The 43647-nt window shown below is 47.2% G+C and carries 35 protein-coding genes and 1 riboswitch (1 of these 36 cut by a window edge); of the genes, 10 read left to right on the top strand and 25 right to left on the bottom strand.

Annotation, left to right across the window (positions count from 1 at the left end):
* Positions 1–622 precede the first annotated feature (622 nt).
* Complete coding sequence (locus BM607_RS15530) at positions 623–2077, top strand: diguanylate cyclase (RefSeq protein ID WP_170927470.1); 1455 nt, start codon at positions 623–625, stop codon at positions 2075–2077.
* Positions 2078–2517: 440 nt separating this feature from the next.
* Positions 2518–4611, top strand: coding sequence for an elongation factor G (gene fusA / locus BM607_RS15525; protein WP_071940057.1), 2094 nt, complete (start codon positions 2518–2520; stop codon positions 4609–4611).
* 197 nt (positions 4612–4808) lie between these two features.
* On the opposite strand, the gene BM607_RS15520 is transcribed toward fusA, so the two are convergent.
* Positions 4809–5696, bottom strand: a complete 888-nt coding sequence (locus tag BM607_RS15520) for a LysR family transcriptional regulator (protein WP_006086011.1) — start codon at positions 5694–5696, stop codon at positions 4809–4811.
* A gap of 93 nt (positions 5697–5789) precedes the next feature.
* On the opposite strand from BM607_RS15520, the gene BM607_RS15515 reads away from it, so the two are divergent.
* Positions 5790–5942: a hypothetical protein gene (locus BM607_RS15515; RefSeq protein WP_006086010.1), complete on the top strand. Its 153-nt coding sequence runs from the start codon at positions 5790–5792 to the stop codon at positions 5940–5942.
* A 266-nt stretch (positions 5943–6208) separates the two neighbouring features.
* On the opposite strand, the gene napB is transcribed toward BM607_RS15515, so the two are convergent.
* The 11 genes from napB to BM607_RS15460 all read right to left on the bottom strand — a co-directional run bounded on the left by napB (position 6209) and on the right by BM607_RS15460 (position 17966).
* The gene (gene napB / locus BM607_RS15510) at positions 6209–6640 is read right to left on the bottom strand and encodes a nitrate reductase cytochrome c-type subunit NapB (protein WP_071940058.1); all 432 of its coding nucleotides are present in this window, start codon (positions 6638–6640) and stop codon (positions 6209–6211) included.
* Positions 6637–9132, bottom strand: a complete 2496-nt coding sequence (gene napA / locus BM607_RS15505; RefSeq protein WP_071940059.1) for a nitrate reductase catalytic subunit NapA — start codon at positions 9130–9132, stop codon at positions 6637–6639. The genes napB and napA overlap by 4 nt, the downstream gene beginning before the upstream one ends.
* The gene (locus BM607_RS15500; protein WP_071940060.1) at positions 9129–9398 is read right to left on the bottom strand and encodes a chaperone NapD; all 270 of its coding nucleotides are present in this window, start codon (positions 9396–9398) and stop codon (positions 9129–9131) included. The genes napA and BM607_RS15500 overlap by 4 nt, the downstream gene beginning before the upstream one ends.
* Before the next feature lie 252 nt (positions 9399–9650).
* The gene (locus BM607_RS15495) at positions 9651–11294 is read right to left on the bottom strand and encodes a polymer-forming cytoskeletal protein (RefSeq protein WP_071940061.1); all 1644 of its coding nucleotides are present in this window, start codon (positions 11292–11294) and stop codon (positions 9651–9653) included.
* A gap of 33 nt (positions 11295–11327) precedes the next feature.
* Complete coding sequence (locus BM607_RS15490; protein WP_071940062.1) at positions 11328–11882, bottom strand: prepilin-type N-terminal cleavage/methylation domain-containing protein; 555 nt, start codon at positions 11880–11882, stop codon at positions 11328–11330.
* Between the two features lie 2 nt (positions 11883–11884).
* Entirely contained in the window at positions 11885–12295 is a 411-nt protein-coding gene (locus BM607_RS15485; protein ID WP_006086004.1) for a hypothetical protein, read from the bottom strand.
* A complete protein-coding gene (locus BM607_RS15480) occupies positions 12292–12729 on the bottom strand; it encodes a GspH/FimT family pseudopilin (RefSeq protein WP_071940063.1) in 438 nt (145 codons plus the stop codon). The genes BM607_RS15485 and BM607_RS15480 overlap by 4 nt, the downstream gene beginning before the upstream one ends.
* Complete coding sequence (locus BM607_RS15475) at positions 12730–13110, bottom strand: type IV pilin protein (RefSeq protein WP_006086002.1); 381 nt, start codon at positions 13108–13110, stop codon at positions 12730–12732.
* 317 nt (positions 13111–13427) lie between these two features.
* Positions 13428–14600: a lipocalin-like domain-containing protein gene (locus BM607_RS15470; protein ID WP_071940064.1), complete on the bottom strand. Its 1173-nt coding sequence runs from the start codon at positions 14598–14600 to the stop codon at positions 13428–13430.
* Positions 14597–17266 carry an ABC transporter permease gene (locus BM607_RS15465; RefSeq protein WP_071940065.1) on the bottom strand — a complete coding sequence of 890 codons (2670 nt, stop codon included), beginning with the start codon at positions 17264–17266 and terminating at the stop codon, positions 14597–14599. Before BM607_RS15465 ends, BM607_RS15470 begins: the two co-directional genes overlap by 4 nt.
* Complete coding sequence (locus tag BM607_RS15460) at positions 17256–17966, bottom strand: ABC transporter ATP-binding protein (protein WP_011847709.1); 711 nt, start codon at positions 17964–17966, stop codon at positions 17256–17258. The genes BM607_RS15465 and BM607_RS15460 overlap by 11 nt, the downstream gene beginning before the upstream one ends.
* A gap of 463 nt (positions 17967–18429) precedes the next feature.
* Positions 18430–18580: riboswitch (glycine riboswitch) on the top strand.
* Positions 18581–18830: 250 nt separating this feature from the next.
* Between BM607_RS15460 and BM607_RS15455 the strand changes: the two genes are divergently transcribed.
* The 3 genes from BM607_RS15455 to BM607_RS15445 all read left to right on the top strand — a co-directional run bounded on the left by BM607_RS15455 (position 18831) and on the right by BM607_RS15445 (position 26739).
* Positions 18831–20189: a sodium:alanine symporter family protein gene (locus BM607_RS15455; RefSeq protein ID WP_071940066.1), complete on the top strand. Its 1359-nt coding sequence runs from the start codon at positions 18831–18833 to the stop codon at positions 20187–20189.
* Between the two features lie 129 nt (positions 20190–20318).
* The gene (locus BM607_RS15450) at positions 20319–25673 is read left to right on the top strand and encodes a PAS domain S-box protein (RefSeq protein ID WP_071940067.1); all 5355 of its coding nucleotides are present in this window, start codon (positions 20319–20321) and stop codon (positions 25671–25673) included.
* A 49-nt stretch (positions 25674–25722) separates the two neighbouring features.
* A complete protein-coding gene (locus tag BM607_RS15445; protein WP_006082980.1) occupies positions 25723–26739 on the top strand; it encodes a two-component system response regulator in 1017 nt (338 codons plus the stop codon).
* A gap of 107 nt (positions 26740–26846) precedes the next feature.
* Here BM607_RS15445 and ygfZ read toward each other — a convergent pair whose 3' ends face one another.
* Complete coding sequence (gene ygfZ / locus BM607_RS15440; protein ID WP_071940068.1) at positions 26847–27809, bottom strand: tRNA-modifying protein YgfZ; 963 nt, start codon at positions 27807–27809, stop codon at positions 26847–26849.
* A 153-nt stretch (positions 27810–27962) separates the two neighbouring features.
* A complete protein-coding gene (gene serA / locus BM607_RS15435; RefSeq protein ID WP_006082978.1) occupies positions 27963–29192 on the bottom strand; it encodes a phosphoglycerate dehydrogenase in 1230 nt (409 codons plus the stop codon).
* Between the two features lie 154 nt (positions 29193–29346).
* Between serA and BM607_RS15430 the strand changes: the two genes are divergently transcribed.
* Together BM607_RS15430 and BM607_RS15425 are read left to right on the top strand one after the other, a co-directional pair.
* Positions 29347–29955, top strand: coding sequence for a DUF2238 domain-containing protein (locus BM607_RS15430; RefSeq protein WP_071940069.1), 609 nt, complete (start codon positions 29347–29349; stop codon positions 29953–29955).
* Between the two features lie 385 nt (positions 29956–30340).
* Positions 30341–31006, top strand: coding sequence for a LuxR C-terminal-related transcriptional regulator (locus tag BM607_RS15425; protein ID WP_006082976.1), 666 nt, complete (start codon positions 30341–30343; stop codon positions 31004–31006).
* Between the two features lie 173 nt (positions 31007–31179).
* Here the strand turns inward: BM607_RS15425 and BM607_RS15420 are convergent, their stop codons facing one another.
* The 10 genes from BM607_RS15420 to sfsA all read right to left on the bottom strand — a co-directional run bounded on the left by BM607_RS15420 (position 31180) and on the right by sfsA (position 40768).
* Entirely contained in the window at positions 31180–32670 is a 1491-nt protein-coding gene (locus tag BM607_RS15420) for a curlin (protein WP_071940070.1), read from the bottom strand.
* 14 nt (positions 32671–32684) lie between these two features.
* Positions 32685–33104 (bottom strand): curlin, encoded by a 420-nt coding sequence (locus BM607_RS15415; protein WP_071940071.1) that lies wholly within the window; start codon positions 33102–33104, stop codon positions 32685–32687.
* A 561-nt stretch (positions 33105–33665) separates the two neighbouring features.
* On the bottom strand, positions 33666–34193 hold the full coding sequence (locus BM607_RS15410) for a hypothetical protein (RefSeq protein WP_071940072.1): 528 nt from the start codon (positions 34191–34193) through the stop codon (positions 33666–33668).
* A gap of 412 nt (positions 34194–34605) precedes the next feature.
* Entirely contained in the window at positions 34606–35451 is an 846-nt protein-coding gene (gene panC / locus BM607_RS15405) for a pantoate--beta-alanine ligase (RefSeq protein ID WP_071940073.1), read from the bottom strand.
* Between the two features lie 27 nt (positions 35452–35478).
* On the bottom strand, positions 35479–36273 hold the full coding sequence (panB, locus tag BM607_RS15400) for a 3-methyl-2-oxobutanoate hydroxymethyltransferase (protein WP_006082971.1): 795 nt from the start codon (positions 36271–36273) through the stop codon (positions 35479–35481).
* Between the two features lie 56 nt (positions 36274–36329).
* Positions 36330–36818 carry a 2-amino-4-hydroxy-6-hydroxymethyldihydropteridine diphosphokinase gene (folK, locus tag BM607_RS15395; RefSeq protein ID WP_071940074.1) on the bottom strand — a complete coding sequence of 163 codons (489 nt, stop codon included), beginning with the start codon at positions 36816–36818 and terminating at the stop codon, positions 36330–36332.
* Positions 36818–38359, bottom strand: coding sequence for a polynucleotide adenylyltransferase PcnB (locus BM607_RS15390; RefSeq protein ID WP_012586871.1), 1542 nt, complete (start codon positions 38357–38359; stop codon positions 36818–36820). The genes folK and BM607_RS15390 overlap by 1 nt, the downstream gene beginning before the upstream one ends.
* 19 nt (positions 38360–38378) lie before the next feature.
* Positions 38379–39293, bottom strand: a complete 915-nt coding sequence (gluQRS, locus tag BM607_RS15385; RefSeq protein ID WP_071940075.1) for a tRNA glutamyl-Q(34) synthetase GluQRS — start codon at positions 39291–39293, stop codon at positions 38379–38381.
* Between the two features lie 163 nt (positions 39294–39456).
* Positions 39457–39900: an RNA polymerase-binding protein DksA gene (gene dksA, locus BM607_RS15380; protein ID WP_006082967.1), complete on the bottom strand. Its 444-nt coding sequence runs from the start codon at positions 39898–39900 to the stop codon at positions 39457–39459.
* Between the two features lie 163 nt (positions 39901–40063).
* Positions 40064–40768 carry a DNA/RNA nuclease SfsA gene (gene sfsA, locus BM607_RS15375; RefSeq protein ID WP_071940076.1) on the bottom strand — a complete coding sequence of 235 codons (705 nt, stop codon included), beginning with the start codon at positions 40766–40768 and terminating at the stop codon, positions 40064–40066.
* A gap of 177 nt (positions 40769–40945) precedes the next feature.
* Here sfsA and pepB point away from each other — a divergent pair, with 177 nt between their 5' ends.
* Positions 40946–42238, top strand: a complete 1293-nt coding sequence (gene pepB / locus BM607_RS15370) for an aminopeptidase PepB (RefSeq protein WP_071940077.1) — start codon at positions 40946–40948, stop codon at positions 42236–42238.
* Positions 42239–42428: 190 nt separating this feature from the next.
* Entirely contained in the window at positions 42429–42938 is a 510-nt protein-coding gene (locus BM607_RS15365; protein WP_071940078.1) for a GNAT family N-acetyltransferase, read from the top strand.
* A 260-nt stretch (positions 42939–43198) separates the two neighbouring features.
* Here the strand turns inward: BM607_RS15365 and BM607_RS15360 are convergent, their stop codons facing one another.
* Positions 43199–43647: the 3' portion of a phosphoribulokinase gene (locus BM607_RS15360; RefSeq protein WP_006082963.1), read on the bottom strand. Its footprint extends 439 nt past the window's final position; 449 of the gene's 888 nt are visible here — the last part of the coding sequence; the start codon falls outside the window, past its right edge; its stop codon occupies positions 43199–43201.

Below are 43647 nucleotides of genomic sequence, written 5' to 3'. Positions count from 1 at the left end.
GTCGCGGGTTCGAGTCCCGTCCGCTCCGCCAACATTTCGATAAGCCCTAACAGCAATGTTAGGGCTTTTTCGTATCTGAAATTTATCTATTTTAATCGTCGCGGAACAGCATCCCTGCTTAACAGCCTAGCTCGACATCCATACCTCTCGTTCATGAGCTCATCGCTGCGTGATATTTCACCCGCCAGCATAAAGATGAAAGCCTCTACAGCAATGTAGAGGCTTTTTTCGTTTCGGCATTTTAGAAAATATCACTTTTGCCAAACCGATTGCGGGTTTGCTTTATCTTTATAGACAGGTACATCCTCGATATCACTATCAATTTATTGCGTCCTGTTAGGCTCATTAAAGCTGAAAGCCCAAATCTGAAATCTGAAAAAAAGTGATACGTTGCCTCAATTGTCACTTGCAGCGACGTTAACCTTCCTCACTCAAGAGGTTTTCTTTGCAGTCTATACACCCCTTATTGCGTTGCGCAGACACATATTTCAGCGTTTTGAACCGACTATTGATAAATAACCGCTACACACTCGTAATGATGGGAATTGGTATTATGCGGTTTTCACGTATACACTTTTTTTACATTCCCCATCGAGCGTCTGCTTTTAGGTTGAAACTATCAATGGAATTGCGTGGCTTATTGAGGTTATTGCCGCTATTGATGTGTATGCCATTTCTGGCTCATGCCGACAGTTTAGCGATGGCGAATGCCAAGCTTGCTAGCCAAGACGCTAGCGTTAGCATGACTCAGACAGTCCGTTATTGCGTTGATCCTGACTGGTTACCCTATGAAGGAATCCGAGAGGGTAAACATCTGGGTATTTCATCAGATTATATTGATTATATCGAATCGCATTCCTCCCTTAAGTTTCAGCTGGTGCCGACTTCCTCTTGGACCGAGACCTTATCTTTTTTGCAAAGCGGGCAGTGTAATTTAACCCCTATGCTGAATAAAACCCTGATACGAGAGACTTATCTGCACTTCAGTGATGTCTATTTCCGCTCGCCTAATGTATTGGTGTCACTTAAAGATCAGCCTTTCTTGCAAGGATTTGAGAATATTGGGGCGCGTACTTTAGCCGTGCCTAAAGGTTATCGTTTAGCCGAATATATTCAGCATTATTATCCTCAAATTGAGACGCTTACTGTGGCCAGTGAGCCAGCAGGATTGCAGTCGGTGCTGGATAAACGTGCCGATCTGTTTGTGGGATCGATGTTTTCGGTTAACTCCTACATTCAACAGACGGGATTTAATCATTTGAAAATAGCCGGTTGGGGCGGACCAGAAGATGAGTTGCGGATGGGGGTTGCCTATGGTCAAGAGTCCTTGTTACCTGTGATAAATAAGGCCTTAAATGCTGTGAGTGAGCAGGAGCGGATCTTGATTTATCAGAAGTGGAATAATGTGACTGTCATAGATGAGACTAACTATTCACTTGTTTATCAAGTTATCTGCGCGACGTGTTTGTTATTGCTAATGTTGGGGGCAAGAACTTACTTTATCAGCCAGTATAACCGTAGACTCACCGATAAGAATCAGCAGCTCGAAACCTTACGACAGCAGCTCGAGGCTTCAAATGCCGAACTCGAGTTTTTATCTACCCATGATCCCCTGACCAAGTTGTATAACCGACATTACTTTAATCGCCTTTTTATTAATAATGAGCAGCATGATCAATCTGCTAAAGCAGGCATGTGCTTGGTGATGATTGATATCGATTACTTTAAAGAGATTAATGACACGCTAGGGCATAACGTCGGGGATCGGATCCTTGAGCAAGTGTCGCAGGTGCTACAGCACTGTGTGCGTGAATCTGATGTGGTTGCCCGTTGGGGCGGCGAAGAGTTTGTGATCCTCTGCCAGCAGTCATCCTTACCCTTAGTTGAAAGCTTGTGTGTGCGGATAGCAGAGAGGATCAAACATTATCAATTTACTGACAATGTGCAGTTAACTTGCAGTTTTGGCGTCGCTAAGCTTGCCGATAACGAACCTATGATGTTGTGCTTTGAACGTGCTGATCGCGCGCTTTATCGCGCTAAAGCGCAAGGGCGTAATCAAATGTGCACCGACAAGTAAGTATTTACACAAGCGTGATTTGCCGTTATCTGAGCAAATGGCTTCCACTCAGTTGAATCAATGATGTCATCTTTATTTTAAAGAAAGGATTAACATTATTGCGCCAGCAGCAATGCATATCGGTTAATGTTCGATGTTTGTACTGACGATATGATAGAAATCCCTTGAAAATCGCCTTATCCCATTAGAATGCGGTTTATTTAACGATTTTTATCAATTGGGTGAAAAATAAGCTAAAGTGTTTTACTCATTTGTTTTAGTTCGTGTTTATGACCATTTTCTTAAATTATTACGCGACTTTATCGTGAAAAAGTAGTCTAGCCATTTGCGCCGAGAAGGGTTCCAATTTACAATATGCGCCTAAAATAATCTGATGTGCGGTGTGTCGGTGTTTGTCGCATACTCCGTCTACTTCTTAAACTACTCATTAAAGTTGAATCATGACCGAATTATCCAAATACAGAAACATTGGTATCTTCGCTCACGTTGACGCGGGTAAAACCACGACCACCGAGCGTATCCTTAAGCTAACCGGTAAAATCCATAAAATCGGTGAAGTTCACGATGGTGAATCTACCACTGACTTCATGGTACAGGAAGCTGAGCGCGGTATTACTATTCAGTCTGCTGCTGTAAGTTGCTTCTGGAAAGATCACCGTTTCAACGTTATCGACACCCCTGGACACGTTGACTTCACAGTTGAAGTTTATCGTTCTCTGAAAGTGCTTGATGGCGGTATCGGTGTATTCTGTGGTTCAGGCGGTGTTGAGCCTCAATCAGAAACTAACTGGCGCTATGCGAACGAATCTGAAGTTGCTCGTATCATCTTCGTAAACAAGTTAGACCGTATGGGTGCTGACTTCTTACGTGTTGTTAAGCAAACTAAAGACGTATTAGCTGCAACTCCACTGGTTATGGTTTTACCAATCGGTGTTGAAGACGAATTCACTGGTGTTGTTGACCTGTTAACTCGTAAAGCATACGTGTGGGATGATTCAGGTATTCCTGAAAACTTCGAAGTGTTAGACGTGCCTGCTGACATGGTTGACATGGTTGAAGAATACCGTGAAATGCTGATCGAAACTGCGGTTGAGCAAGACGATGCAGTGATGGAAGCGTACATGGAAGGCGAAGAGCCATCTATGGAAGACATCAAGCGTTGTATTCGTATTGGTACTCGTAAACTTGCATTCTTCCCAACATACTGTGGTTCTGCGTTCAAGAACAAAGGTATGCAACTGGTTCTTGATGCTGTTGTTGATTATTTACCAGCACCAGACGAAGTTGATCCACAACCACTGACTGACGAAGAAGGCAACGAAACTGGCGAATTCGCTATCGTTTCTGCTGATGAGCCATTGAAAGCGTTAGCGTTCAAAATCATGGATGACCGTTTCGGCGCCCTGACTTTCGTACGTATCTACTCTGGCCGTCTGAAGAAGGGTGATACCATCCTGAACAGCGCGACTGGCAAAACTGAACGTATCGGCCGTATGTGCGAAATGTACGCTGACGACCGTATCGAAATTGAATCAGCTCAAGCTGGCGACATTATCGCTATCGTGGGTATGAAGAACGTTCAAACTGGTCACACTCTGTGTGATGTTAAACACCCAGTTACCTTAGAAGCTATGGTGTTCCCAGAGCCAGTTATCTCTATCGCAGTAGCGCCAAAAGATAAAGGCGGTTCTGAGAAAATGGGTATCGCTATCGGTAAGATGATCGCTGAAGATCCATCATTCCGCGTAGAAACTGACGAAGATTCAGGTGAAACCATCCTTAAAGGTATGGGCGAACTTCACTTAGATATCAAAGTAGACATTCTGAAGCGTACTTATGGCGTTGAATTGATCGTAGGTGAGCCACAAGTTGCTTACCGTGAAACCATTACTCAAATGGTTGAAGATCAATACACTCACAAGAAACAATCTGGTGGTTCTGGTCAATTCGGTAAGATCGAATATATCATCCGCCCAGGTGAGCCAAACACTGGTTTCGTGTTCAAATCTTCAGTAGTTGGTGGTAGTGTTCCGAAGGAATTCTGGCCAGCAGTTGAGAAAGGTTTCGCGAGCATGATGAACACAGGTACTATCGCTGGCTTCCCAGTGTTAGACGTTGAGTTCGAATTAACTGACGGTGCATTCCACGCAGTTGACTCATCAGCAATCGCGTTCGAAATCGCTGCTAAAGGCGCTTTCCGTCAGTCTATCGCTAAAGCTAAACCACAACTTCTTGAGCCAATCATGAAAGTTGACGTGTTCAGCCCAGATGACAACGTGGGTGACGTGATCGGTGACTTAAACCGTCGTCGTGGCATGATCAAAGACCAAGTTGCTGGTGTAACAGGTGTTCGCGTTAAAGCTGACGTACCGTTATCAGAAATGTTTGGTTATATCGGTACTTTACGTACAATGACTTCTGGTCGTGGTCAGTTCTCTATGGAGTTCTCACACTACAGCCAATGTCCAGCTAGCGTAGCTGAGAAAGTTGTTGCTCAAGTTAAAGAACGTAAAGCTGCTGAAGCTAAGAAGTAATTCTTAACTTAACTAAGCTAATATTTTATTAGCTTAGTTAGCTAATAAAAACCGCTGTCGGCCTCTAGGCTAGCAGCGGTTTTTTTATGGGTGAGATCCAACGGTCATCATTAGTTACGGCTGACGAAGCTCCGGATCTCTTTGTTTAAAGTCCGTACCCCTTTGTTTAATAAAATGTCAGTTCTCGCTTTATCTTCTCAGCGTTCAGTCTTTTGTTTACTCAATTCGAGCAAGGCTTTGGCCGCGGGCGTTAAAGGTAAACTTTGTCGCCAAATGAGCGCCAGATCCCATGTCATTGCGGGTTGCATAGGTTTAAAGACTAGTTTGCTGGTGCTTAATCTATTGCAAATCGGCTCAGGTAAAATGGCGACGCCCATATCGGCTTCGACCATGGCGGCGAGGAAATCCCACTGACCGCTGCGAAAGGCAATATTGAGCTGAACACCTGCTTTGCGGCTGAGCCGATTGATCAACTTGGCGAGGGAGAAGTCTTCGTTATAGAGGATAAAAGGATAGGGTTGGAAGTCCTGCCAGTTCAAGTGGTCTTTTTCGGCTAAGGGATGCCCCTCAGGCAGGCATGCGAGTAAAGGGTACTTAGTTAGGGGTTGGTTGACGAGTTCAGTCTCATGGGTTGTGGGTAGCGCGGTAAAGGCAATATCGAGACTGTTATTGAGCAGGGCTTGCTCGCAGCCGAATCCGCCGTATTCATACATGTGTAGTTCAACCCCTGGATAACGTTTACGGTAGCTAGTGAGCAAGCCTATGATAAGGCTGCTCATCATAGGACATACACCCAGTCGTAACCGCCCCGATTTGAGACCGCTGAGGTTACTCATGTCCTCCTGCAATCTATGCCATTGGCCGAGGATTTCCCGTGCACTGTGCTCAAATAGTTGCCCCGCCTGAGTGAGCTCAACCTTTTGGTTATTTCGGATCAGCAGGGTTTCCCCTAGGCTCTCCTCGAGTCTTTGGATGATTTTGCTCAGTGTCGGCTGAGTGATAAAACATTTCTGCGCGGCGCGGGTAAAGTTTTCGGTTTCCACTAGGGTCAGAAAACACTGTAAGGTCTTGATTGGGATGTTCATGCTCAAATGGAATCCATATTATGGAATTTATTCATTTTACTAATGATGGCCTAAGTATTACTTTGACCTTGTTAACAAAACAGGGGAATACCGATGAAATCAAGTTCAAGTCTGTGGGTAGGTGCTTTGTGGCAGGCGGCTATGCCTGTGGCAAAAGATGTGCAAAAAGCAAAAGCGGCGCAAGTAACTAAAACGGCTCCAGCGGGTGATTTGCATAAAGCAAAACAACAAGTAAACCCAGCCTAGGCTGGGTTTTTCTTTTCTGCGTTTTAGATTCTGCTCTTATCTTCATGTCCCTCGATTCTCATACTGCCTTTCTAAATTTTCCTCAATCTCTCCCTTAGTGAAAGTACTGTTCAGCAACGGGCTCTTAACTCGCGATAGACGTTTAGTCTTATATTTACTTGAATGCTCATTACTGACTCTAAGGCTACTCATTAGGATAGGACGTTTAAATAGCAAAAAAGCCACCCTCATAAATTCGGGTGGCTTTTCTGTATGGGGATAGTGATTTACTTGTCGGAGAACTGATTCTCTACGAGTGGTTGTTTGTTTTCGGCTTGAGCGACGTGGCATTGAGTACAGAAATAGTTATGCCCGTTAACTGTGCCTTTATCGTCAATCACATGGGACTTAGCAACAGGCGTGGCTTTCATGCGTTTTGCCTTGTCCCAACTATGGCAGCTTAGACAGCCATTTTTATCTAAGGTGATCTTGTAATCGTCCTTATGTGGGATGAGCGGTGGTTGCTCGCTAAAGCTGCGCTCAATGGCGGTGCCGCGACTGGGATAAATCGCCATGGCATCGGCTGGGCGAATGTCGGTGATCGCCATGTTTCCTGCGAGGGATTGAATATTAACTGGCACTGCATTGATGTCGGCAGGCTGACCGGAACAGCCCGCTATGCCGATAAGTAACGCAGTTAAGGTGAGTATTTTTATCATTGGTTATTCTCCGCCTTGAAGACCTTCACTGGGCATTTTTTAAAGTCAGTTTCTTTTGACAGGGGATCGGTTGCATCCAATATCAGTTTGTTGACTAACTGGCGTGCATCGAAGAAAGGCATAAATACCACGCCGCGTGGCGGTTTGTTACGGCCTTTGGTCTCGACACGGGTTTTTACTTCACCCCGTGGTGATGCCACTATGACTTCATCACCGCGTTGTACACCGCGGGCTTTGGCATCTTCTGGGTGCATAAAAATCTGTGCGTCGGGAAAAGCGCGGTAAAGCTCGGGTACGCGCGCTGTCATCGAGCCTGTGTGCCAGTGCTCTAACACGCGGCCGGTCGACATCCACAAATCGTACTCTTCATTCGGCTCTTCGGCGGCGGGTTCGTAGGGCAGGGCGAAGATCACCGCTTTACCATCGGGTTTGCCATAGAATTTAAAGCCTTCACCGGCTTTGACATAAGGGTCGCTACCTTCAACGAAACGGCGCAGGGTTTCTTTGCCATCAACGACTGGCCAGCGCAGGCCACGGGTTTCGTGGTAACGGTCAAAGTCGGCTAGATCATGGCCGTGGCCACGACCGAATGTGGCATATTCTTCAAAAATGCCTTTTTGTAAATAGAAACCAAAGTGTTCGCTCTCATCGTTGAGCTCTGCTTTGCAATCCGATGTGGGGAACTTGTCGATCACGCCGTTGGCGAATAGCACTTCATATAAGGTTTTATCCGCATATTCTGGTTGCTTAGCTATCAACTCAGCTGGCCAGACCTCAGACACTTTAAAGCGTTTCGAAAACTCGACTAATTGCCACAGATCTGAGGTCGCGCCTTCGGGGGCTTTTACTTGCTGATGCCACATGTGGGTGCGGCGTTCAGCGTTGCCGTAGGCCCCTTCTTTCTCAACCCACATTGCCGTTGGCAAAATCAAATCCGCCGCCATGGCTGTGATGGTTGGATAGGGATCTGAAACCACGATAAAGTTTTCTGGATTACGGAAACCCGGATAGATTTCATCGTTGATGTTGGGGCCCGCCTGCATATTATTGGTACACATGGTCCAGTAGCAGTTGAGCTTGCCATCTTTGAGCATACGGCTCTGGAGTACGGCATGGTAGCCAGGTTTTGCGGGAATCGTCCCTTCAGGTACTTGCCACAGTTTTTCGGTAATGGCGCGGTGCTTGTCGTTGGTCACTTCCATATCGGCGGGTAAACGGTGGGCGAAAGTCCCCACTTCACGGGCAGTCCCGCAAGCCGAAGGTTGACCTGTTAACGAGAATGGACTGTTACCCGGAGTGGCAATTTTGCCCGTGAGTAAGTGGATGTTGTAAAGCATGTTGTTGGCCCACACGCCGCGAACGTGTTGGTTAATGCCCATGGTCCACAGACTCATCACTTTAACCTTAGGATCGGCATAGGCCTTGGCTAGTGTTTCTAATTTCTCGGGCTCCACACCACTCATCTTAGTTGCGTATTCCAGCGTATAAGTGCTGACAAACTTGGCGTACTCATCAAAGCTAATCGGTGTCGATTTACCATTGCCTGGATTTTTAGCTTTTTTCTCTAATGGATGATCTGGGCGCAGGCCATAGCCGATATCGTCAACGCCTAAGGCAAACTTAGTGTGTTTGCTAACAAAGTCAGTATTAACGGCTTTATTTTCAATAATGTAATTGGCAATAAAGTTGAGGATCACTAAGTCCGATTGTGGGCGGAACACCATAGGATTATCGGCTAAATCGAAGCTGCGATTTTCAAAGGTCGACAGCACATGCACGCGACAAGTTGGACTGCTTAAACGTCTATCGGATAAACGTGCCCATAGAATTGGGTGCATCTCCGCCATGTTCGCGCCCCAAAGCACAAACTGATCGGCGGCTTCTAAATCGTCATAACAACCCATGGGCTCATCAATACCGAAGGTGCGCATAAAGCCGCCCACGGCAGAGGCCATGCAGTGGCGTGCGTTAGGATCTATATTGTTGGTAAGGAAGCCTGCTTTATGAAGTTTAGAGGCGGCATAACCTTCCCAAATAGTCCATTGACCAGAGCCAAACATACCTACCGACGTTGGGCCTTTGGTGGCGAGACTGTGTTTCCATTTCGCGGCCATAGTATCGAAGGCCACATCCCAGCTGACTGGGGTGAACTCACCTTCTTTATGGTATTTGCCGTCTTTCATCCGCAGCAATGGCGTGGTTAATCTGTCCTTGCCGTACATGATTTTTGATAGGAAATAACCTTTAATACAGTTAAGGCCACGGTTGACTGGACTTTCAGGATCGCCCTTAGTGGCGACCACTTTGCCCGCTTGGGTGCCCACTAATACGCTACACCCCACACCGCAAAAGCGGCAAGGGGCTTTATCCCACTTGATACTGTCAGCTTGTTCGGCGGCTTCGACCATCTTAATGGGAAGTGTGACGCCAACGGCCGTCGCAGCGGCAACCGCTGCGTTGGCCTTGAGAAACTCGCGGCGGCTTATGCTCATAATATTTCCTCACTCTCTTGTACTAAGGGTTCTACTTGGTGGTAAATCAAGCTGGCAGATAACACGCCGGACAGGGCATTGATGGCTTCAATATTGTCAAGAATCGCCCTTTGGCTACTCCCTTCTAGGGTAACGACCAATTTTCCTTCGGGTGTAATTGCATGAATATCAGTACCCACTAATGCGCGGATATTGGCTTCAACCTGCTGTAAGGTTTTAGGCGTGGCATGCACCACAAGGCTGGTGACGTGGTATTCCTGACTCATAAGGGCTGACCTGTAGTGGCGTTAACTCGGTTGCTTAATATTAAAAAGGAAAGCAACCGAGTACTGATACTGGTGAGTCTAGACCTGATGAAAAATGTGGGTATACCTCACAAGAGGTATTGAAAGCGATAGTCGATCCGGATCAAAGTTTTGCGAGTGATCTAACTCCCAGTTTGAAATTTAAGCGGTGAGTTTATTGCTGATGAGGTTGTCGTACTTGGCCGTATATGGGATACGGCCAATAATTCAAGATTATAAATATTGCCAACCTTTAAGCACTATCGCGGGTGGAATGGCATTGTCACTGCCCAAATCGGCTTCGCCTAAGGCATTGTCATAATGGATCTTGCCATTGCCCGTGGCGGTAATGGATTTTCCTCTTACTGAACCGAAGATTTCGGGACCTCCGGGCAGATTGACTTTGGATTTAGGCGCATAAAGCGCGGCGTAAATCGGCACGCTTCCACTGACAGTCACATCTTTATTTGAACCAGAGTAAATCGCTAACGGCGGTTTATTGCTGCTGGTTAGGGTTTGGCTTTTAATGTTATTACCGCTGTTAGTACCCGCCGTAAAGGAAATCTCACCATTCACAAATAGCGTTAGGCTTGAGCCTGGGGCGATATTGAGTTGGTTTGCGCCACTCATTTTAAAGTCACCATTGATGATCAGTGTGACATCCCCACCGCTGATGTTTAATACACCATCGCTACTCATGACTAAACTGTCGAGATTAAATACTGGGGTTTCAGAACCGAAGATGTTCTCTGAACTTGAGGACAGGGCAGGAAACGCATTACTGTTACCTGAACTCGCAGTCGAGCCCGTTGGGGAAATGGTAACATTCTGAGTCGATGCAATTGTTCTCGCGCCATTGTTGGGCATTTTAAACCCTCCCATTACGGCACCAATATCTAATGGATCACAGGACTTAGTGGGAACGGGAGGGACATTAGGCGCTTGTTTCACTGCTTGGCCAATGCTGCTATTTTGATGAAAGGTACCATCGCCGCCATATTGAAGCGTCCCATTCACTTTGGCACCGGGAGCCGTTGATGCGTTGTTATTGGCTTGCACTGAGCCTTCAACTGTCCCACTGTACTTTAGCTCGAAATTCTGACCCGCAGCGATATTCCCCCCGACAGTACCTGTGCCTAAGATGACATCTTTATTGCTCTGAATATTGCCCATTAATGAAGATGAGCCTGTCAATGTAACATTTCCCGTTGCACTGACATCGCCGTAAATCGGCGAATTGCCCGACAAGGTTACATCGGCATTCGGTTCAACCGTCGTCACATTGCCTTTGCCATGCTTATTGAGTTGGCTGTTACCTTGAGCATTGTTGAAGCTATCGCCGTAGGCGCCTTTACGTGAGTCGTAACCATCGATTGTGCTACTGCCGGTGAGATTGAGGCTCTCGCATGAAACGATGGCATCGTCAAAAATGTTATTACCCTTTGCGCCTTTTAGGGCGAAGAGTGCATTGAGTTTGGCCTGACCTTCTAAGTGTTGCCCTGTGCTGTTGACGCTGAGTTCGGCGCTCGGGGTCACGGTTTTTGTCAACGTATAGGCGCTGCTGTCGATACTGCCTGAGGCACTTTTTGGCAGGCTGTCATTTAAGGAGGTCGTAGTGCTTTGGGGTACTTTAATTAAAGTCGCTTTGAGGGTGTTATAGCTTTCATACATGCCTTGTTCGGCGGTGAGTTGCGCATTGACTTGCTTCTGGAAATTCCCGCTCAGTCGCTCTTGTACTAAGTTATCTCGCAATGATGTCACGACTAATAAACTGGCTAATAGGCTGAAGACTAAGACGATAAGTAATACTGCACCCTTTTGCTTATTGATACTGCCGCGAGGTGGCGAAGCGTGAGCAAATGAACGTCCCGTGTGCATGTCTGTGCTTCCTTGTGCCTATGGCACTTGTTGTTAATTAATGGCTTGTTGCCAAAGGGGTTTACGCAGTGCGACCTGCAAGCTAATACCCTGACCATATTGCGTCGGCAAAGCTAAGGGCTTCAGATTGATACTGACGAGTTCACCAGCTTGCGAGAAGTGAGCCGCTTCTAGCCCGGTGAGGAGTGTTTGCGCGCCATCACCATCGTTGCAGGATAAGTTAGGTGCCATAAAGCTAAATGTTTCAATGTAATCAGCGGTTTTACTTTGGCCTAAACAGCTAATACTCGGTTGGCTTGCAGAGGCGCGCGTGCTTAAGACGAGTTCGTTAGCCGATACATTTGCGACGTCATCAGCCTGTTTGATGCTTTTACTGAGCGTTAGCGTGGCGTATCTTAAGGCGTCAGCGGCATTTTCTAGACGTTTACTTTCCTCAACGGTGGCCTTAAGTGGCGCAAAGAAATTGATCACAGCGATCATGATGATCAGCCCTAATACCATGGCAATCATCAGTTCGGATAAGCTAAACCCCGTTTGTCTTAAGGCGGGTTTAATGTGTCTCCATTGAGTGTGATGAGCTGAAATCACAGTTAGGCCTTACACAGATGGGGGAAACTGGCGTTAAGACTGACGCTATTATCGGTATCGACTCGACCATCTTGCCAAGTCACAGTAATTGCCATGTTGTCTTGATAAGTGGCGGGTAACACTAAGTCAAAGCCTACGGGGAAATCTTGGCTTAAACTGGCTCTAAAATTGATATCTTCGAAGCGGGCGGGTTGCTTTTGCACTTCGCATAACCTTGGCCAAATCTGTTCAATGACATTTTGCGCTTGCACTGTGGCAACTGTGTATTGAAAGCTATTGGTGGCATGTTGTAGCGATGATAGCTGCGCTTTTGCCAGTGCAAGCAATGAAGTGACTGATACCACGAGTGAGACTAAAACTTCTGTCATGGTAAAGCCAAGGTGTTTTTTACCTATGTGATTAAAGGCTTTCATGCACAATCCCCGCTCTGAAGCTGACTTTGGCCGCTCGGTAAAATGCATAAATTCATGTTTTCACCTTGACTGTTCGCCAATGAAATACTGGTTTTGGCTGTATTGCCCGTGGCACTGATGCTGATACTAACCAGTCCTGTTACAGTAACCCCACGTGTCGGGGGCGTAAAAACCTTCAATTCGTTATCGTCGCTATCTTTAATGACCCAAAGTCCCGCTTCTGTTGTCGTGAGGGTAATTGAAGTGCTGCGTTTTATCGCTTCGCTGCGGGCAAATTTATAGCTAGAGACCAATTCATTCGCGGCTGCGGTTAGCTGTTCACGTGCCATAACATCGCGGTACGAAGGGAGTGCTAAGCTGCCTAAAATACCGATAATCGCGACGGTAACCATAAGCTCAACTAAGGTAAATCCTTGACCCCACGTGTTCGACATTTAATTCGTCCAACAATTGGCAGCAGGAGTTCGCACGCCTTTCTGATTAATGCTTAAGGTACCACAGCTATCCGATTGGCGGCTGGTTGGGACTGCCGAGAGGGAGAAACTTAACTTGTCGTCCGCCGGTGTGTAGCTAAAAGTGTAGTAAGGACTGTTGGTTAAGGTTTGCGCAGCAGGATACTTACCTTGACGGGAATAATTGCGTTCTAATGCTTGCACGCTCGTCATCAAATATTGCTGGGCATCGAAACGACGACCTTGCTTTAGGTATTCGGAAAAAGAAGGGATAGCGATAGCGGCGAGAATGCCGATGATGGCTACGACGATCATGAGTTCAATTAAGGTAAAACCTTTCTCTATGCGGATGATAGAACTCATTCACAACTCCATTTGTGCTGGTTGATGCGTATTGCAGTTACTCATTAACGTGAGAGTTAAACTGTTATCTGTACGCTATGACAACGTTGTCATTTCAATTTATGATAATGTATTTGGGTTGACATTAAAATGCAACAATTGGTTGATTATTAGTCTTAAACTCGATCGCAAATAGGGTGTTATTGTGGGCTTGGTCACGTATTGCGTGTTGCGATGTCTTTATACAACAGCAGCTTAAGATCATTCTCTGAATAACTATCTTGTTATGTTACTTCGCGCTGACTTAGCATTTCTGGTTATAAGAACTATGTTTGGGCTCAATAGCCCGTCAGTTCCATATAACCTGTACCAGTATTGCTGCCAGAGAGTTGCACTGGGCCTTCCCAGTAGGGCGTCGATAATGGCATGGCGCTATTAGGATTGAGCGGGGTGATAGTGAGATCGATATTCTCGCTGGGGATTTTAACTTGCCAGCTGACGGGGTAGTCGCCATTGACTGTGTGTTGCCATTTAAGAGGCGTCATCTTAATGTCATTGGGATTGTCAGTGGAATTGATGTTGCGCCCAGTGCCATCGGCAAACATTCTTCTGGCGCTATAAAATGCCGAGATAGGGGTATTCTTTGCGGACTCTGCTGGAGACTGATCCCGTAGCTGAAACAACATCAGCGTCGAGCCATCGTTTAATCTGAGCGCGAACCAATCCCAGCCCTGTTGCGTTTTAGTGAGAAATTGCGAGCTCCATTCCCTGTCGAGCCAGCCTTGGCCTGTGACTTGCTCCACTTTGCCATTGCGGTTTATTTCACCTGAGATCTCAATAAAAGGTTGGCTGTAATAGTAGGAGGCCACTTGGCCATCGCGACTTTTAAGGCTATAACCGTTCGCGCCTTGGTATTGCAGTGGCGCTTGGCTGTTAAGCTTAAGTTGGTAACTAAAATCAGGATTCTCCACCGTTAAGGTGGCGGGAAAGAGTGCATTGGTTTGGCTCTGCCAATGCCAGTTGTCGAGGCGGATTTGATAGGGATCTAATTTTACTTCGGCAAACTCGCTATGACGGCGTGACCACTTTTCGTGGGCGAGGTGAGCATTACTCGAGGTTAATGCGCTATGGGCTAAATAAAGCTGCTGAGTCGCCCAAGTGGATTCACTTTTAGGAACCACATCTGTTGCTTGCAGATCTGTGGGTTTTAGGGCGACTCTAAACTGCGTCCACTGGGCACCGAGTTGCTCACCTGTTTCTGTAGTTAAATTGGCTGTCAGATACCACCATTCCTGGCGAAAGTTATTGTGCGCCAAGTGATCTCGCGGAAATTCAAATCTATAGCCGGGAACGACAGGGATAAAGGCCAAATCATATTGATTAGTCGAGGTTTTTCCTACCACATTGGCCATCGATTTTGACTGAGTATTTTGGGGAGATGGCGTTTTATCGCAGCCGCCGATCAGCATTAACCCAACCACTGCCCATACAATACTGAGTGTTTTCATCATAGGGTCTCCTGCTGCAGACTGGCGACCAGTGGTTTGCGAGTTTGCCAATACAGCGGCAAGAGCACGGCTAAGGTGCAGGTGGTTAAGGCAATCAATATTGCTTTGCCATAGGCTTGCCAATCCCAAATCATTTTTATCGTCCAGCCAAAGGCTTGCAAGGTGATCTTGTTGATAAGCAGGTAACCTAGCAGCGCACCTGTTGGCATAGCGAGCAGGCAAGTGATCAGCACTACAATCAGCATTTGCATAAACACCATACCGCGCAGCGCATTACGACTCACGCCTAAGGAATACAGTCGTGCCAGTGGCGCTTGCCGTGCCTGAGTTAACATTAAACAGGCACTAAAGAGGCCAATCGCGGCGACAATCAGCGTCAAACTATTCAGCACTAAGGTAATCGAAAAAGTCCGCTTAAACATGGCGATAGCTTGGGTTTTAATCTTAGTTTGACTGTAGATTTGCGCTTGCGATAAGCCTAACTCGGCAGCCAGTTGGATTTGCAGTTCATCGAGATCCGTTTCACTGATCTTGCGGCCTTGCTCTTTACCGTAAAAATTCGCCGCCAAGCTGATCGGCAGCACAGGTAATTGTGCCTTTTGCCATAATGCCTGGCTGATAATTACCTCGTTTCGGGTATTGCCGTGGTCATAATAAATGCCGCCGATAATGGCTTGGCTGTTACCGGTTTTCTTAAGCGCATCCAATGACACGCTATCGCCAAGCTGCAATTGATATTTAATGGCGAGGGGCTCGCTCACTAAGATAACGGGGGCGTTAAAGTAGGATTGCCACAGTGTAGGCAGGCTTTCTTTTAGGGCGCTGGTGTGGCGAATCGAATATTCATCACGGCTAAGTAGGCTAATTGGAATCGTCAACTCGCTTGAATTATCTGTCGATGTAGGGAGTGAAAGCTGGGCTTCAATTTGCCACTGCTGATAAAGACCGCTGACTCTAGGATCGTGCATCAGTTGGGTTTGAATCGTGTCGATGCGCTGGCTCGGTGGACGGATGTAGAGATCGGCATGCAAGCGGGTTTCTAGCCAAGTCCGCAGGGTTTGCTCGAAGCTACCCACTAGGGTGTTCATCGACACATTGGCACTGAGCGCCAGCAAGATTGCCATCATAGCCAAGGAGAGCGGTGCGATAAGCTCGCGGGTTTCGGCGAGCAGATATTGCCATAATCCGGGGCGTGCCAAGGGCATTAACGCACTGACGCCCCAATGTAATAATTGCGGCAACAACAAGGGGATCGCGATAGCGACGATACCGAGCAACACTAAGCTGATGTTATAGCTTTGACTGAAGGGAAACAGCAGCGCCGCTACGGTCAGTAAACCACAGGCTAAGGCAAATTGAATGCTATGAGTTTTGCGGTGTGCCTGCATTTGCTGATAACGATTCGCCCCTTGTGCCAATGCTTGGCGCGTAAGATCTAAATACAAGGGCAAGCAAGCGGCGAACGCAGCGCCTAAGGTGAGGGCAATTGCCTCGATAAGCCAAGTCCATTGCCAAATACCGGGGAGTAAGTGGGCGCCATACATTTGCTCTAAGGTCATGGCGACCATAGGTTGCAGCCAGTGGCTGAGTTGCAAGCCACTGATAAAGCCCAAACTTGAGCCTATGACAACCAACAAAATTAATTCTAACATCAGCGCCGTCATCAAGGCGCGGCGCTCGATTCCCTGTTGCAATAACTGCACTAACAGTTTTTGCCGTTTCATTAGGCTGTAGCGCACACCGTTGTAGGCGATAAAGAGGCCGACAACGAAGGCTAACATACTCATGGCATTGAGATTAAGGTGAAAACTGCGGGTCAGCGCTATTAGCGCTTGGCCTTGATCTTGCTGGCTAAAACTGGCCTTTTGCGGCGTGATGCCCAAAGCGTCGAGTTGGGATTTTAGTTGAGGTAAGTTTTCTCGCTCGCTGAACATGGCGATATAGCTTAATCGGCCTTGCATGTTCAGTAATTGCTGGGCGAGGGAAATATCGGCCAAGATGGCGCTGCCGAGGCCAAAATCATCATCAATTGCAATGACATCTAAGGTGTTATTTTCTAAAACAAGTTTACCGTCTGGCGCTACTTTTGTGGCGAGGCTGTGGCTCATTATTACTGTGGGGGCGCCGTTGAGGAGATCGGCAAGCGGTAACTCATTCATCTGCGGCGAGGTCGTTGACGGTGTTTCAGTCGAGGTGTTATTTCTCGATTTTTGTAGCGTTAATGCGGCAATCAGATCGCTGCCTTCCAGTTGCCAAAACTGACCATTCTTGCCGGAGATTTTGCCATTAACCACGGCGAGACTCTGACTTAATCCGGCCCGTCTTAAGGCGAAATAAACAGATTCATCTAAGGTGTTTTGTCCAAGGGGCGGCGTGAGTAACACATCGGCGCGCTGGCTCAAAAGCTCAGTCGCATCGGTATAACTGCGCACGGCATTGTCGTTGGTCGCTTTAACCCCAATCAGCAGAGTCACGGCCAAGGCGATACCGAGTAGAATCGCGCCCGCCTGCAAGGGCGCATGACGATAATGGGCGATAAACACCTTTAGGCTGAGCCACGTCAGCTTCAGCCAAGTTCGCTTAAGTCCAGTTTGCTTAAGTCCAGTCTGCCTAAGTTCTATCTGCTTAAGTTCTGTGGGAGTCGCCTTAGTGAGCGGTTTATTGTTCATAGATAGCGACTGCACCTTGGGATAAGTGCCAACGTTTTTGCATAAAGGCGGCGCACTCTTCGCTGTGGGTAACCATTAAGATACTGGTTTGGCTTTCCCGTGCCAGTTCACACAGTAATGCCATGACTTGCTTACCCGATACATCATCTAAGTTGCCTGTGGGTTCGTCGGCCAGCAGTAACGTCGGTTTATGGGCTAAGGCGCGGGCGATGGCTACGCGCTGTTGTTGACCGCCGGACAGGGCTTCAACTTGGCGGTGAAGTAATGGCATCAGTCCAAGTTTTTCAACCAGATAGTCACACCAAGCTGACCACGGCTGCGCGGTTAAACTTAAGGAGAAGGCGATATTGTCTTTCACGTTGAGTGGCGTGAGTAAGTTAAATTGCTGAAACACGACACCTAAGGAATTGCGCCTGAAACGGCTCCAATCTTTGTCTTGCCAAGTTGAGGTGGACGCTTGTTCTAGTAAGATTTCGCCCGAGTCTGGCATTTCAAAACCGGCGATCAGGTTGAGTAAGGTGCTCTTGCCGCTGCCGCTGGGGCCTGTAAGCGCCACAGTTTCGCCCCTGTGGATCTGCAGGTCAACCGCTTGCAGCACTTGATGATATTGCTCGCCATCGCGAAAGCACTTGCTGACTTGGTTAAGCTTGGCGACTGGGTGAAGCTTGTCGACAGGATTTGGTTTAGCGACGTCGGCCATTGAGCAACTCCTTTATATCCATTGGCGGCTTATGTGGTAAGCAGTGTTTCAAGCTGTGGCTGCAACATATCATGGGTGCAATTTAGCGTTGCAATCCCGTGTTCAAGATAAAGCATTTTCTATTCAGATAGATACTGATTTTTCCTGTAATGGGATCATAAACGGGATCACAAAACATAAATCGTCATTTGCCGTAAAAATAGTCAATTGAATTAAATCCTCGACGAACTGTGAGCAAACGGCTTGAGCTGACGCCGCGTTTGTTGCATTCTGTGCGTCCTGTTAGCTTGGGAGTTAATCTCAATCTAACAATCCGTTCGGATGAAGGTAGCAGGAGAGTGGGGAATTGACCCCACACCGACGAGGCAACTTTGGTTTTATTTGAAGCGACGGTTTTATTGAATCGAATCTTCCCATAAAAACAAAGCACTCTTTCAGGTGCCGATAGGCGTGGACTGTTACTGGACGAGCCTCTGGAGAGACTGCCAATTGCACTTAATTTAACTTAACTTAACTTAACTTAAAGTGTGATCAGGTGGCGCCGAAGGCGAAAGTGTCGTGGTGTTATTGAACCGCGACGCGAAACGCTCAGGCAAAAGGACAGAGGAGAGGATGACTGCACAGTCCCTGTCGTTTGTCGTCGTGGGCTATTTTTACCCTTTGCTTGAGATGGCGCACTTTTGCATCTATTAAAAGCACTCGTTTAGAGGACTCGCTTGCTGCGCATTTCGCGTTCAGCTGGGGTGAATCTCTGTCGAGCACAGGCTATAAATAGTTTGCAATAGCGTCCGACTGCGGCGCGTCACAGCCATTTCTTTTCCTCCTCCGTTTATTAATTTTGTTGTTTAATATTCGAGGAATATCATGAGTTTTCAAGCTTTTCTTGCCAGCATCAATGGCATCGTCTGGGGCCCAATCACCCTTTGTTTGCTGGTGGGCACGGGGATTTATCTCACTGCACGCCTCAAGCTTATCCAAGTTATCCGTCTGCCTATGGCGCTGGGATTGTTATTTAAACCGGCAAAAGGTCATGGGGACTTATCTTCCTTTGCAGCGCTTTGCACTGCGCTGTCCGCCACTATAGGTACGGGCAATATTGTCGGCGTGGCGACAGCCATCAAAATGGGCGGACCAGGCGCATTATTTTGGATGTGGCTGGCGGCATTTTTTGGCATGGCGACTAAATATGCCGAGTGTATGTTGGCGGTAAAATATCGCACGACCGATGCGCGCGGGCAGATTGCGGGTGGCCCAATGTACTATATCGAGCGCGGCCTTGGTCTGCCTTGGATGGCGAAATTGTTCGCTATCTTCGGGGTTGGTGTGGCCTTTTTCGGCATCGGTACTTTTGCACAGGTTAACGCCATCAGCGATGCGTTGACGATTGCCTTTGAGGTGCCGACTTGGTTGACCGCGACTGTGTTGACTGTGCTCGTTGCCGCCGTCACTTTAGGTGGGGTTAAGCGAATTTCGAATGTGGCGCAAAAGCTCGTGCCTGCCATGTCGATTGGTTATGTGCTGGCCTGCGTGTGGATTTTAGTGGGATTTTCTGAGCAAATTTTACCCGCCTTAGGTTTAGTGATTGAATCGGCCTTTACGCCACTCTCGGCAGCGGGAGGATTTTTAGGGGCGACAGTTGCGCAGGCGATTCAAATCGGTATTGCTCGCGGCGTGTTCTCCAATGAATCAGGTCTTGGTAGCGCGCCGATTGCAGCCGCTGCCGCTAAGACCAATGAACCCGTTGAGCAAGGTTTAGTCAGCATGACGGGCACCTTTTTCGATACCATCATTATTTGTACTATGACGGGCTTAGTGCTGATCATCACAGGAGTATGGAGTGGTGAAACTGCGGGCGCGGCGATGACGAGCGCGGCGTTTGCCCTCGGTGGCTCTGCGGTTGTGGGTCAGTATCTGGTGACCATTGCGCTGGTGTGTTTTGCATTTACGACGATTCTAGGCTGGCATTATTACGGTGAACGCTGTTGGTATTACTTGGTCGGCGAGCGCGGTTTACGCTTGTATCAAGTGGTGTTTTTAGTACTGATCGCCGGTGGCGCTTTTATCAAGCTCGATGTGATTTGGTTGTTGGCCGATACGGTTAATGGCTTGATGGCGATTCCAAACTTGATCGCGATTGTAGGCTTGAGGCATATCATTATCGCCGAAACCCAAAGCTATTTTGCCCGTATCTTGCCAAATCAAACCTTAGATACCGCTTATTAGTGTTTTTAAAACAATAAATTACTTCACATTATTTTAACTTTGACATTGTCGCCACTGGATTCTTCGTTTACTTTATATGCACTATTTAAAAAATAGTGCATATAAAATCGAGGACTTTAGGGCGACGCCATGGACAAAAGTAAACTTCGTACTTTTCGCAGCAGAATCTTATCCCACATAGCCTTGCCTCTCATTTTAATCATGGCGAGTGTTTATGCTGTCAATGCTTGGTTTAGTTATCTCTCCTCGGAGAAGCGGCTCTACCATAGCCTTACGCAGGAGGCTAGTCACTCGGCTTCTCGTCTGCAATTGTTACTCGAGCACGCACAAGCCAATACCCAAGGCCTTGCTGATTTTATTGGTTTTTTGTCAAGCAAAGAAGATATGAATGACGCTGAGAGCGTTAAAAGTGTCTTGATGAATCGACTCAAACGTAATCCTGATTTCTTTGGCTCCGCAGTCGCGTTTAAACCCAACACCTTCCCCAATCGTAAACTCTTTTCTCCCTATGTTTACCGCGACACCAGTGGCAGCGACGATCTCCATTATCTCGATATTGGTGCCGAGGGTTACGATTATACCGATGGCACTTGGGACTGGTGGAACAATGCCATCAATCAAGCGGCGGGCTACTGGTCAAAGGCGTACTTTGATGAGGGGGCGGGCAATATTCTGATGGTGACTTATTCGGCTCCCTTTGGTGAGGCCGAGCATTATTTTGGTGTCGCGACGGTTGACTTAGCCTTAGATGGCTTGCCAAAGCAATTAGGAATTGCGCCTAATCGGCTGGTGGTTTTAGACGATCAAGGGCGACTGATTTATCATGTCGATAGGGAAAAAGTGTTGGCCACGACTTCAACACAGTGGCTCGATAAAAATAAATACAGGAATGCTGACTTTTGGGCCTTACAAGCGAAAGGACTTGATGGTCAGGCAAGGTTTGTTGACGATAAGGATGTGGTTTACCTCGCGAGTATTGCAACCGTTCCGCAGCTAAAATGGCGCGTCATAGTGCTAGCGCCAGAGCAAGAATTATTCAGCTCACTGCTCGATGATGTGGCATCCATAATACTCAATTTGAGTTTGCTAACCCTCTTATTATTGTTGACTTGCTATCTGGCCGCTAAGCGACTGACTCGGCCCTTAGAGCTACTCGAGTCGGGTATCTTGTCCTTTGGGCAGGGTAAAACCCAGCAGCTCATTGTGCCTAAAGGCGCCGTGAGTGAGATTGTGACGCTGAGCAATACCTTCAATCAAATGGCGGAATTACTCGCCGAACGTGAGCAAGCCATTCTTGATTCCCGCGGTAACCGCTTTGCTCGCCTGATTGATGGTATGAGCGATAAGTCTTTCTATTGTTCCCTCGATCCTGATGGCCAGCTGGCGCAAGTGAGCGAGGGCGTGACTAAGGTGCTGGGGATCTCCCCTGATCTGCTCAAGCGCAAATACCAAAGACTGTTTTCGGCCAATTCCCTCAATGAGAAAAACTGGCAATACACTGATTTGGCTTTAAAAGGCCAAAATGTTCCTTCGCATCAAGTGGAAATGCTGGATGATCAAGGGCATTTAAGAAGGCTCGATGTGTTCATGCAGCCATTAATGTCTGACACCGGTGAGTTAATGTCGGTGGAGATGTTATTTACCGATGTCACAGAGCAGTTCTCAGCGGCGGTCTGGTCAAATGCGGTACTGGAAGCCGCGCCCGAGGCCATGTTGATTGTCGATGAGCTAGGGCAAATCGTGTTCACTAACAGTCGCTGTCTGCAGCTCTTTGGATACGAAACGGGCGCTATGCTGGGGTTGCAGGTTGAGGCGTTATTGCCGCAAGAATTGGGAGAAAGGCATGTACTTGAACGGCAAACATTCCTGCGTGAAGGCCGTGATAGAAGTATGGCAAATGCCCGTCATGTGCGGGCGTTAAAAGCCGATGGTAATGAATTTATTGCGGAAATAGCGCTGAGTATTCTTCCCACCGCCTTTGATGGACAGAGGCAAGTGGCGGCTTCAATACGCGATATGACACAAAAACTTGCCGTTGAGCAGAAAATCCGTGATAGCGAACAGCGTTTTCGTGGACTAGTGACTAATATTCCCGGCGCCGTTTATCGGACTCGCATCGGGGATGTATGGTTCATGGAATATATCAGTGACAATATTGCCGAGATTACGGGTTATGCAGCGAGTCAGTTTATTGAAAATCGCCAACGTACCTTTGCTTCGCTGATTTTAGAGGAGGATAGGCCTACCTGTCATTTGCATATTGATAGAGCACTCGCGCAGCAAGAAACCTTTGAAGTGGAATATCGTATTCGCCACCGCGATGGCAGTATTCGCTGGGTACATGAGAAAGGTAAGGCGAGTTATACCGAAGAGGGCATTCCACTCTGGTTTGACGGCAGTATCGACGATATTACCGAGAGTAAACTCGCGCTGGTACAGTTAGAGCAATCGCGTCAACAGATGACCAATATTACTGAGTCGATTCCTTGCACTGTGTATCAATTGCAGTGGCAATCGCCTACAGACCGAAGATTTACCTTCCTCTCTGGTGCGGCCATGAAGATGCTAGGGCTGCATCGCGATGATCTGATGAGTAATTTTGACATCATAGCCGAGCGGATTTTTGACGAAGAAAGGCCCGATGTTGTGCGGGCATTGTCGGGTCAGAGTGAAGACAGATTGCAATGGATACGCGAGTTTCGCTATCGCCACCCCAATGGCAGCATACGTTGGATGGAAGCGGGCGCGAGCGGTCATTTGGGTGAAGAGGGTGCCCTCACGTGGAATGGCTATGTGATGGACATTACCCAACGCAAAACCATAGAGCAAGAGTTAGCCCTCAGTGAGGCGCACTTTAAGGCGCTGTTCGATGGGGCGACCATTGGCATAGTCAATGTGGATATTAAAGGCGTTATTTTAGATTGTAATGACCAATTCTGTGCCGATATGGCGCTGTCACGTAACCATTTACGTAATACTGCTATTTTTGAGGTTCTCAGTGAGCAAGATCAATCCATAGCCAAGGCGCAATTTCAGGAGTTGGTTGAAGGTAAGATTGACCATTATCGCGGCGAGCGCAGTTTTATTCGTCCTTCCGGTGCGCCTTTGTGGATGACAGTCAATGTGTCGGCACTGCTTGATGCCCAAGGACAATTTGAATCGGCCGTGATCAGCATGGTCGATATGACAGAGCTTAAATTGCTCTCAGATGAACTGTTACTCGCCAAAGAGCAAGCCGATGCGGCCAGTAAAGCCAAAGGTGACTTCTTGGCGAATATGTCCCACGAAATCCGTACTCCAATGAATGCCATTATTGGCATGTCCCAGCTGTGCTTGCAGACCGAATTAGATAAAAAACAGAAGAATTATGTAGAGAAGATTGAGCGGGCATCGCAGTCTTTGCTGTCGATTATCAATGACATTCTGGATTTCTCTAAGATTGAAGCGGGTAAGTTAGATATAGATTCAGTACCTTTTCAGCTCGATACTATGTTGGAAGATCTCAGCGATATGTTCTCTGAGAAAGCTGCCCACAAACAGATTGAATTATTGTTCGCCGTTGCGCCCAACGTGCCTCGTTATCTGTTAGGGGATTCGCTGCGATTAGGCCAAGTGTTGATTAACTTGATGAATAACGCCATTAAGTTCACCGAACGCGGTGAGGTTTTGCTGTCGCTAAGCTTAGTTGAGCAGCAAGATGATGATGTCGTGCTGCGTTTTAGCGTGCGTGACAGCGGCATCGGGTTAACTGAGCAGCAGCAAGCAAAATTGTTTAAATCTTTTACCCAAGCGGATACTTCAACCACCCGTAAATACGGTGGCACAGGTTTAGGTTTGGCTATCTGTAAGCAGCTAGTCGAACTGATGGGCGGAAAGATAGGGGTAGAAAGTCAGCTCGGTCATGGCAGCACTTTCTATTTCACGGTCAAGTTGCACATTTCCGATGGTCAGAAATTGGTACTCGAGCAAGAGCTTGAAGGCATGTCTGTGCTGGTGGTCGATGATAACGCGACTGCTAGAGATATTATGCGCACTACGCTCGAAAGTATGGGCTTTAGGGTCGATACGGTTCGCTCGGGTGAAGAAGCAATAAGCCGCTGCTTATTGCAAGCCTATGAAGTGGCGTTAATTGATTGGAAAATGCCTAACATGGATGGGCTGGAAACCGCGCGTCAAATCCAATTGCAGGCTCAGTCGCAATCTCAATCACAACCTCAGTCTCATCCTCAGCCCAAAATATTGATGGTCTCTGCCCATGCGGATCATGAGTTCCTCACTCAAATTGAGCAACTGGCTTTAGCGGGATACATCAGTAAACCCATCAGTGCCTCACGCTTACTCGATGGCATAATGAATGCGATTGGCCGCGAAGGCATATTGCCCGTGAGGCGCCGCACCGAAGAGTTGGCTCCGCAGTTGTTAGTGCCACTGCAAGGAAAACGTATCCTATTAGTGGAAGATAACGAGATGAATCTCGAAGTCGCCAGCGAGTTTTTAGAGCAAGTGGGGATTATTTTATCCATAGCGACCAATGGTCAAATCGCCTTAGACAAACTGTCGCAGCAGCATTTCGATCTAGTATTAATGGACTGCCAAATGCCGGTGATGGATGGCTATCAAGCCACTCAGGCGATAAGAAAAAGGCCTGAGTTGGCAAATTTACCTGTCGTCGCCATGACAGCCAATGCGATGGCGGGCGATAGGGACATGTGCATCAGGGCGGGCATGAACGACCATATCGCCAAACCGATAGAAGTGAATGTTCTTTATCAAACCCTGTTGAAATACCTCGCACCCGCATCTGACACGGCTGCAGTAGATACCTTTACTCAATCGATATTGAGTAACACCAAGGTTGAGGCAGGCAATAGTGCAGAACAAACCGTATTGCTTAAGTGGCCTGAGCACCCAGAGCTGGATATCGATAGAGGTTTGCAACTGGTGCAACACTCTACGCGGCTTTATCAACGCATATTTGATCGTTTCGTGAGCAGTCAGCGTAATGTGGTGGAACAGGTTCGCAAAGCCATCGCGGCGAATCAAGTCGAAGATGCGGTGCGTATTGCCCATACCCTTAAAGGCTTAGCGGGCAATTTAAGCTCGGCTAAATTGGTGGAGTTAGCGCGTTTACTTGAGTTGCATTTAACTGAGAATGCGCCCTTTGAAGATGAGTTAGTTCAAATTCAACCGCTAGTGGCTTCTATTTGCGATGCGATTGAATACGCCAAACCCGCAGCGGTAAATCAAGCCGAACCCCAAGCCGTTGATTTATTATCTGCTGAAGATTTAAGGGCGGCATTACAGGCCTTGCGGCAGAACTTAGATGATGCCGATGCCAGCGCAGTGGCAAAAATTGATGCCTTAAAGCCGCAGGTGAGCAGTGCAATGTGGCAAGCGTTAAGCCCTGCTTTGTCTATGATTAATCAGTACCAGTTTGATGAGGCGATAGACTTGATTGATGATGTCATTGCTCAGTTAGGATAAAAAAAGTAGCACACTGAATTCAAACGCATGACATGAAGTGGAGTTGTTAATGGAAAAGGCAACAATATTAGTCGTCGATGACACACCGGAGAATATCGATATTTTGATCGGTATTTTGGGTGATGACTATAAAGTCAAAGTGGCGATCGACGGGCCAAGGGCATTAGCCTTAGTGGCAAAGTCGCGGCCCGACTTAATTCTGCTTGATGTGATGATGCCGGGAATGAATGGCTATGAGGTATGCAAGCTGCTAAAGCAAGATCCGCTGACCAGTCATATTCCAATCATTTTTGTGACTGCTTTATCTGAATCCTCCGATGAAGCCCAAGGTTTTGCTTTGGGCGCAGTGGATTACATCACTAAGCCCGTGAGTGCGCCTGTGGTTAAGGCGCGAGTTAAAACCCATCTTGCGCTCTATGATCAAAAACGCCTACTCGAACAACAAGTTAAAATCCGTACCCACGAGTTAGAAGAAACCCGCTTTGAAATCATCCGCCGTCTTGGCCGCGCCGCCGAATATAAGGACAACGAGACAGGTTTACATGTGGTACGCATGAGCCACTACGCCCGAATATTGGCGATAAAGCTTGGGTTACCTAGTACTTTCTGCGACTTAATTTTTAATGCGGCGCCGATGCACGATATCGGTAAAATCGGCACCCCCGATGCTGTGCTGAAAAAACCGGGTAAGCTTGATGCCGAGGAGTGGCGCATCATGCAGCAACATGCCGCTATCGGCGCCGAAATTATCGGTGAACACAGCGATCCGTTATTGCAGATGGCCCGTCGTATCGCCTTAACTCACCATGAGAAGTGGGATGGTTCAGGTTACCCTAATGGCTTGGTGGGAGAGGATATTCCCCTTGAAGGGCGGATCACTGCGATTGCCGATGTGTTCGATGCCTTGACTTCGCAAAGGCCTTATAAGCAGGCTTGGACGATCGAAGCGACGATGGAGTTATTTGACAATCAAGCGGGAAAACATTTTGATCCTAAGCTGGTGGAAATGTTTAAAGAAATCCTGCCTGAGGCGATCGCCATTCGAGATACTTATTTGGAAAACTAATGCTCGGGTGCTCGGGTGTTTGAGGGGGTGAGTACAAGATCAGCTAAAGGCGCCATTGGCGCCTTTATTCTGTTTAAATCTCTATACCGTGTTATTAAATCAAAGCCTTATGCTTCGTCTAATGAGTAGGGCAGGGCTTGAATCGTTAAGCTTGATTGCTCATCGTCGGCAAAACGCAGTTTAGTCTCGTTGCTGGTATCGTTGGCAAGCACCGCAGTTAACAACACTTGGTTGCCACGCTGTACAAACTCAATAATATGGCCGCCACGGCGGAAGCCATCTTCCATCGCGATTTCAAGGCCTGACTCTGGGCTGATTTGCAGGTTAGTATGACCATGCAAAATATACAGGGCGCGTTTATTGCCGCCACGATATTTCATCCGCGCTATGGTTTCTTGTCCCATGTAACAGCCCTTGTTGAAGCTGATACCGTTAACCGCTTGTAGATTGCACATCTGCGGTACGTATTGGCTGGCATGGCTGGCGGCAAGGTTGGGATAACCCGCGGTAATTTCTAACGCTTGCCAAGCACTGGCATCAAATACGCTCAGCTTTGATTTGGCCACTAAAGCTGCAGCAGCTTCTGGGGTTAACATTAAAATGAAACGGTCAGCGTCTTTTAAAATCGCGCCATGTTCAATTGGCGTGAATTCTTGATGAATGTCGCCAAAATGTTCGCTCACGAACTGGCTTGCTTGTTCACCGGCGACCCCGAGCAAAGTCCATTCAGCGGATGCATTGCTTAAGGTGGCTTTGCTAAACACGGCATATTTTTGTAACTGGGGTAAATCGACTTCGATGGCATCCTTTGGCATCAGCATAAAGAGCGCATCTTGGATGGCAAAGGTCCTGAAACTGGCCAGCATTTTACCTTTTGGATCGCAATGTGCACCCCAGCGCCATTGGTTATCGGCTAATGAGCTGATGTCAGTGGTCACTTGGCCATGGATGAAACTGCGGCCTTGTTCTCCAACCACTTTAATAAGGCCCATATGAGATAAGTTGGCAAGCATGAGTGGAGGCAAAGAAGCGTCCAGATCCCAATGGGGCGTAGAAACTGAAATAGTCATAGCGAGATCCTGAAAATGAAGGCGATGTGAGAGGCTAGATTGTAACGGAATTCCTGTTGGCTCAAAAGCATAAGGCGCACATATCTGTGAATGATATGTGCGCCTTAGTCTTTGTACTTTAGCCGAAACGCTTAATGCGATTCGGCTTAACTCTTAAAACAGCACGCGGGTACGCAGTGTGCCTTCAATTGCCTTTAACTCAACTAAGGCTTCTTCGGCTTGGTGAGTGTCGACTTCCATGACCACATAACCAATCTCAGCGGTAGTTTGCAGATATTGCGCGGCAATGTTGATGCCTTTTTCCGAGAAGGCTTGGTTGATCTTGATCAGCACGCCAGGACGGTTTTGGTGAATATGCAGTAAGCGTGAGGTGCCTTTATGCATAGGTAGCGATACTTCAGGGAAGTTAACTGCAGATACGGTCGAGCCGTTGTCTGAGTATTTAGCGAGCTTGCCCGCGACTTCGATACCAATGTTTTCTTGGGCTTCTGCAGTACTCCCACCCACATGCGGTGTCAGTAATACGTTATCAAGACCTCGAAGTGGGCTGATAAATTCATCGTCATTAGATTGCGGCTCAACTGGGAACACATCAATCGCCGCGCCAGCGAGGTGACGTTCTTTCAAGGCGACCGTTAAGGCCTCGATATCAACCACAGTACCGCGTGAGGCGTTGATAAAGATGCTGCCCTTTTTCATCGCCGCAAATTCAGCTGCGCCTATCATGTCTTTGGTTTGTGGGGTTTCTGGTACGTGTAAGCTCACTACGTCAGCTTGCGCCAGTAACTGTTCCATTGAATGAATTTGCTGTGCATTACCCAGTGGCAATTTGTCTTCGATATCGAAGAACACCACGCGCATGCCCAGCGTCTCAGCCAGAATGCCAAGCTGAGTACCGATATGACCGTAACCGATTACGCCTAAGGTTTTACCGCGCACTTCGTAGCTGCCTGCGGCGGTTTTCATCCAGCCACCACGGTGGGCGATGGCGTTACGCTCAGGGATACCGCGCATCAGCATAATGATTTCGCCAATCACGAGTTCGGCAACACTGCGAGTATTGGAGAATGGCGCGTTAAATACTGGGATACCAAGGGATTCGGCGGTGGCAAGATCAACTTGATTGGTTCCGATACAGAAGCAACCGACCGCGATCAACTTCTCAGCGCGTTTTAGCACTTCGGCAGTTAATTGGGTACGTGAACGAAGTCCCACGAAATGTGCATCTTTGATGGATTCAATTAATGCTTCATCGCCTAATGAGGCTTTGTGGTATTCGATGTTGGTGTATCCCGCACGCTCAAGTACATCGACCGCAGATTGGTGGACGCCTTCCAACAGCAGGATCTTGATCTTATCCTTGTCCAGCGAATGTTTCGCCATGATATGGGTACCCTCTAATTAATAGAAATGTTTCTTATGATATGCTGACAACCTTCACCCACCAAAATAGCACTTTTTTTACTCAGTGTGGAGGGCTAGATGGCTAAAGTTAATATTCTAAATTAAGAACAATATCGCATAAGAGGAAGAAACATTGAATAACAAAATCGCGTGGTGTGCTATTTACCTCTTAGTGCTCGTGTGGTCGGTGATAAATCCCGCAGATCCTTTCACTTGGTGGCTCGAAGCGGTTCCAGCATTAGTGGCTGTGCCATTGCTATTTTTTACCCGCAAACGCTTTCCATTAACGCCGCTGGTGTATGTTTTAGTGTTAGCCCATTGCTGTGTGTTGTTTGTCGGCGCGCATTACACCTACGCCGAAGTGCCATTATTCGACACTATTGCCCATTGGATGGGCTCAGAACGTAATAATTACGACAAGTTAGGTCATTTTGCTCAAGGCTTCATCCCTGCCATGTTAGCGCGTGAAATTATGCTGCGTAATCAAGCGGTCAAACCCGGTGCTTGGTGTGCGTTTTTAGTCACGTGTTTTGTGCTCGCGTTTTCGGCGTTTTATGAACTTATCGAATGGTGGGTTGCCGTGGCAACAGGTGAAGGCGCCGAAGCCTTTTTGGGCACCCAAGGCTATGTATGGGACACTCAATCAGATATGTTGATGGCATTAATTGGCGCGGTTGTCGCACTCGTTTTATTGTCTCGTTTTCAAGATAAACAAATCGCGGCACTTAAACTCAGAATCTAGTGGCAGTGAGTTACTTATTGTTTCTGATCGAATCATAAGTTAATCCTTCCATAAAACATTTGGCGTGAGTGTGATGGCATTTAGCTGTCACACTATGGTGTTAATTTTCTGTTGCAACTTTGGGTTGATGTCTTCATAGTTTGAAAGTACTAGGTTTCGTGAGTCGGTTAAGCTCAATAGTATTTTCTACTGTTATTCCAATTGTCTTCGGTCAGTTAGTCGAACTTACTAGGATTAAAGAGGGAATAGTACATTTGGGTGATGTTTTTCAGTCTTTAACTAGTCAGAATCAACTAGGTTAATGGAATGTTTAAAAATCAAACTAAAGAGGCTGGTCAAACATACCATTTTGCTAATAGATAATACTTTTCAGGGAGGAGAGTCATTGAGCACAATTAATGAGTTAGTTTTTTTACACCAAATGGCGGCGCCATGTCATTTAGCGTTACTCGCTGAATCCATAGGTTTGAAAACTCGCGTCGTTAAACATGCGGCGGAATTGGATTTAGATAAAAGTCGTCGAAGTTTCTATTTGATCACCCAAAAAGGCTCTGCACTCGATAACAAGGGAATACCTTTACTGGCTTCGCGCTTAGTATCACATTTCCCCGTGGCGCTGTACCAAGTCGAGCGAGACTCTTTAGATCAAGAGTCGGCTATGTTACTCGGTATTCGTGGCCTGTTGTTTGCCGATCAACGTTTGGATTTGATGTTGACGGGTTTACGTAAAATGGTGGCAGAGGAGCTGTGGTACGATAGAACACTACTGAGTAAGGTGTTCCGTCGGGTAGTACAAAAGCTCGATGGCAATAATGAGATGCCCTCCGATTCAGTGGCTATGCTGCAGATGTTGACATCCCGTGAGCGCACTATTATTCAATTTGTGTCGAGTGGCGCAAGGAATAAAGAAATCGCCCACCGATTGTGCATCAGCGAACATACGGTGAAGGCACACATTTCCTCTATCTTCCGTAAAACCCAGTCCCGTAATCGTGTTGAATTGTTGCGTTGGGCGCAAACCTATCAGACCCACTTTGAGTTATGCAGCTAGTCAGTGAAAGGTATTTTTGTCGTGACTGTTGATTTTAATGACGATTAGCTCATTTGGTGATTCATCAATATAAATAAAGCGGGAATGTTTGAATAAACATTCCCGCTTTTTGTTTGATTGCCGTTTAAATGTCACAGCCAAAGAATTTAACTGTGACGACTTAACTGCACTCGTTAGTATTGCACTACAGTAGCAACGTTCATATTGCCTGATTGATTAACGCTGATGCTGTTGTTATTGCCAGCTTGAGAACCTAATACTAAGTTGTCATTACCCGTTTGAGTGATTAACAGGCTGTTATTATCACCGCTAACTGCGAATGAGCTACTTGCGTCACCACCGACCCAGTTACCGTTACCTGATTGAGCAATTTGTGCAGTGTTTTCATCACCGTCGATAATCAAATCGATAAGGTTAAGATCACCATCTTGCAGTGCAGTGACATCGGCATTATTGTTGCCAGCAATGGAAATGACGGCTTCGTTTTGAGCGCCATCTTGCTCAACATCAACTTCGTTATCGCTACCCACTGCATCGACATAGGCAAAGTTGATATCGCCTTCTTGGCTCACTTCAATGCTGTTGTCTTCACCTGATGCGAAGGCCACGATTTCGTTGTTATCACCTTTAGAAGATAAATCGAAGTCGTTATCTGTGCCGTATGCGCCAAAGGTCGCGAAGTTATCATCGCCTTTTTGTTTCAAGTCAACATCGTTGCTATTGCCCCATACTTGGAACTCTGCACCGTTGACATCGCCTTTTTGGGTGATAGTAATATCGTTATCATTACCTTGGATATCGGCCACTAAAGTATCACCGATAGTGTTGCCGCTGCCATTTTGGGTAATATCGACAGTGTTGTCATCACCCGTAGTCATAGCAAGATAAGCCGTGTTGCCGTTACCTTTTTGATCCATTGAAATATCGTTGTCGCTGCCTGCAAGTGCGTAAACGAAACCAACATGGTTATCACCCTTTTGGACCATGTCTACTGTGTTGTTGTCGCCTGCAATACCTTTAGCCGCGCCAAAGTTATTGTTACCCGCTTGATTAACAGAAACGTCGTTGTTGTTCCCTACGTTAGCGGTTAAGTCGAGAGCGATTAAACCCGCTTGGTTGTTGTCACCCACTTGGGTTATTTTCCCATCGTTGTTGCTGCCTTCAACGCGGAATACTGCAAAGTTAGCATCGCCTTCTTGCTCAACAAATACGCTGTTTTCAGCGCCAGTGATTTCAACTTGGCTTTCATTAACTTCGCCTAATTGACTAACGATTGCCGTGTTATTGTTGCCAGTAACATCATTGCTGCTTTGGTTAAAGAAACCGTCTTGCGACACATTGACATTGTTGCTGTCACCAACAACATTTGCACTTGCCACATGCCAATCAGCTTGTTGCGTTATCTGGACTTTGTTATCAGCACCCGTCGAATTAATCGCGGCTTCATGCCACACACCATCTTGGATAACGGTAGCGGTTTGATCGTTACCTGTTTGTACAACCGCTGCAGCGTTAAGGCCACCCGTTTGTGAGACTAACGTGTCTTGGGCTTGGCCTGACTGTACTACACTAATTTCGCTCACTGTACTGGCAGCAAAGGCTTGACCGCTTAAACCTGTTGCAATGGCCAAAGCAATAAGTGATTTTTTAGCTTGTGATTTCATGTGACGCTCCCTGTTTAATATTGAGTTATTGAGATTGCAGCACCGTCTGCAATCTGTTGAATCGAAAAATTGCCGCTTCCTAGTTGGTTCAGTTGCACTAGATTGTTGTTGCCAATTTGTGTCACTGAAGCCGTATTTCGACTGCCGACCTGCAGTAGTTGCACCTCATTGTTTGAACCAATCTGCGTGATTAGCGCATCGTTATCATTGCCCACTTGTGTCACATCGGCCTTGTTATCGTTGCCTGATTGGAACAGTAATCCTTGGTTAGCATTGCCTTGTTGCACCAGTTCGATAAGGTTATCGCGACCGGAACGTTCCATTAATGCCTGCAGGGTTACGGGTAACTCATTGATATTCAGCTCTTGTGCTGAGGTCATACAACTACAGAGCAAGATCAGCGGTACCAAAAAGCGTATAGAGGTATTTGGCACGGGTGACTCCTTGCATCAAATATTTTGGGTTGCCTAAAACAACAGACACTCCAAATTCAGCCCTGAAGATACGAGTCCCGTTAATATGCCGCAATTGGCCAAAAGGGTATTTATTACGCAAAGGATTCACAGTAGATAAATGATGGATGTATTTTCATCCAATTGATTCAGTTATGTTTATCTATTTTTTAGAGAGTATTTTTTTAGGCAGAGTAGTCTAGTTGGTCTAGTAGTTAAGTCGTACTCGTTGCTAAGTTATTCTTCAGTATTTAAACAATGCTGCAACAAAATCAAGCAATGCATCGACTGTCACGTGATATTTTTCGGGGAAACAAATTATAGAAAATATGGTGGGAATACTGGTGTGTGGATTGACTCAATTCAAGGGCTATTTAGCGCTATTACAGCGCGTTCAAAGGCGAACTAGGAGGTTTTATCTACAGCAGTCCTTAGAGAGGATGAAGAGTCAATGAGCGGTTTGATGAGTAGAAAAATTCGACCATAGTGGTCGAATTCCTTGGTGAATGAGTGGCAAGCTGAGCACTAACCTTTTATATGAGATCAGTGTTTTTCTGTTTGTTTCGATTCTTCAGGGGATACCTCAGTACTGATTTGGCTTTTACGATCTTTCAGTTGCTGCATCGCACTGTTATTGCTCACAGTTAACGCATTGAAACGAGTATTGATATCGTCCATTTCGTTAATGTATTCAGGATCGCTTTTCTCTTTATTCTGCCAATAACGCTTACGTTCTAGTTTTTGTAATTCACTGGCGCGCAGGATTTCAAAATAGCTGTTCTCCTGTTTAAGCCGATAGATCTCGCCATCGAGTAATTGCAGTAATTTTTCTTTAGAAATGGTTTGCCGATTGAGTAGCGCTTGCAGGGGATCGACTGGAATGTCCCTTTTATCTGAGTCGACTTCTGTGGTGATCCCCAGCTGATATTCGATTTTATGTTGGCTAAATTCCTGCGGGCAAGCGGTTTGGCTAAAGACAATTTTGTCATCTTTACGGCATTTATAAATGGTATTTGCCTGTACTGCACTAGGCAAAATAACACAAATTAGGGTGATTATCAGTCTTGCCATTAGGCCACAAATCCTTTGTACACTAGCATAGCGATTATGATTTAATCATTTGATTACAGTTGATAAAAAGTCAGTTTAACGCTCGCGTTATTAAGTATGTTCAACCAGTGATTTATGTCTCGTCCTGGTGGGACGTTGGGTTCTTGAGCCATTAAACCTAAGGCATTAAAGTATTAGCCATATATCAGTAAAGGGGCAAATTTACTGCGTTTATTGTCGCGGTCAACTTTTTACTTAGCGTTAACTTCTGCATCATACTATGGCGTAAGTTTAGGGATAAAACCAGTTTTTTGACGATTCAATTTTTTGGCGCTAGGGTTGATTCTAAACAAGAAAATTGAGGATGCTAGGGCAATTGAAAACATAAAAAAAGGAGCGAGTGCTCCTTTTTATTGATTGATAACGCTAAGTGTTAGCGATCGAACCTTAAGTTATCGATAAGCCGCGCTTTGCCTATATAGGCCGCGGCCAAAATCACTAAGGTTTGATCTTGATTTTGGGCTTGTTCCAGCGTGTGAGCGTGGCGAATTTCGAGGTAATCCGGCGTAAAACCAGCCGCGACTAAACTGGCTTTTGCTTGCTCAGTCACTTGCTCAAAGCTTTCGCCTTGCTTGATCCCTGCGGCCATGGCATCTATGGCTTGTTTTAGCGCAGGCGCTGCGGCTTTTTCTGCGGCAGTGAGGTAACCATTGCGTGAACTCATGGCTAAACCTGAGTCCTCACGTATGGTATCGACACCGATAATTTCAATCGGCAATGACAAGTCTTCAACCATAGTTTTGATCACTAATAGCTGTTGATAGTCTTTATTACCGAATAGCGCCACATCGGGCTGTACTATGTTAAACAGTTTACAAACGATAGTCGCAACGCCACGGAAATGCCCCGGACGACTCGCACCACAAAGCACGTTGGAAATCCCTGGGACTTCGACATAGGTTTGTTGCTCTAGACCCTTGGGATACATCACGGCTGGCGTTGGAGTGAATAATAGCTCAGCGCCAGCAGCCGTGAGGGCTTCGCTGTCGGCAGCCAGTGTGCGTGGGTAAGCATCCAGATCTTCGTTCTGACCAAATTGCATTGGATTAACGAAAATAGAGGCCACCACATGGTCACACTTGCTCGCGGCTTCTTTGACTAAAGTAATGTGTCCCTGATGGAGATTACCCATGGTAGGCACAAAGGCGACAGTTTCGCCCTTGGCACGCCATGCACGCACTTGGGTGCGAATATCATCAATATGGGCGCTAGTGATCATTGAGCCTTACCTTGCATAAATCGGTTATTAGTTAAAAGTGTGTTCTTCGCCAGGGAATGTTCCTTGGGCAACTTCGTCGATATAAGCACGCACGGCAGAACGAATTTCACCGGTTTGTTTTAGGTAGTTTTTCGAGAAACGTGGAATATAACCACTTGAAATACCTAACACATCATGCATAACCAAAATTTGGCCATCGGTCGATGCGCCCGCGCCAATCCCAATAACTGGAATTGTTAAGGCTTGAGTGATCGCCGCTGCGAGTGGCGCTGGAATGCATTCCACAACCAATAGTTGAGCACCAGCTGCTTCTAACGCTTTTGCTTCGTCGAGGATGCGCTGGGCATTTTCTGCATCGCGGCCTTGCACTTTAAAACCACCAAATACATGGACTGACTGAGGCGTTAAGCCTAAATGAGCACACACGGGAATACCGCGTTCGGTTAGCTTAGTGACAGTTTCGAGTAACCAGTGGCCACCTTCGACTTTGACCATGTTCGCGCCAGCCTGCATCAACTCAGTGGCGTTAACCATAGCTTGTTCTGGTGTGGCGTAACTCATAAAGGGCATATCGGCGATCAGCAGGGCACGTTCGATACCGCGACGGACACAGCGAGTATGGTAAGCGATATCTGCCGTAGAGACGGGCAGGGTATCGTCATGACCTTGGAGAACCATTCCTAGAGAATCGCCGACGAGCAGCACATCTACACCTTCGCTATCGAACGCGCTGGCAAAACTGGCATCATAGGCTGTCAGTGCCGTGAATTTTCTACCTTCCTGTTTGTATTTCAACAGGGTTGAGCTAGTAATTTTAGACATATGGATGATCTTCAAACCAAATAGAAGTGGTGTTATAAGCTAACTGGGGAAGGACTTCAATGATCAATGCCCAGTTGTTGTAACTCGGCCAACATTTTTGTATCGATAAGACTGCCGATTGCAGTGTTGCACGGCAGAATAAGATTCGGTGCGATTGCGGCTAAAGGTACGAGCACAAAGCTGCGCTCTTTCATGCCGTAGTGGGGCACTTTGAGTCTAGGTATGTCAATGTTTTCATTGCCATACAGGAGTATATCGAGATCTAAGGTTCTGGGCCCCCAACGTTCAAGGCGCACTCGTCCTTGGGTGTTTTCGATATGCTGCAATGCATCGAGTAAGGTTAATGGCTCAAGATCAGTATCGAAACTGGCCACCGCATTAACATAATCGGGTTGCACCACATCGCCCATGGGCGTCGAATGGTAATAGGGGGAAACCAGTAGACTATTGCCTAAGGCTAATGCGGACAATGCCGTGACGGCATTGTCCAATTGCGTCTTGGGATCTTCAAGATTTGCGCCTAATGCGACGTAGACGCGAGTCATTATTCAGCCGCTTTCGCTTTTGGCGTGCCACTTGTTTTAGGTGCGCTCGTCGCGGCTGAACCATCGGCATTCGGCGCGCGAGGACGGCGACGACGTTGAGTGGCATTACGGTTGCGATTGGGCGATTTAGTGCCGCTACGCGCAATGGCTAAGCGTTCCGTTTCATCGGCTTCAACAAACTGTTGCCACCAAGCGGCACTCTTAGCGACATTACCCGCCTCGACTTCGCCCCTGAGCAATAGCAAATCGTATGCAGCTCTAAACTTAGGGTGTTCCATTAGTTTAAAAGCACGAGTACCTTGGCTACGATCAAAGCGTAACTGCAACTGCCAAATGTCTTTTGCTGGTGTACTAAAACGGCGCGGAATGCTAATGGTTTGGCATTGCTGCTCCATCACATCGCCCATAGCGGCAAAGAAGGCATCATATAACGTCAGGCCACTTTCAACGGCAATATCTTCGGCGCGTTGACGCAGTGGATACCAGAGAAGCGCAGCATAGAAGAATGAAGGCGTCACCGGCTTATCTTCGTTAACTCTTTGATCTGTGCTCTTCATGATGGCTTGCACCATTTTCATGGTCGTGCCTTTAGGATCATCTTTTAGCAGAGCGGCCACTTGCGGAAATAGCGGCGCGAATAGCTTGTATTCTTGCATCAGTTCGAAGTTGGCTAAGGCTTTGCCTGCAAAGAAGAGTTTCAGCACTTCTTCGTACATACGCGCTGCGGGAATATCTTTTAACAGTGGCGCTAATTGTTTAATCGGCGCCGCAGTGACGGTTTCGATACCCATGTTGAGTTTAGTGGCGAAACGCACCGCCCTTAACATACGCACTGGATCTTCACGGTAACGGGTTTCTGGATCGCCAATTAATCTTAGGGTGCCAGCTTTAAGATCTGTCATACCGCCGCCGTAGCTGCGGATCGAGTAATCGCTGATATCGTAATAGAGGGCATTGACGGTAAAGTCGCGGCGTTCGGCATCTTCGTCGATTTCGCCATAAACGTTATCGCGCAGCAAACGCCCTTCGGCATTAGCTTTAGAGACTTTCTCATTGCTTTCGCCATGGTGACCACGAAAGGTCGCCACTTCGATAACATCGCGGCCGAAAACGATATGGGCCAGACGGAAACGACGACCGACGACTCGGCAGTTGCGGAATAGTTTTTTGATTTCTTCCGGCGTCGCGTTGGTCACTACGTCGAAATCTTTCGGTTCAATCCCTAAGAGTAAATCGCGTACACCGCCGCCGACTAAATAGGCTTTAAAGCCTGATTTATTCAGTCTGTATAATACCTTAAGGGCATTTTCGCTGATTTGTTTGCGCGAGATGGTATGAGCATCTCTCGGCACTAACTCTAAGCTTAACGCGCCGGAACTTTGTTCTGGCGTTGTTGGTTCAATCTGAGCTTGAGTCGGAGCGGTCGTTTTAGGCGCGTCTTCAAATAGCTGTTTGCAGAATTGGCTGATACGGCGAAAAATGGGACACCTCGAAATATGATCTGTTATTTGATTAAAAATCTGGCGGCTATCATATACCAAATGCAGCCTAATGAGTATATCAGGGCTCGATCAGTATCTCAGATTGTTGCGGTATAGTAGATAATTGAAACTGATTTACGGCTTGAGCGAGCATTTGCGCCACAGAACCTTGGGTCTCAACAGTTTGTTGGCCTAAAAATACCAGCGCCGCATTGAGGCTCGCCTGCGGATTAAGTGTATCAATTGCTTGTGCATGATTCTGTTTAGAGAGTTTAAATCCCTTGCTCAAACAGGCAAGCGGCAAGTGCAACCATTGCGGTGCCGCCAAGCCAAAGTTTTGATACAAACTCAGTTGGCGACAACTAGCTTCGATTAAGTCACAACCTCGAACCACTTCAGTGATGCCTTGATAGGCATCGTCGAGCACCACGGCCAATTGATAGGCATACAGGCCATCGCTGCGTTTGATGATGAAATCCTCTGCAGCAAAATGGCTATCGACGCAAATATGCCCCATGAGGTTATCGTCAAATTGCTGCACTTGCGCGGTATTAACTATCCGCACCGCCCCAGACTTAAGCGCATTTGCAGCTTGGGTTTGTGGCAAGCGGTGACAGCGGCCATCGTAGACGCCGCCCATGGCTTGAATTTGCTTGCGACTACATTGGCAGAAATAAGCTTTATCTTGGGCGAGCAGCGAATCAATTTGTGCTTGATAGGCCGCAGTGCGCTGGCTCTGATACACAGGCACATCATCCCACTCAAATCCATAGGCTTCTAAGGTGCGCAAGATATCATCGGCCGCGCCTTTGACTTCCCGTGGAGGATCGATGTCTTCAATACGAATTAACCATTTACCCTGTTGCGAGCGCGCACGCAGATAACTGCCAAGGGCGGCGATAAGCGAGCCAAAGTGCAAGGCACCCGAAGGCGAAGGCGCAAAACGGCCGACATAGGGGCGATGAGTTGAAGTTGGAGAAGATAAAGTCGCCATAGTACTGAGTTAGCAGCTAGTGTCAGTCAAAGTGGGCGTATTTTAGAGGGATACAAGGATAAAAGCGAATCGGGGTAAATTGGAGTGAGCTTGGCTTCAACTCGAAGAGTCAAGGCGTTGTTAGAAACAAATAGGCGGGGAAATCCCCGCCCAGTATGCTTGATTAACCAGCCATTTGTTTCTCTTTGATCTCTGCAAGCGTTTTACAGTCGATACATTGATCGGCTGTTGGACGCGCTTCGAGACGGCGGATGCCGATTTCGATACCGCAAGAATCACAGAAGCCGAAATCGTCTTCTTCAATTTTTTGCAGTGTTTTTTCGATTTTTTTGATCAGCTTACGTTCTCTATCGCGAGCACGAAGTTCGAGGCTGAACTCTTCTTCTTGTGCTGCACGGTCAACAGGATCGGGAAAGTTTGCGGCTTCGTCCTGCATGTGGCTAAGAGTACGGTCGACCTCTTCACGCAACTGATTGCGCCAAGCTTCAAGAATTGTCTTGAAGTGACCCAGTTGCTTAGCGTTCATATACTCCTCACCCGGTTTTTCCTGGTAAGGATTTACACCTGCGATAGCGAGTACGCCAAGTTTTTTGGTGCCTTCAGGCATAACGCATCTCCTGTAATCATTTGCGTTTGTAGGGCGTCCTTAAGAACGGCCGCTATCTATAGCAGAATCTTCACATCGAGGCAAACTTTTCATTCTGCTTTGATTGAATTTTTTGACTATGTTCGCTAATTCAAATGAAATCAAATTTAACTCAGCCTTAACATCATACTCGGACAACACAGGCTTGGGCTAGGTGAATCTCAGTCGGGGACATTTCACAGCGATAGGCAAGGACTTCAACTCCAGCTAACACTGATTTTTTCAGTAACTTAGCATATTCAGGGTCGATATGTGCTGCGGGGGCAACACTAAAGATGTCACTGTGCTGCACCACAAACAGCAATACGGCTCTGTGGCCTTGGCTGACCATGTGCATCAATTCACGTAAATGTTTTTGACCTCGTAGGCTTACAGCATCAGGAAAATAACCTTGGCCATCCTCGAGCAAAGTACAACTTTTGACTTCTATATAACAGGCGGGTTTTTGAGCACCCTGTAGCAGGATGTCGATGCGGCTGTTTTCATCACCATATTTAACTTCACGGCTTAGGCTGTCATAACCCGTGAGCTCCTTGATGATACCTTTATTGATGGCTTCTTCGGCTAAGGTGTTCGCTTGACCCGAGTGGATACCGATTAGGCCAGCATCTGGCGTGGTCATCAGTTCCCATGTATGGGCGTACTTACGTTTAGGGTTATCAGAGGTAGAAAACCAGACGGTTTCACCGGGATACAGGCAATTACGCATAGAACCCGTATTGGGGCAATGCAGAGTGATCTCACTGCCGTCGCTTAACTGCACATCGGCCAGAAAACGTTTATAGCGGCGCAGTAAAATGCCCTGTTGTAGTGGCGGAGTAAATTCCATCGGTAGACCTATATCGGCTGTTCTAGGCCGCAAAGCCTAGCAAATTTCGCAAATGTTTACAGATTTTACCTGAGTAACTTCAGCCAATCGCTTTGCGTCATCGCCTGCTAGCAGTAAACTGCCGCCATAAAGTTTGTTCTGATTGTTCTAAAACGAATCGAAAAATAAGGATCCCTAATGAGTGAACTAAAAGTAACTGAATTAATGAAAGTGCAATTAACCAAAGAAGCGCCGGCCGCCAACTGGGGCAAAGCCGATGTGACTTATACTACCGACGGTGCGCAAATTCATTTAGCGGGTGGCGATGAGCTGCGTCAAATTCAAATGGCGGCCCGTAAACTGCGCAGCCAAGGTATTAGCAGTGTGGTGTTAGCTGGGCAGCTTTGGGATCTCAATAGTCAGTGGGTGTTTGCCCAAGGTTTCGCGACGGCAAAACCAGGTTATCAAATCCATTGGTGTGGTGATGAAGCTGTACAAGCTGAATTGCAACGTCGACTCGATGTGGCAACCTTTGCCCGTCAACTGATCAACGATACGCCTGAAAACCTATCGCCAGTGAAGCTTGCCCAACAAGCGGCGAAATGGTTGGCTGAAATTGGTGGCGACAAAGTGAGCTATCGGATTATCGAAGGCGAAGCGCTGCTCGAAGAACAGTGGATTGGTATCCATGCTGTCGGTCGCGGCAGTGAGCGTCCACCAGCAATGTTAGCGTTAGACTTCAACCCATTAGCCGCCGATGCACCTGTATCTGTGGCGCTTGTGGGTAAAGGGATTACCTTTGATTCTGGCGGTTACAGCATAAAAGCCTCTGAAGGCATGTTAGGCATGAAATGCGACATGGGCGGGGCGGCGACTGTGACTGCCGCCCTCGGTTTAGCAATTAAATCAGGCCTAAACAAACGGGTTAAACTCTTCTTATGTTGTGCTGAAAACTTGATCAGCGGCCGTGCTTATAAGTTAGGCGATATCCTGACCTACAAAAATGGCGTGACAGTTGAAGTGGTGAACACCGATGCGGAAGGGCGCCTAGTGTTGGCCGATGGTCTGCAAGCCGCTTCTGCGACAGGTGCACCTTTTATTATCGATGCAGCGACCCTTACAGGCGCCGCTGTGATGGCAGTGGGTTCTAACTACAACGCGATTTTCTCGCCACAGACTGATGTGTTGCAACTGGCCCAGCAAAAAGCCACGAGTGTTGCCGAGCGTGTATGGCCGTTGCCATTGGATCCTTGGCACAAAGAAATGTGTCCATCTGCCTATGCTGACACAGCCAACAGCCGCGCAATGAAAGGCGGCGGTGCAGGTGGTGCTTCTAATGCGGCTGGTTTCCTATGGCGCTTTGTTTCACCAGAAGCTAAATGGTTGCACGTTGATTTAGCGGGCGCTTTTGAAGATTCGGCTTCTGCTATGTGGGGCGCGGGTGCAACGACCCACGGCGTATTGACCATTAGTGAATTGATCAAAGGCTAAGCCTAGATTTAAGTCTAGCGCTAAGACTTAAGTTAGATATGCCAGCGCAGATCCATTAAGGTTCTGCTGACTGGATTAAAACCGCCTACGGGCGGTTTTTTATTGGGTGAAATACTAGGCCGATAGTTTACTTGGCGTTTCAGCGGCTTCATGGCATGTTATGGCTGAGCGTTTTTAATCGGGAAACATGATGATAACTATACGAAAAGCAACAAAAGCAGATGCTCAGGCCTGTTGGGATATCCGCAATGCGGCTATCAATAAAGGCTGCGCCGGATTCTATGATGCGGGCGATCTGATTATTTGGACCGAAGGCGAACTGACTGAGCAATTTAGTCGTATCGTCGATGCGCATTTTTATGTGGCAGAACAATCCAATGACGAGCCGCCGCTTAAGAGAGTGGTCGGTATGGTCATGTTGGATGAACCCTATGCCCAGTTAGAAGCGCTGTTTGTCTCCCCCGATACTATGGGGCTTGGGGTCGGTAAAGTGCTACTGCAATTTATTGAAACCATGGCTTTTAATCAAGGTATTGCCCAGCTGAGGTTGGAATCGACTTTGAATGCGGTGGATTTCTATCGCCACTGCGGTTTTGGTGGTGAAGGTTTAGAAGAGGAATCCATCTACTGCTCGCCCAGAGGCATAGCCTTAGAGTGCATGGTGATGTACAAGAATCTCGTGCGTAGAAAATCAGTTTAAAATACAGGCTGGATCAAGCACGGATGTGGAATTAACTTTGAAGACTTAACGTTACGTTAAAAGGTTGCTGACATACTCGAGGGAATCAACAGATCAAGATGGGGGAATTAACTCCCAAGAGTATGCCAACTATCGTTCTTTCGCCTGAAATCCCGATGCCGACAAGATTAGCGCTAATGGCTTAAATCAAACTTAATCTATTGCAAAAAAAGACTTTATTTCCTTAGCCTTTAGTCAAACCCGCCCCAATCCGCTAGGGTTTAGTTCGCTTCTGGAGTATTGAGTTGCTGGCGTTTTTCCATCAAATCTTTAATCAAAGGCGTGAGGATAAGCTCCATGGCTAGCGACATTTTACCGCCGGGCACCACTAAGGTGTTAACCCGTGACATAAATGATCCTTGGATCATATTAAGGTAATAGGGAAAATCGACATTATTGATGCCGCGAAAGCGGATCACCACAAAGCTCTCGTCTAGGCTCGGAATATCTTTGGCGCTAAAGGGGTTAGAGGTATCGACCGTTGGCACCCGCTGAAAGTTAATGTGAGTGCGGGAGAACTGTGGCGTCATGTGCTTAATATAGTCATCCATACTGCGCACAATCGAGCCCATGACTTTTTCACGGCTGTGGCCGCGCTCCGAAGTGTCACGGATAATTTTTTGGATCCACTCTAAGTTGACTATGGGCACCATGCCGATCAATAGATCGA

Origin of the sequence: Shewanella sp. SACH (genome assembly GCF_001887095.2) — a bacterium.
GTDB lineage: Bacteria > Pseudomonadota > Gammaproteobacteria > Enterobacterales > Shewanellaceae > Shewanella > Shewanella baltica.
This window is presented reverse-complemented; position numbering and strand designations above follow the sequence as displayed.

Excerpts from the sequence above, each read along its gene's own strand:
- serA (WP_006082978.1), bottom strand. The coding sequence starts at position 29,192 with ATGGCGAAACATTCGCTGGACAAGGATAAGATCAAGATCCTGCTGTTG.
- BM607_RS15520 (WP_006086011.1), bottom strand. The coding sequence starts at position 5,696 with ATGAACATCCCAATCAAGACCTTACAGTGTTTTCTGACCCTAGTGGAA.
- dksA (WP_006082967.1), bottom strand. The coding sequence starts at position 39,900 with ATGCCTGAAGGCACCAAAAAACTTGGCGTACTCGCTATCGCAGGTGTA.
- fusA (WP_071940057.1), top strand. The coding sequence starts at position 2,518 with ATGACCGAATTATCCAAATACAGAAACATTGGTATCTTCGCTCACGTT.
- BM607_RS15475 (WP_006086002.1), bottom strand. The coding sequence starts at position 13,110 with ATGAGTTCTATCATCCGCATAGAGAAAGGTTTTACCTTAATTGAACTC.
- folK (WP_071940074.1), bottom strand. The coding sequence starts at position 36,818 with ATGACTCGCGTCTACGTCGCATTAGGCGCAAATCTTGAAGATCCCAAG.
- napA (WP_071940059.1), bottom strand. The coding sequence starts at position 9,132 with ATGAGCATAAGCCGCCGCGAGTTTCTCAAGGCCAACGCAGCGGTTGCC.
- BM607_RS15495 (WP_071940061.1), bottom strand. The coding sequence starts at position 11,294 with ATGCACACGGGACGTTCATTTGCTCACGCTTCGCCACCTCGCGGCAGT.
- napB (WP_071940058.1), bottom strand. The coding sequence starts at position 6,640 with ATGATAAAAATACTCACCTTAACTGCGTTACTTATCGGCATAGCGGGC.
- BM607_RS15500 (WP_071940060.1), bottom strand. The coding sequence starts at position 9,398 with ATGAGTCAGGAATACCACGTCACCAGCCTTGTGGTGCATGCCACGCCT.
- BM607_RS15460 (WP_011847709.1), bottom strand. The coding sequence starts at position 17,966 with ATGGCCGACGTCGCTAAACCAAATCCTGTCGACAAGCTTCACCCAGTC.
- gluQRS (WP_071940075.1), bottom strand. The coding sequence starts at position 39,293 with ATGGCGACTTTATCTTCTCCAACTTCAACTCATCGCCCCTATGTCGGC.
- BM607_RS15515 (WP_006086010.1), top strand. The coding sequence starts at position 5,790 with ATGAAATCAAGTTCAAGTCTGTGGGTAGGTGCTTTGTGGCAGGCGGCT.
- panB (WP_006082971.1), bottom strand. The coding sequence starts at position 36,273 with ATGTCTAAAATTACTAGCTCAACCCTGTTGAAATACAAACAGGAAGGT.
- BM607_RS15530 (WP_170927470.1), top strand. The coding sequence starts at position 623 with ATGGAATTGCGTGGCTTATTGAGGTTATTGCCGCTATTGATGTGTATG.
- BM607_RS15410 (WP_071940072.1), bottom strand. The coding sequence starts at position 34,193 with ATGGCAAGACTGATAATCACCCTAATTTGTGTTATTTTGCCTAGTGCA.
- BM607_RS15445 (WP_006082980.1), top strand. The coding sequence starts at position 25,723 with ATGGAAAAGGCAACAATATTAGTCGTCGATGACACACCGGAGAATATC.
- pepB (WP_071940077.1), top strand. The coding sequence starts at position 40,946 with ATGAGTGAACTAAAAGTAACTGAATTAATGAAAGTGCAATTAACCAAA.
- panC (WP_071940073.1), bottom strand. The coding sequence starts at position 35,451 with ATGATCACTAGCGCCCATATTGATGATATTCGCACCCAAGTGCGTGCA.
- BM607_RS15365 (WP_071940078.1), top strand. The coding sequence starts at position 42,429 with ATGATAACTATACGAAAAGCAACAAAAGCAGATGCTCAGGCCTGTTGG.
- BM607_RS15450 (WP_071940067.1), top strand. The coding sequence starts at position 20,319 with ATGGACAAAAGTAAACTTCGTACTTTTCGCAGCAGAATCTTATCCCAC.
- BM607_RS15455 (WP_071940066.1), top strand. The coding sequence starts at position 18,831 with ATGAGTTTTCAAGCTTTTCTTGCCAGCATCAATGGCATCGTCTGGGGC.
- BM607_RS15480 (WP_071940063.1), bottom strand. The coding sequence starts at position 12,729 with ATGTCGAACACGTGGGGTCAAGGATTTACCTTAGTTGAGCTTATGGTT.
- BM607_RS15470 (WP_071940064.1), bottom strand. The coding sequence starts at position 14,600 with ATGATGAAAACACTCAGTATTGTATGGGCAGTGGTTGGGTTAATGCTG.
- ygfZ (WP_071940068.1), bottom strand. The coding sequence starts at position 27,809 with ATGACTATTTCAGTTTCTACGCCCCATTGGGATCTGGACGCTTCTTTG.
- BM607_RS15485 (WP_006086004.1), bottom strand. The coding sequence starts at position 12,295 with ATGAAAGCCTTTAATCACATAGGTAAAAAACACCTTGGCTTTACCATG.
- BM607_RS15465 (WP_071940065.1), bottom strand. The coding sequence starts at position 17,266 with ATGAACAATAAACCGCTCACTAAGGCGACTCCCACAGAACTTAAGCAG.
- BM607_RS15420 (WP_071940070.1), bottom strand. The coding sequence starts at position 32,670 with ATGAAATCACAAGCTAAAAAATCACTTATTGCTTTGGCCATTGCAACA.
- sfsA (WP_071940076.1), bottom strand. The coding sequence starts at position 40,768 with ATGGAATTTACTCCGCCACTACAACAGGGCATTTTACTGCGCCGCTAT.